This window comes from Pauljensenia sp. C0254C2 (genome assembly GCF_056583835.1).
In genome coordinates this window covers 173015-230685 of sequence record NZ_JBWPJO010000001.1, presented here as the reverse complement: position 1 = coordinate 230685, position 57671 = coordinate 173015, and the positions used below count along the sequence as shown (strand labels likewise).

The window sequence follows — 57671 nt, the reverse complement described above, 5'->3', positions numbered from 1 at the left end:
CTTTCTTGGCGGATTGGGGGCCGGGCTTGGGACCAGATTCTCCCGACGACACCGGTGCCGATGCGTGAGCATCGCCTGATTCCTGAGTATCGCGAGGTCCCGGTTTCGCCGCTGCAGCTGCCTTCTTGTCAGCTGCGTGCGCTACCGGTCCTGGCTTCGGTGCTCGCGCCTTGGCCGGTTTCTTTTCTGACTTTCCGGTCGGCGCATCATCACTGGCCGCACTGCTTTCTGGCTGTGCCAGGTCGGCAGGTGTGGACGCAGTGGACGACTTCCTGGTCGACTTACGAGACGCAGTAGTTGTCTTCGCAGCCGTTTTCCTTGTTTTCTTGGGTGCCTTCGCCTTCTCGGATTCTTCTGTGTCCTGAGGCGCAAGGGAGGCGTAGTGTTCACGCACGGCTCGAACCACTGGCGGTTCCAGAGCCGAGCTTGATGCCTTGACGAACTCTCCGCTATCGCGCAGGTACGCCAAGAGTTCTTTGCTGGCAATGCCGAGCTCTTTGGCGAGCTCGTGTACACGCAACTTTGCCACAATTCTCCTGTCCGGATCCGTCTCCGAACTGGAGACGGGACTTATCGTTCTTGCTGGCAGCTCATCGCTGGGTACTCATCGGGTGCCCATCAGCTTCCAACCCGCTTCCATTACTCGATGTCCAACGCACGGTGCGTTGCTGACAATGTGATCGTGTCGATCAGGTGATCCCACTGGTCCTCCCCCACGGTGTGAGGCAGGCGTAATGCATGTTCGAGGGCTCGCCGTCGGCGGGCCTTCTCCATGCATGTCGCATGTGCGTGAATCCACGCACCACGACCTGGCAGGATGCCTTTTGGATCCACCTGTGCGGATCCGTCGTGAGTCGCCACCATTCGAACCATGCTCGAGGGGGCGCCTCGCTGCCGGCAGCCAATACATGTGCGAATCGGGCCTGAATGGTCATGCGTCTCCACCGCACACATACTAGTCCAGCCCAACCAGTCTAACTGAGGTCGGCGTCCGTATTGGAATCTGTATGTGAGCGACTGGTCACGTCGTCCTCGTCCTCGTCCTCGGCAGTGATGTCGAATGCGTCGGTGCCGCTACCATCTGACACGCTAGCAGCCTCGTCACCTCCATAGGGCATGTCAGGCATCGATGAGCGTGACGCCTCCATCTTTCCGTCCGCATCCGTGTCGGAGTGAATATCAATGTGGAAACCTGTCAGACGCGCAGCCAGTCGAGCGTTTTGTCCCTCTTTGCCGATTGCCAGTGAGAGCTGGAAGTCAGGCACAACGGCGGTGGCGGTGTGATTTTCAACCGAATGCACGACCACTCGGCTCACGCGCGCCGGAGACAGCGCGTTGGACACGAAACGAGCAGGATCTGCCGACCAGTCAACGATGTCGATCTTTTCACCACCCAGCTCAGTCATCACCGAGCGCACACGCGACCCCATCGGCCCAATGCATGCTCCCTTGGCGTTGACACCTTCACGTGTTGCTGCAACGGCGATCTTCGTGCGGTGGCCCGCTTCGCGCGCAACGGCCTTGATCTCCACCAGACCCTGCTGGATCTCAGGAACCTCGCGTTCGAACAGGCCGAGCACCAAGCCGGGGTGGGTTCGTGACAGGACGATTCGCGCGCCACGCTCGGTGCGTTCAACCGACACGACGTAGGCGCGGATCCGCTCATTGTGGTGGTATTCCTCGCCCGGAACCTTTTCTGAATCCGGCAGCACGGCCTCGAAGTCGTCCGATAGTTTCACCAGCGTCAGGTGGCGTTCACGTGCCTGCTGGACAAGGCCGGTGACGATCTGCCCGGTCTTGGATGCGAAGTCGCCCAGAACTTTCTGATCGTCGGCGTCTCGCAGCCGCTGCATGATCACCGAGCGCGCAGTTGCCTGTGCGATGCGCCCAAAGTTGGAGGGAGTGTCATCGAATTCACCGATCGGGTTGCCGTCGTCGTCTTCCTCGGTCGCCATGACGGTGACCCGCCCTGAACGCTTGTCGATCTCAATGCGAGCTTTGCGGATAGCGCCCGGGATGTTGTGATACGCCTTGAGCAGCGCCTCTTCGATCGCGTCCACAAGAGTATTGAGATCTACACCTTTTTCCTGCTCCACCATTCGGAGCGCTGTCATGTCAATTTCCATGATCCCTCACTTGTCTGACTTACCCGTGCCAAGCTCGACGCGCGGACGCGCCTTCTTGATCGTGTCGTATTCAATGGTAACCGGCTCACCATCGACCACCAGAATGACCTGCTGATCAGCCACTTCGGACAGTCGCCCCTCAACGGTGGTCCCGTCGCGAAGCTTGACGCGGATGAGCCGTCCGATCTGTCTGCGCCAGTGCCGCGGCTGCGTGAGTTCACGCTCGGCTCCCGGTGTGGACACTTCCAGAATGTATTCACTGTCAATCGGGTCGGCCTCATCCATCGCCAAGGAAATGGCTCGTGAGACCTGCGCGAGTGTGTCGGAGTCAACTGACTCGTAGGAGTCTGCAGACGTGTCCTCACCGTAATCCACGCTGATGCGCACAATCGGACGCGCCTGGGGGCCGACGACCTCGATCTGATCGATGATGAGTCCGCACGTGGCGACGACGGGCTCCAGTATGCGCCTGATCAGATCCTGATCTACTGGCTGAGCGGGTTGTGCCACAGTTTCTTCCTTCCGAACGACACGCCAATATTCACTAGTTTAGCCACATGCGCATGCGATGATGACACCGTGAAGTTTTCCTCCAGCCTGCACCGCCACTCGTTTTACCATTTGGCGAGGGCGACGTGCGCAAGCGCCGCGATAGCTGCCATCGCCGTGACACTCACGGGCTGCGGGGTTCACCTGGAATCGGCGCAGGGCTCACTGCCTGAGCTGACAGCGCCCCAGCTGGTGCGCGATCGTGCTGTTCGCGCGGATTGGGCAATTGCCGCTCGCGCCAACGAGCTCGCTGATCTGGCCGGACAGTGTGAGCCGTGCCAGAAGGCGTGGCGCGATGTGGCCGACCGTGCCGCGCAGCGAGTCGAGTCACTGGGAGGCGTATGGGATCCGTGGCCTGATGGTGCCCCTGAGGGCGCTGACTTGCCCGATCCGATCGCTGAGGCTCCCGTTGCAGCGGATGCATTCGTCGCCTGGATGGCGGCCTGTGCTGTACGCGACTTGTCATCCGTCGCTGATCCTGCCCTGCTCAGTGATGCCGATGCGCGCATACTTTCCAGGGTCGCGGCGGCGCGCCTGGCGGATGCGACCACGCTCGGTGCGGTTGTGGGCGTTGATTACGGTGAGGGCGCATCAAGTGTGCTGGTACTGGCGAAACGGATTGCGGCTCGGACTTTCGGGGATTCTGCGGGCGGGTCTGCTCGTGATGGCGTGATGCGCGCGGCTCAGGGAATTTTGGATGCCCAGGAGGTTGCGCCTGTCGACACAGGCACCGTCCTCTTTGCGCACCTGGCACCCGCTGACCAGGGCATGCACAGCGATCAACGCGACTTCACTGAAGATGCTGACGTGTCCAATGCGGTGCGCGTATGGGACTGTGTCGGTCAGACTCTTCCTGCCCTCCAGGTGGAGGGCGAGGGGATCGCTGACGCATCTGCCACGGTGGATCGATTGTTGGAACGCACGCGAGTTGTCCTCAACGCTGGCGTGGACGATACGCGCGAGTTCCGGTGCCATCTGGAAGAGTCGTCACCTCAGTCACTGGATGCGTTGATGCTGGCAACGGATCTGACTCTGGTTGATTCCGCCGATGCGGATGTGCGCGCTCTGGGGGTGCGCAGCCTGGCCGCTGACATTGTGGCAGGAGCCGCATCGGGCAGTGCTGACATGTCAGACGCCCTCGATGCAGCCTTAAAGCAGTAACGTTTCTGTCCCTCACGTATTGCGGTGTGCGTGATACCTGCCCGCGCATTTTTCGCCTGTCATGCGCGGCGTCCAGTTGGGGGCCTAGTATGCGTATCCCATCACCGTCGGGGCAGGCGCTTGTCGTTGTGATTCTGCGGTGCCCCGACCGGGGCTCGAACCCGGGACAAACGGATTATGAGTCCGCTGCTCTAACCGACTGAGCTATCAGGGCAGATCTAGCCTAACCGCTTTAAGGCTTCGAAAGCGAATCGCGCCTGAACGCAAATGCCAGTGGTGTGGGTCATACTGTGCACCACGATGACAGGAACGCAAAACGGACCAGTCGCTGCCTTACCCCAATCATTCAGAGGAGTCTACTCATGAACCAGTTCACTGACGTTCACGCACTAGCTGTCAAGCTCTACGATGCCCTCGGCGCGTTCCGTGAGAACGCCGACGAAGATGAGGCCACATTGTGGATGCTGTACCAAACCTTAGCCGGGTGGCTGGCGAGCATGCTGCGCCATAAGGCTGCTGACGACCAGGTCGAACAGACACTTGCAGCGATCGCGCTGCGAGACGCACTACGAGAGTTCACGTTCGCAAGCTGCCTGGCATATGGCCAACTGATGAAAGTGATCCGCGAAACCGGTGAGGACCTGAATGATCTCGACACATCGGAGTTTGCTAGTCTTCACGACATCATCGAGGAATGCCTGACCGAAAGTAGGCTGACGCTGGGAGATCGCCTCACGAACATTTAAGCAATGATTGTCCGGGGAGCGTTCGGGCACGTGGTCTACGCGAGAGTAAGGCGAGGGGCCACTGTTCGGCCAATTGGAGCACGCCGATTGGCCCAAGTCAGGGCAATAAAAAGCTCCCGCGACTGGATTCGAACCAGTAACCGTCCGATTAACAGTCGGATGCTCTGCCGTTGAGCTACGCGGGATCAACGCATTGAAGTCTAGCGACTGATGACCAAAAGGGGCAACTTGAAAGAGGTGGTGTATCCCTCACTTTGTTGCACGTGCCAGTACAGCACTGCTCACGCGCCAACGGCCAGGGTGAGTGGCTCAGGCTCACATTCGCACGCTCATGTGAGGCCGCTGCTCGGTCTCGCTAGTCGAGGCCGACACCTTCGCGCACATCCCGTTCAAGCGCGTCCGCCTGATGCGCTTCCTCACCGGTTAGCGGCCCATCCGACACGAGTGTGGAGAACAACTGCCCATCAGCAGTTCGACGGATTGCAGCAGTCACTGTCGCACCCGAATCAACCGTCACCGAACGTTGAGTCACGATCGACTGCGACACAGCTTCACTCATAAGCGCCATAAAACGCTCTGGGTCCTCACTGATCGTGACGCCCGTGAACGGTTCGCGGTCGGGATCGACCCACGTGACGCTCAACGTCCGCTTCTCAGCGTTCCAGCGCGCATGCTGAACTTCGTACCACATGGCAGCGAGGTGGACACCCTCGTCACTGGCGACGAAAAATGCGTACTTGCCGGCGATGACTACTCGCCCGTCCTCGAGGCGCTCGCATGGAGCACTCGCATCATAGGCGGGCAGATGCTGCGCAACCGTGGAGGGAAGCTGGCTGTGAGAAGGTTTCGAAGGTGTCATAGCAATGAGGATATCCGCAACGGTGATCTAGTTCGCGTCCAGAAGCTGGCGCTCGTAAGGATCAACGCTCAAGCCGGCATCGATGATGGAGCGAGCCCACTCGCGAGCGCTGAACAGCGAATGATCACGGTAGTTGCCACACGACTTTTCATCCGTACCCGGCACATCGTCCCACGCGACGTCTTCGGCAATGGCGCGAAGAGAATCGGTCACTACGCGCGCAATGTCCTCCACTGCCGGTTCTCCCCACGTAATCAGATGGAACCCGGTACGGCAACCGAACGGTGAGCAGTCAATGATTCCGTCCATGCGGTCACGCAGGAGTGACGCCAAGAGGTGCTCAATCGTATGCAACCCCCCGGTGGGGATGGCGTTCGCGTTGGGCTGGACAAAACGAAGATCGAAATTCGAGATCACGTCACCGGCAGGCCCGCTCTCACGATTGATGAGCCGCACGTAAGGCGCGCGCACAGCCGTATGATCGAGCTGGAAACTTTCCACTTCCGCCATTTCTTCTCCTAATTCTGCTCAGCGAACGCTCGCCGCCGCTCTTCACATTTCATCAACTCTGTGAAGGTCTCAGCATAGCGCTCATCATCAGAGTTCATACGCTGCAGTTTCGCATGCAGCTCGGCACTTCGACGCGTCAGATCCATCCGCACCATCGCAGCAATAATGCCGCGCGAAAACGAACGCATTTGGTCGGGACGGTCCTGCGGCAAGGGTGCGACAGCCAGCTGCGTGACAACCGCATCGACAACCGGCCCGGCGCTTTCACGAATCGCTTCGGCAAATTTCTTCGTCGCAGCAGCTTCCGCCGCGTCCCCCCTGCCCATCGAGTCTTCTGCTCGGGTCAGCATGTCAGTAAAGGTCTGCAGCCCGCCGATAGCGCGCACAGCGTCGTGAACTGCCCTGTGAGCAGGCACCGTGAACGCTTCCCCGCCCAGTTCCTCAAAACCGGAATCCACCACGTCGACTGGGCGTTGAATCAACACCTCAAGGGCCTGGCGCTCCAGGTTCGCCACCGGATCGTCCATCACTGCTGCCGGCACTCGTCCAGGCACGCCCGCGCCCGCCATGTCCATTGCCGAGGGCGACGTGTAGCTGCGCGCCTGCGCATAACGACCACCCTGATTGGACGCCATCCGCGGCGCGGTGCGCACCGACTTGGCCACATCTCGCATATCCATGCCGAGCCAGCCTGCCAGTGAACGCGTGTACTCGTTACGCAACGCCCTGTCCTTGATCCCGGCCACCACGGGAGAGGCAGCGTGCAACGCGGCAACGCGACCTTCAGCAGTGTTCAAATCCTGCAGGTGCAGCAACGAGCGGATAACAAACTCAAACAGCGGTGTGCGCGAATTGACCAGATTTAATACCGCCTGATCACCGCTGCGAAGCCGCAAGTCACACGGATCCAGGCCAGATGTCTCCACGGCGACGAAAGTCTGGGCGGCAAAGTTCTGATCCTCACCAAAAGCACGAAGCGCCGCCTTGCGACCGGCCTCATCACCATCAAAAGTGAAAATGATTTCTCCACCGTGAGCACGTCCCGATGAGAGCACCACTCCGGCCGCAGGATCAGCACTGTCACCAAGCAGACGCCGCACGATCTTGACGTGCTCGGAGCCGAACGCCGTGCCGCATGTGGCCACCGCAGTGACTTCACCAGCCACATGCGCGGCCATCACATCGGTGTAGCCTTCCACAATGACGATGCGTCGACGCTTGGAAATTTCGCGCTTGGCCAGGTCAAGGCCATAAAGAACCTGTGACTTGTGGTAAATCGGTGTCTCGGGGGTATTCAGATACTTCGGAGAATTCGTGTCAGAATCGTCCAGGCGCCTCGCACCGAATCCGACGGTCGCGCCAGTAATGTCGCGGATTGGCCACATCAGGCGCCCTCGAAAACGATCGTAGATGCCGCGGTTACCCTGACTGGCAAGTCCGGCTGCCAGAATTTCCGCATCCGTGAATCCACGCGAGCGCAGCACACGTGTGAGCGAATCCCACGATTGCGGCGAATACCCGATCCCGAACTGCGCACTGTCGGACTGCGAAAAACCGCGGTTGGCCAGGAAAGTGCGGCCCGGCTTTGCCTCGTGGGACAGGAGCTGTTCGCGGTAGAAATCCTCTGCCACATTGTGGGCATCCAGGAGGCGCTGACGCTTCCCCGGTTCTTCCTCGCGTACCCGCCGGCCGCCTTCTTCATAGTGCAGCGTGATCGAGTAACGCTGGGCGAGCATCTCGACGGCTTCAACGAAGCTCATATGGTTGATCTTCTGGATGAAGCTGATGACGTCTCCGCCTTCACCACATCCGAAGCAGTGCCACAGGCCGACCACGGGGCGCACGTGGAATGACGGGGTCTTCTCGTCGTGGAAGGGGCACAGTCCTTTCAACGCACCCACGCCCGCACTCTTCAAGGTGACGTGTTCGCCTACCACCTCTTCGATCCGGCAGGCTTCACGCACCGCCGCTATGTCTTCTCGACGGATCATGCCAGCCATGGCTTCAGTGTACTGTTCCGCGCCCTCACGTCCACTGGGTCGATAGCAGTCCGCACAGGCGGGCGTGCCACTGTGAGGCTGAAATATCCGTCAATGTCGCCACCTGATCGATGACGACACGCAGCCGCTCGGCATCACCGTCGGCATGTTGCCATGCAGTCGCAAACGGCTCTTCGAGGTGCTGCCCGCGCGATTCGAGCAACGCGTCAACCAGGTCGGCAAGAATCGTGCGCTGATGCAGGTAGACCGGTTCGGTTTCTCGCGGAGACATCACGTAGTGCACAGCGATCCCCTTGAGCAGCTGAATCTCCGCCCGCACGTCCCGAGGAATCACCAGGTCCGCATGGTGCCGTCCCAGTGGGCCATCACCGGCCACTTCGCGCGTGGCCGCAACAACGCTTTGACAAAACCTGCCGATCAACTGGCTGGTCAGATTTTTCAAGGCCGCAAGGTCCGCATACGTGCCATCGAAACGGTGCAGCCACACCGGAAGCGTTAGCAGGCGCTCCATCGCCGCTTCCAGCTCATCGGCGCTCGCTCCCCCGCCGTACCACTGCAAAGTGGAGTCGATGATTCCGGCCACATGCTCGTCGTCACCCACGTGGCTGACATCCATCGCGTGCGTGGCGATCGCGTCTTCCACGTCGTGCACGCAGTATCCGATGTCATCAGACAGGTCCATGATCTGTGCTTCGAGGCAGCGCCTCCCGGCGGGCACATCGCCACGCATCCAGGTGAACACCTCAGCGTCGTCTTCATAGACGCCAAACTTCTTCATCGACTTGTCAGGGTCGGGGCCCTGGCCGCGCTTCCACGGATACTTCGCGATGGCGTCCAGCGTCGCCCTCGTCAAATTCAGTCCCGAGGGTGCCCCGTCCGGGGCGACAACTTTGGGTTCGAGGCGCACCACAATGCGCAGTGTCTGAGCGTTTCCCTCAAAGCCTCCGGCATCTTGCGCCAGGTCGTTGAGCACGCGTTCGCCGTTGTGACCGAACGGCGGGTGGCCCAAATCGTGAGACAGGCACGCTGCCTCCACAACGTCTGGATCTGCGCCAAGTTCTTTACCAAGCTCGCGACCCACCTGTGCCACTTCCAGTGAGTGCGTCAGGCGCGTGCGCACGAAGTCATCGCTGATGGGTCCCAGCACCTGAGTCTTGGCGCCCAAGCGTCTCAGCGCTGATGAATGGACAATTCGCGCGCGGTCACGTTCGAAATCGGTGCGTTCAGGATTCTTGGGTGATTCTGCGACGAATCGTTCACGGTCACCTGCCGAGTAGACGATCCGATGGGGCACCTGGGCGTGGTTCATGCGCTGGTTCACGGCTCCAGCCTAACGCCCGTACATGCTCTTCCCTGGACAATATGTGCCTTCGGCACGCGAATGGGCCACAATAGCATTATGTCTGACACGTCGACTTTTCACGTCGCATCCGATTCAAGCGTGACTACGCGACTGGTTCACCGCGTCCAACGGGGACATTTCCCCTGGTGGAGACGCGCCGTGATCTGCGATATCGGCGGCGGTGTGACCGATGAGGATTTGGAAGTTATCGAAAAACTCTCCTTCGATTTTGCGCGCGTCGGCTTCACGGCTGTTGCCGTCCGGCCCGCACATGCCGACATCGCGGTGGATGGGTCGCGCCTGGCATCATTTATCGAGCGTGTTCACCGCACCGGCGTCAAGGTCATCGTCCGACTGTCCGGCGCGCGCGTGCCGGGCAGCAGCGAGGGAGCGTTTGTCAACTTCGAACAGGACGTGTCCTCACTGGTCGTGCGCACGAGGGCGGCTCTGAAAGCCGGTGCCGACGGGATTGACCTGGGAATCATTCGCGAGGATGACCAGTCAGGTGACGATCAGGCGCAGCGCTTCACGCAACTGATCCACATTCTGCAGGCAGAGCTGGCCGATTTTGATCGCATGCCGATTCTGGCTGCAGAAAGCTCGATTACCACCCCACATGCATTAAGCCGTCACCTCGAAGAAGACTGGTTCCACCATCTGCGTGACGACGCTTTGGTGACATGCCCGTGGGACATTAACCAGCTGCGCGCACGCATTGAGCGCACGTTGTCGAAGCGTTCGAACCTCGGACACGTTTCTGCCTGGCAGTGGTCGCATTGCCCGACCGATAACCGACCGGTGAGCCCGGTACCCGGTTCGTGGGAAGAAGGCGCCGATCAGTGGAGACGAAACGCGATGGCACTGGTGGCGCTGTCACTTCCGGGCGCGGCCTACACACCGTTCGACAGGCTGGCCGGTCGCCGCAATTTTGATGCTCACGACGGGGCTCACGTGGAGTGGGAGCCGAGTGAGGATGCGCGCCGCGAGCGCGAAATGGTCTCACGTGCCCTGAGGATCCGTGTTGAGCGCTCCATGGGGTCAGGATCCTTGGCATACGTGAACCACCTGGCCTGGGCGCATGAGGGTGTGGGTGTGCACCTGTGCGCCGGCGTCATGGTGGTGGTCAACGCTTCTGATACTCCTGTTGAGGTTCCGCCCGAACATGCGCTGCTGCTTGATTCAACGGGGCGCTCCGGTGGTGAGCCGAATCAGCCCACTGTTGTCGGCCCTGACCAGTGCGCCTGGTTTGAAGCAGCCTTGGTTCAGGCCCCTCCCGTCTCCAGCTATTCGTAAGCCACACGGGCCTGCTCAATCAGAGAACCATCAGCGCCCGGGCATTGGCAACATCGCGCCGATCTCGATCCTGGGTCGGCCTGTTCTGCGGAGCAGCCCGACCAACGCGCTAATTGCTGGTCACCGCCACAATCGGCAGGGAGGGACGATCGCCGCGATCGACGGCGAATTCGGACTGGGCGGCCAGTGAGGCCATCGCGCAACTTCCGCATGCCGGTCGGCGTGGCTCAAATCCCTTGTCTTCCTCATCCCACACAATGTCGACTGTGCCGAAATCCAGCACGCCATCCGCGCTCTCGCGCCGATGCTGTTCCATCGCCGTTGAGATCATCAGCTTGATGCGGTTGAGCTGGTTGACCTGTGAGGCACCCGGATCGTAGTCCACTGACACCACATTGGCCTGCGGGTAGCGATTGCGCAGCGCGCGGAACATTCCCTTACCAATGATGTGGTTGGGCAGGCAGCCGAAAGACTGTGCACAGATGATGTTCGGGCAGCCATGTTCAATCATGTCAACTATCCCCAGGTTGTGAGCGTTCCACGATGCTGATGCCATCGCGTTGTGGAAGAACTGCATCAGTGTGGGCAGTTCCGCCTCACACCCTTCCTCTTCAATAACGCGCACCGCGTGGTTGTTTGCCTCGGGATGGAACTTCACCAGGATTTCCCCGACCAGTCCCACCAGGGGTTTGCGCCATGTCGCGCATGGCAAGCGCGGCGACATGCGCGAAATCATCAGACGCATCGCAGAAGAAGAATTCATTGCGAATGGATACGACGGCATCACAACCCGTCATATCGCGGCTCGCGCCAACTGCGATCCGGCAATGGTGAACTATTATTTCGACTCCAAGCAGCGTTTCCGCTCCTACGTACACTCCAGCATCATCCCCGACATTACTGACTTTATTCATCAGCACGTGTGCGGAACTGACGCTCCTCCCCTGTCACCCGCCACGCGCACAGCGATTGCGCGGGAGATTGAGTGCGTCATGTCCACGCTGTACGGTGTGGCCACGATGCGCTACATTGTCCAGCTCGAACCTCTCGCATCCATGTCAGAGCAGGCACTTATCGACGAGTTCGCTCCCATCGCGCAGCGCCGCCTGGATACGGTTGTCGAACTGGTTCGCTCGCCACGGAGCCGGTAGGTCTCCTCGCGCCCACACGCTCACGCTTCCTTGGTCAGGTGAGTGATGGTGTAGGTTTCGCCAGGACGCGTATCGAATGCGAGGTGCGTGGCGTCCAGCAGCGTCGATCTCACGCACGCGCCGTCAGCGCTTGTCACGGTCGCGTTCGAGGCTCCCGACAGACGTACCACTGCGTGCCCGCCGCTTCCGGAGGTAATCGTCATCAAAGTGACGGCGCCATCGGCCCATTCATAGCCAACCGTGAAGTTGCCGCGAGCGCGCAGCCCACTGACTCGACCGTTTCTCCACACGCGCGGCAACGCGGGCGCTGGATACATATAGTTGCGGTACTCGCGTCCATCCTGACTCACCCAGGTCGAATTGGACTGCAGCAGCATTTCGCTGACACCTGCGATGTAGCCGAAGTTCCCGTCGATCTGGAACGGCGGGTGTGTATCGAACAGGTTGGGGTAGATCCCGTTGGCAAAAAAAGACTGGATGATGCGGTGCGCACGCTCCCCATCACCGGCGCGGGCCCACGAATTCAGTCGCTGAGCAATTCCCCACCCGGTCGCGCGGTCAGATCGATCATTCATCGACACCTTTGCCGCGTCGAGGAATTCTGCATGATCAACAGTGATCAGGTCGCCAGGATAGAGGCCCAGCACATGCGACATGTGGCGGTGGTAGCACTGATAGTCCGCGATCGCGGAGCCATCCGTATGATGCCCGAGGGCGCCCTCGTCGTACCATTCCTTGATCTGGCCTGAGTCGCCAATGACGATGGGGTCGAGCAGCTGCCTGGCGCACGCCCATGAACGTGAAGCGTCCGAGGTGAACGCGCCGCCATTTTCCCAGTCCCGCTCCCAATCGTCGATGGAGCAGCTCTCATCCATCGTCAGCCGATCGGCATCCACCTGCAGCACCTCTGCCGCTTCGATGGCGTCAGTCAGCATTTGCCAGATCAGGGTCTGCTCGTACACGTTGCCGTCAGTGACCGGCCCATGTTCGGGCGAGTAGGCAGGCGATGAGACTAGGCGGCGTGTGCCCGTCGAGTCGGTGGACGGGTGCAGCAGGCGCTGCACGTACAGGTCTGCCTGTTCTTTGAGCAGCGGGTAGATGTCTTCTCGCAGGCGCTCCGTGTCCCCGGTGAACTCGTACCATTCGTAGACGTTGTGCAGCATCCACGGAACCACGGCGGGCGACCATCCCCAGAAAAAGTCACGTCCCGGAGTGGTCCAGCCAAATGGAGTGTTCTCGGTGTGAGCGCTGAAACCTGATCCTTCACTGCCATCGGTACCCAGGTAGATGCGTGCCGTGCGTCTGCCCGGTTCGACCAGAGCCTTCATGAAGCGGATCATCGGATCGGCAGTTTCGACCAGGTTCGTACTGTAGGCCGCCCAGTAGATCATCTGCATGTTGACGTTGAGGTGGTAGTCGGAGTTCCATGCATTCGGCCCAACGGTATCGTCAGACCTGTTCGCCCATACGCCCTGCAAATTGGCTGGCAGCAGTGAGTTCTCCCGCGAGGAGCTGATGCCGAGGTAGCGTCCGTACTGAAACAGCACAACTTCCAGTTCGCGTTGCTGCGCAGGCGAGGCATCTCCTGCGCGGTAGGCGTCGAGTAGCACGTCAGTCGGAACGGTCCGGGCGCACTGATCCGCTTCGCCCCCGTCACATTGGCCCGCATTTTTCGCGTCGCATTGGCCCAGGTCCAGCTCCACTCTGTCAAACAGCGCGCTGTAGTCACGCTGGTGGCGTTCACGCAGGTCATCAATGCTGCGTGCAGCAGCCTCTTCCAGCACCGCCCTGACACGTCTCGACACATCGCGCGGGCTCTCGCCAGTTCGATATGCCGGAAACGTCAGCGCATAATCAGTCGCCGCGCTCACCAGCAGCGACACGTGCGTGCACCCTGCAATACTCAAGTGGTCTCCCCCGTCGCTGACCTCGCCGTCAGTGCTGGCCACTTTAATTGCCGAGGCATAGCGCAGGCCGTTGTTATGCAGTGCACCGCTGACTTCAAGGAGGCCTCCAGCCACGTCAACGGTGGTGCGCTCAGCGTTTTTCTGACTGTCCTGCTTCGTTGGAAACGACACGGCCAGTGTCTGTGCGGTGGTGGACGTCAGATGCATGACAAGAACGTTGTCAGGGTTGGAGGCAAAGTATTCGCGGGTGATGTGTGTCCCGTCATGATCGAATGCGACGTGCGCGATCCCGGTCGACAGATTCAGGTCACGTTCATAATTCGAGTAGTGGTCATCAGCGAAACCGTAGTCGAGGTAGACGGTTCCCCACGCCTGGTAGCCTCCTTGTTCGGCGGCATTGAAGCCGCCTATGAGAGTGTTCGACGCCAGGCGCGCTGCTTCTTCGCGGCGTCCCTGTTCGAATAGGTGCTGCACCGAGCGCAGCGTCTGGCCGTTTCTGCCGTGTTCGACTGAGTTGCCGCCGTCATAGGTCGGCGTGCTTCCCGGTCCGCCCGTCCACAGGGTTTTCTCGTTGAAACCGATGCGATCGCGGCTGATCTCACCAAATATCGCGCCGCCCAGGTCACCGTTTCCGATCGGCATCACTGTTTCCTGCCAGATGCGAGAGTCAGCGTCCACGATGGAGGGCGAGCCAGCTTGCGGCCCTTTTCCACTGGACATCAGTTCGGTCAGGCTCGCCGGTTGCCTGTACCACAGGCGCAGGTCGTGGTGGTGTGACGTTGTATGCTGAGCGCTCGCCATGAGGCGCCTTCCTTCGATCGGTGCGCGGTGCGCAATGTCAGTGCGCACGGTGCGCATGTCCACGTAGTGTGTGTGCTACCTGTTGAGCCGGCAACTGGCCAGGCGCACTGGACGCGCCGACCGTTGCAAATGTGGCCGCCAGTCCAAACTCAGGCCCCGCCAGGCGTGTCGCCACACCAGCCTCGCCCATGCCGATACAGATCGTCGGCACGTCCAGGTGCGACATCGCCCACCGTCCAGCCTGCATAATCGCGTCCGCATCAGCATGTGAGTGAGCGCGATAGGCGACCTTGACGATATCTCCATCCAGTGCCGCCATCTGCTCAAGCTGGCGCGTGATCTCTTCAGGTGACGGTGTCAGCTCCCAGTTGTGTGCGGAAATAATGACGGTACTGCCATCGTTGTGAGCATCGTCCACGATCTGTGCGCTGCTCGGCCATCTGGCTTCCACGTCCACACAGGGCGCAAGCGCCGCCAGTTTCCTGACACTGTGAGCGTATGCGTTTTCATCCAGGGCGCTGCGGCCGCCCTCGTCAATGGTGCGTATGGTGGCGAGGACGGGAATGGTGCACCGTTGGACAACAGCGCTGCACACGCTGGCAAGCTCGTCGGGATCTGGCCACATATCTGCGCGCCACTCGGCAAGATCAATCGGCTCGCCATGCAGGTTGTCGATCTCGTCGACGAGGGCGTCCCATGTGCTCCCGGTCAGCGGTGCGATAATTCTGGTCGGATTCCCCGGCCCCAGGAAAACGGGGCCGATCTGGACTTCTCGTTGCATGTTCTCACCCGCCTGACGCATCATCTTCAGCCAGGTGCAGGTGCTGGCGTTCATCGTCAGTTAGTGTGCGCGAGTTGAGCCACCCATCGGGAAGATGCGGTTTCTTCTCGTGTCCTGCGCGTCCTCTGCTGCCCTGCGCTGCCGACGGGAAGGGCTGATCGAGGTCAAGATCCATCAGTCGCTCATGCAGCTCCTCCAGGGAGGAAACCAGATTGAGAGCCTGGCGAGATGGCCCGCCGATCGCGAATCCGCGCAGGTACCAGCCGATGTGAGCGCGCAGGTGACGCATCGCGCGATATTCGTCGGCCATTTCTTCGACCTGCCAGCGAGCATGCTGCTCAATGATGGGTGTGATCTGGCGGAGCGTGGGCGGTGGTGGAAGCGGATGCCCGTGCAAGGCTGCAACGAGTTCGCGGAACAGCCAGGGGCGGCCCTGCGCGCCGCGACCGATCACCACTGCATTACATCCTGTGCTGTCCATCATGGCTCGGGCATCGTCTCCGCTGAAAATGTCTCCATTGCCGAAGACGGGGATGTCCTCACGCACGACGTCGCGTAGTCGCGCAATCGCCTGCCACTGGGCGGCGCCCGAATAGTACTGGTGCTGTGTGCGTGCGTGCAGAGCAATACCGGCGACGCCTGCCTGCTGCGCAATGCGTGCGGCATCCAGGTAGGTCACGTGGCCGTCATCGATGCCGATTCGCATCTTGATAGTGACGGGAATATCTCGGCCGACAGTGCGGCCGGCATCGTCAGCCGCGCGAACCACAGCACCGACCAGTGAGGCAAACAGGTCCCGCTTGTAGGGAAGCGCAGCTCCCCCACCCTTGCGCGTGACTTTCGGCACCGGGCAACCAAAATTCAGGTCCACATGATCGGCCAGATCCTGCTCGACAAGCAGTCGGGTCGCAGCCGCCATCACGTCAGGATCGACTCCATATAGCTGGATGGAGCGCACCCGTTCTTCAGGATCCACGCGCACCATATCCAACGTGCGTTGGTTGCCTTCAACCAGAGCGCGCGAGGTCACCATTTCGGTGACATACAGGCCCGCTGGCGCATCGATCCGGGGACGTGGATGTGCCTGCCCGTCAGGAGCTGGACGCAAATGCTCGGGCAGGCCTTCCTCACCGAAGCGGCGGCACAGGCGCCGAAATGGCACATTCGTGACTCCCGCCATCGGCGCCAGGATGACCGGTGACCACAATTGAATGGGGCCGACAGCTACAGGCGCGAAGGCGGGAGCACACTGAACGGGAAGTAACGTCATCGGATGGACAGGTATGCCTCAGCAGGCGCCGAGCTTATCGGCAAGCCAGGCAGGAACCTCGTCGATCGGGATGCGCACCTGCTCCATCGAGTCGCGCTCACGGATTGTCGCTGCGTGATCGTCGAGCGAGTCGAAGTCAATGGTGACGCAGTAGGGTGTGCCGATCTCATCTTGACGGCGGTAGCGCCGGCCCACCGCGCCAGCATCGTCATAGTCCACGTTCCACCGCATGCGCAGGCTCTTCGCCAGTTCGCGTGCAGGCTCCTGCAGTTCCGGCTTGCGTGACAGCGGCAAGACGGCGGCCTTGACGGGAGCCAGACGAGGATCCATATGCAGCACCGTTCGCTTGTCCGCACCACCCTTCGCGTTGGGTACTTCTTCCTCGTCGTAAGCTTCCACGAGGAATGCCATGAGAGAGCGGGTCAGACCAGCCGACGGTTCGATAACATACGGAGTCCAGCGTTCGTTCTTCTGCTGATCGAAGTAGTCCAGCTTGGCGCCGGAAGCTTCGGCATGGACCGATAGGTCGTAGTCGGTACGGTTCGCGATGCCTTCGAGCTCGCCCCACTGGGAGCCTTGGAAACCGAACGTGTATTCGATATCAACGGTGCGCTTGGAGTAGTGCGAGAGTTTCTCTTTCGGGTGTTCGTACAGGCGCAGGTGTTCGGGATCAATGCCCAGGTCGACGTACCACTGGAAACGCTGGTCGATCCACTGCTGATGCCACTGCTCATCAGTGCCAGGTTCTACGAAGAACTCAAGCTCCATCTGCTCGAATTCGCGGGTACGGAAGATGAAGTTACCTGGCGTGATTTCGTTGCGGAAGGACTTGCCGATCTGAGCGATTCCGAACGGTGGTTTCTTGCGGGAGGTCGACATAACGTTGGCGAACTGCGTGAAGATACCCTGTGCTGTTTCGGGGCGCAGGTAGTGCAGTCCGGCCTCGTCATCAACGGGACCAAGGAATGTCTTGAGCAGTCCGGAGAAAGCCTTGGGCTGTGTCCACTGACCGCGCGTCCCACAGTTCGGACACGGCACGTCTTCCATCGACACGTCGCCTTCATCTTTCGAATGCTTCTCAGCGTACTGCTCGATTAGTTCGTCCTCACGCAGACGCTTGTGGCAGGACAGGCATTCGGTCAATGGGTCAGTGAATGCTGTGACATGACCGGACACTTCCCACACGCGCTTGGGCAAAATAACGGCTGAGTCCAGTCCCACAACATCGTCACGGGAGCGCACAACAGTGTTCCACCATTGGCGCTTGATGTTTTCTTTCAGCTCCACACCCAGCGGACCGTAATCCCAGGCTGAACGGGTACCACCGTAGATTTCCCCGGAGGGAAACACGAAGCCGCGGCGCTTGGCCAGGCTGATGACCGAGTCGAGACGTGAAGGGCCTTGTGCCATGTTGGATATTCTCCTTATTTTCATCGTCGCACCTGGCTGGTGCGACGCTCACGCGCTCGAGTCTACCGGTTTTACTGCGTTACCCCTTCACTGCGCCCGCTGTCAGACCCGACACGATGTACTTTTGCAGATACTGGAACAGCACAATCACCGGAATTGCCGCGACAACGGCTCCTGCGGCGAACAGGCCCCACGGTGCCACGCGCTCATCGGCAGCCCAGTTGTACATGCCGACAGCCAGTGTGAAATTTGATTCGCTTTGCAGCACAACACGCGCAATGACGAAGTCGGAGAAACTGGCGATAAAGGACAGTAAACCGACAACAGCCAGGATCGGGATCACGAGCGGCATGATGATCGTCCAGAACGTCTGAGCGTGGCTTGCCCCGTCGATTTCGGCCGCTTCGTCAAGTTCGCGGGGAACGGTGTTAAAGAACCCGTACAGCAGGAAGGTGTTCGACCCCAATGCGCCGCCCAGATACACGCAGATCAGCGCCAGACGAGAGTCCAGTCCCAGGACCGGAAAAACGTCCTGGAGGGCGAGCAGCAGCAGGAACAGTGCCACGAATGCCAGCATCTGCGGGAACATCTGAACCAGGAGCAGGAAGGTGAGTGTGCCGCGTCGCCCTCGGAAACGAAAACGGGAAAATGCGTAAGCGGCCGCAGCGCCCATCAGCACTGTACCAATCGCGGTAATCGATGAAACGATCAGCGAGTTCTTGATCCACTGCCAGTACGTGGTTTGCCCCAGTGCTTGGAAGTTCTCCAATGAGAAGTGCTGGAATAACTTGTTGGCTCCGGTCAGCGTCGCGCCCGGCGACAGGGAGACAGACAAGACGTACAGCAGAGGAATCAGACAGTAGATGGTGACGAGGATACCGACCACATACCTCCACCCCAGCTCTCGCATCCATCGGCCAGCCGACATCGAGTGGCGTGTATTGTTCGCCTGATCGTTGTGTGCGCCGCGTGTTGTGGCAGCTTGAGACGTTGATGCAGTAGTCATCACAGTTCCTCCAATGCGCGCGTCTTCCTGAAGCCCAGCCAGGAGATCACTCCTACGACGATGAAGATGACGATCGACATGGCTGATGCCAGACCGAAGTTCTGCCCGCCCCGGTCAAATGCGATCTTGTAGACCATCGAGATCAAAATGTCAGTCTCACCCACCGGCACCGACAATCCCGGATAGGACGGGCCGCCACCTGTGAGCATGTAGATCAGTGAGAAGTTGTTGAAGTTGAAGGCAAACGATGAGATGAGCAGTGGGACCGTCGATTGCAGCACCAGTGGTAGCTTCACTGACCACACTGTGCGCAGCGCCCCTGCTCCGTCTATCTTCGCCGCCTCCATGACGTCAGAGGGCAACGATTGCAGTGCACCCAGGCAGACGAGGAACATGTATGGGAATCCGAGCCACAAGTTCACCCCCAGGATGGAGACCTTCGCCCACGTCCCATCGGTCAGCCACGGAATATTCGCTCCGGGCATCCAGCCCAGCAATGCCTCGTTGACGAAGCCGAAGCGCTCGTTGAGCATGCCGCGCCAGACCAGGGTGGCGAGGAAGCCAGGGAACGCGTAGGGCAGAATCATCAGGGACTGGAAGACGCGCCGGCCTTTGATGCGCTGATCAGCGAATGTCAATGCCAGGAAGAGGCCGAAGGCGAAGGTGGTGATCACCGATCCGAATGCAAAGACGAACGACCAGATCAGCGATTTAAAGAACGGGACGGCCAGGTCAGGGCTGACCACCATTGAGGCGTAGTTGTCGAAACCGACAAAGACGCGCCACCCGGGCGTGAGGTGCTCGCCGTCTGGTGAGGTGAAGAAACCGTCACTGTCTGCCGTGTACACCACGCCGGTTGCCGTGTTTGTCATGGTGTCGGCTTGTTCGTCGTAGTGGAATGTGGGCTGAGCCAGATAACCTTTGGAGCCGTCGGTGGTGACGTAATACCCGTCGTCAGGGTTGTCACTGACCGGTACAGTCAGGTTGACCACGTCGTTTTGTCGGGCTGCAACATCTGCAAACGCGAGGACGTCGTAGCCTTCCACCGAGGTGATACCCAGGGAGCCGACTTGTGCGTTGACCTCATGAAGCGGCACATCCTCAAAACCGACGCTCACCGCATGTGTATCGGGATCTTCGACCGCCAGCCCCAGTGTGCCGCCGTCGTCGACGACCGCCATATTGACGGTGGGCGCGCCATCCACCCTTTTCTTGTTCTCCATCATGATGGAGCTGATGGCGTCAGCTTTGGTCGAGTTATGCCCTTGCCCGTAGTTTGTGAAGGACACGTAGCCGGTATACCCCATGACGAAGACCTGGTAGATCAGGAGGAACACCAGGCCGGGGATCAGGTATTTGGCGGGCAGCATCCGCGAGGAAAAATAGATGAAATCGACGGCAACCAGCAGAAGGACCAGTAGCGCCACGATGAGCCACGACTGGACGAACGCCGCTGTGATGATGCCGTAGACGCCGAGTGCATTGACGAGCATCATCAAGATCAATTTGGCGATAAAACCGGGCCTCGTTATGTCGCGGGCATGTGAAGTGCGGTACGAGGGGGCCTGCGGTGAATCCGTTGACTGTGAGGACTGTTCTGTGTGAGAAGACGTTGCTGATGAAGGCGACGACATGGCCTACTCCTGATTGGGTGAACAGAGTGCGGGCGGCACGGTGGATGAGAAAAGAGATGCGAGGCACCTCGTTTCTCATCCCCGTGCCACTGGTCTGTCACGCTGCAGTGAGCAGCGCGACGCGACAGACACTACTCAATAGCGCCTTGAATGTTGGAGATCATCGTGTTCCAGCCTTCTTCGGGAGCTTCCTTGCCGGAGATGATGTTCGCTTCGGTCAGACCCCAGAACTGCCACACGGCGCTCATCTCAGGAATAGACGGCATGGGCATACCGGTTTCGGCAATCTTGGAGAAAGCCTGAATGTCAGGGTCATCAATTGCGGCGGCTGTTTCTTTCAGAGCCGGTGTGCGCCCAGCCAGGTCGTACATTTTCTGCTGCGCTTCGGGGGTCTTCATAAAGTCCATGAACTTCGAGACAAGCACCTGGTTCTGGCTCTTTGCAGATGCGTAGAAGACTTGGACGCCGACGAACGGCGCCGCTGTTTCACCTCCCGCTGAGGGGATGGGCAGCACAGAGATGTCCATGCCGGCATCGCGGAAAGCGTCAACGTTCCACGGACCCGTCACGGTGTATGCCGCTTTGCCGTCCAGGAAGGACTGCTTGGCGATTTCGCCGGTGATGTTGATGTCGAAGATTCCAGCGTCTGCCTGTTGCTTCAGCCATGTAGCATACGCCACCCCCTTTTCGCCACCCATCGTCAGCTCTGAGGTGTAGGAACCGTCAGCTTCCTGAGCAAAAACCGTTGCACCAAAGGAGGTCTGGAATGGGTAGTAATGGTACGGGTCTCCCTGATCTCCGGTTTGGAGGACGAACGGATACTCGGCTCCTGTCGCTTTGCCCGATTCGATCATCTCGTCGAATGTGGCAGGCTCATCCGTGGTCAGCGCGTTATTGCGCACCAGTGCCAGCGATTCGGTGGCGTAGGGCACGCCGTAGGTCTGCCCGTCATAGGTCACGGCCTGCACTGCTGATTCGGTAAAGGCGTCAGCTGAATCGGCAATGTCAACCGGAGCGACCACACCATTGTTGACCAGTTCTCCCAGCCCATCGTGAGCGGTCACCATCATGTCGGGGCCTTTGCCGGTAGGTACCTGCGCGATGAAGTCTTTCGACATGGTGTCGTTGGACTTGGAGAAGATATTGACGTCAATTTGCGTTTGAGCAGTGAAATCTTTCGCGAGTTCTTTCAGCGGCCCGGTTCGGGTGTCATCTGCCCAGATAGTGAGGGATCCAACGGTTGCAGCACCGTCCGAAGCGGACTGTCCGATGGCGGACTGTTCCGCGTCAACACCGTCTGAGGACTGGCCGGACGGCGAATTTCCGCCGCACGCTGTCAGTGTGGCAACGATGGCGAGGGCACCAAGTACAGTTATGCGTCTGCGCATTCAAACTCCTATGATCGGGTGATCGTGAATCCGCACGCTCCGCTGCCGTGCGGTTGTAGCTCTTACTGTAAATAATCTCCGACAATTGTGCAAGGATTTACAGAAAAGATAGAGAACTGTTACATTCAGTACAGCGTCCACTCGGTGAGCCATGCACGGCTCACCCTCGTGATCGACTACGATCGATAAGACGTACATAACGGGGAGGGTTCAATGCCGAAGCACCGCACACGGATGACTGATATCGCTGAACACGCGCAGGTGTCAACAGCTACCGTGTCACGCGTCATTAACGGAACTGGCCCCGTGTCAGCCGAGACGCGCCACCGCGTCCTGACGGCGATTGATTCTCTGGGGTATGAACGCCCCCTTCCTGAACGCTCCTCCTCCACCCCCTGCGTCGGGATCATCATCCCCGAACTGACCAATCCAATTTTCGCCGCATACGCCCACGCCATCCAGGCTGAGGTTTCGCGCACAGGTGCAATCCCATTGATCTGCAGTCAGACTCCCGGCTCCACCTCCGAGGGTGACTACGTTCAAACCCTTCTGTCCCACGGATGCTCCGGCTTGATTTTTGTGTCGGGGCGTCACGCCGATTTTCGCGGAGATATGTCCCGCTACCATCACCTGCGCGAACGACGCATCCCATTCGTCACCATCAATGGATCACGCGAGGAGATTGAAAGCGCAGATTTTTCTGCCGCCGACCAGATCGGTATCTCGATCGCCGTGCGTCACCTGCGCGAACTGGGACACACACGGATCGCTCTGCTGTCCGGGCATACGCACATCGTGCCCGCCAGCAGGAAAGTCGACGCATTCAAGACAGTCATGGCTCAGGAGTTCGGAATCGACAAGCCGCGCATTGTCGAAACGTTCTACACATACGAGGCCGCCGCAGCTGCAACTCACGGTCTGCTCGATGAAGGCATGACTGCCCTCGTCACTGGATCAGATATGCAGGCACTGGGCGCAATTCGCGCGGCAAAGTCACGTGGCATGCGCGTGCCGGATGACCTGTCGGTTGTCGGGTTTGACGATTCGCAACTCATGGCTCACCTCGATCCACCCCTCACGACGATCCGCCAGCCTGTCGATGCAATTACCACGGCTGCAGTTCGCACTCTGTTCGAAGCGATTAAGAATCCTGACATGCCCGCCACGTCCGGGGCATTTTTGTACACACCGGATCTGGTTGTCCGCGGTTCGACTGGCCGAGCGCCGTCCACATCGCGATAAACTACACATCTCACACCAGGTCCACTTGACATTCATTCTCACTTACGGTGGAGTTGTAGGTATGAAGATCTCGCGTCCTCTCCTCACCCTCGTCTGCGCTGCCACCGTGCTCGCCGGGTGTTCCACTCCTTCAGCACCCCAATCCACGCAGTCTGAACGGTCGGTCATCGCTGACGCAGGCCAGTCCTCCCAGTCCGACGGGTCGACGGTACTCAACGTCGCGGCATCCTTCTACCCGTTGCAATATCTGGTGGAGCAGATCGGCGGTGATCGTGTAGCCGTGTCGTCACTGACACCTCCGGGCGCCGAACCGCACGACCTGGAGCTGTCGCCGGCCAAGGTGAACGAATTGGGGCGTTCAGACATCGTGGTCTATCTTTCTGGTTTCCAGACTGCCGTCGATGACGCTGTTGCGATCAATCCACCCGAACACGTTGTTGACGTTGCCAGTGCTGTTCAGCTCCTGTCCCCCACGCACGTAGACGAGGACGCGCAGTCGGGGCACAGTGAGGCCGAGGACACTGACTCGGCGGATGAGGAACACGGCGATCACGACACAGGTCACGAACATGACCACGGTGACGTGGATCCACATTTCTGGCTGGATCCCCAGCGTATGGCTCAAGCTGCCACGATGATTGGACAGGCGCTCGCAAAAGCCGACCCAACCAACGCGCAGCTGTACACCACGCAGGCGGCCCAGGTGTCTACTTCCCTCAACGAATTGTCGACGGAAATTGTCGAGGGCACACGCAAGTGCGCTCACACGACATTCATCACCTCGCACGAGGCCTTCGGTTACCTGGCCGACCGCGCCAGCGTGAACCAGGAAGGCATTGCCGGTATTGATCCGGAAACATCGCCCTCGCCAGCCAAACTGAAGGAGATCTCCGAGCTGGCCAAGAAAGAAGGCGTGACGACAATTTTCACTGAGACTCTCATTGACCCGAAGATTGCGCAGACACTGGCAGAGGACCTGGGAATTAAGACCGCAGTCCTTGATCCCCTCGAATCCCAAAACGATCCATCCAAGGACTACATGGACGTGATGAGAGACAATCTGGCTGCTCTGCGCACAGCACTGGATTGCAAGTAGCCCCCGCAATGACCTGCCCCGATGCGTCTGACATGACCACTCTTGCCGTCAGCATGCGTGACCTGCATGTCGCGTGGGATGACACCCTCATCCTGCACGGCATTAACCTGGATATACCCGCCGGACAAACGCTCGCCGTGACGGGTGCCAACGGTTCCGGCAAGTCCACGCTGGTACACGCGATCCTTGGCACCGCACCGGTGACACGTGGCAGCATGTCACTGTTCGGCATGCAGGTCAGTGCGCACGGCAAGCGACCATGGTCGCGCATCGGCTACGTCCCGCAATATTCACGCGCAGGCGGCGGCGTCGCCTCCAATGCGCGTGAAGTTGTCGCCTCAGGTTTACTGGGGCCTCGAAAATTCTGGCTGTCACGCTCCGATCGACGCAAAGCGCTCGGTGCTCTGGAACTGGTCGGGCTCGCACATCGCGCAAACGATCCGGTCTCCATCCTGTCGGGTGGGCAGCGTCAGCGCGTCAACATTGCGCGCGCCCTGGTGCGCCACCCGGATTTTCTCATCATGGATGAGCCGCTAACTGGAATCGATTCGGTTTCGCGCCAACGCCTGGCGTCGATCGTGCAGTCAGCCAAGGACGGGGGCACCACCATTGTGTTGGTCCTGCATGAGCTAGGGGAACTACGCCCCCTCCTGGATCGTCAAATCACCATTGCCGCCGGCCACATCACCTACGACGACGCCCCACAACCGGCATCGACCGAGGAGGCGAGCCATCATGGATGAGGCACTCGCCGACCTTTTCACATCCCCACTGATGCTCCGCTCCCTGCTGGCAGCGCTGCTGGTCGGACTGTGCGCACCCATCGTCGGCACCTACCTGGTACATCGCCGCATGGCGATGCTGGGAGACGGCATCGGGCACGTCTCGCTGACGGGTGTGGCTCTGGGCTGGATCGCCGGGACAGCTGCAAACGTGACGCCTTCTGATCAATGGGCATTGCCGGGCGCCCTTGTCGTATCAATCCTGGGCGCGGTGACGATCGAAGTCGTCAGGCTCAGTGGCCGCACCAGTGCCGACGTTGCCCTCGCCATGTTGTTCTACGGAGGCATCGCCACCGGCGTCCTGCTGATCGGTCTGGCAGGTGGAACGTCCACACAGTTGAACTCGTATCTATTCGGATCCATCTCAACAGTGCAATGGGGTGACGTCTATCTGATCGGCGCGCTATGTGCACTCATATTGCTCATTGGCCTGGGATTCTCTCCTGCACTGTACGCAGTGACCGATGATGAGGACTTCGCGCACTCAACCGGCCTTCCGGTGGCTGCCCTGTCCATCCTCATCGCGATCCTGTCGGCGTTAACTGTCGCAGTTGCGATGCGCGTCGTGGGCTCGCTCCTGGTGTCGGCCCTGATGATCGTCCCGGTCGCAATCGCGCAACTCGTCACCCGTTCCTTCCGCTCCACAATGGCCTGCGCAATGGCTCTGGGAACCGTGCTATGTGTCGGCGGCCTTGTGGTGACCTACTTCGTGGATGTCTCCCCCGGCGCACTCATCGTGGTGGCAGCTATCGTCGTATACATCCTCGGATTCGTCATCAAGGCTGCCATTGACGGTATTCGACGAGGGCGACGCCTCCAGGTCACCGGCGGACATACACATCTGATTGCCGGTGATCCTCACGCTCATTCGGCGCATCCTGACTCCCCCGATCGGATGGGCACACCACCAGCAGATGACACACTGTAATCTCCATTTCTCGCCTCAACCCTGTATGCTTCCAAGAACGAGAAGATTTACTTCAGGGTCGGCAAGAGGGGGACATCGTGCAGCGGATGACTCGGCAACGTCAATCCGTCTTTAACGAGCTGCGTCGTGACAAGGACTTTCGTTCCGCACAGCGGATCTACGACGACCTGACAAATCAGGGGCAGCGCGTCGGCCTAGCGACGGTCTACCGCAATCTGCAGGCACTGGCTGAGATGAATGTCGTCGATGTCCTGCGCATGGACGATGGCGAATCGATGTTCCGTCTGTGCGAAGATGAAGGCCACCACCACCACCTGGTGTGCCGCAACTGCGGTCACACTGAAGAGATCGAAGTCAGCGAAGCAGAATCCTGGATTTCTCAGATCGCCTCGCAGCACGGCTTCACTGAGGTTGCCCATTCGCTCGAAGTATTCGGTCTGTGCTCTGAGTGCAGCGCTGTTGAGGATGACGAGGACTGATGCCAGTTCCCCAGTGGGCCTCAAGCGGGCTGCCTCTTTTCATCTTCCTGTTCTTTGTCGTCTTCTTGCGCGCCCAGGGCACCTATTGGCTTGGTCGAGGCGCCGCCGCGGGCGCCCTGAAAGGTGACGGACACTCCGGCCTCATCGGCGCGATCGCCCGCTGGTTTAACGGGCCTGTTCCCCGCCGCGGTGCAGAACTGCTCGAAAAATGGGGACTTTTGATCATCCCACTGTGCTTCCTCACCGTCGGTGTTCAGACAGCGGTCAATGCCGGTGCCGGAGTTGTCCGGTTGAAGTGGCGCACCTATACCCTCGCGATGCTTCCCGGGTGCGTAGCGTGGTCGATCATGTACGGGCTGGGACTGCTGGCTGTGTGGGTCGCTGCCATCGGCGCAATCGCAGGCTCTCCGATTGCATGGATCGGGATCGCTCTGGCGGTGATTATTCTGGCCAGCTGGCTCATTTATCGTCGCTCGCACCCCAAAGCGGCACCTCAGGAAGTCCTGACGTGCGAGGAATCCCCGGTATCAGCACAGTAGGACGCTCACCGAAGCGGCGCGTGCGGTGAATTGACGGCGCCACCGAAACGGCGATCACGTTTCCCGTAGGACGCCAGACATTTCCACAGTTCACTGCGGTCAAATTGCGGCCACGGCGTATCCACGAACATCATCTCCGCGTACGCCAGCTGCCAGAGCAGGTAGTTCGAAATACGTTGCTCGCCTGAGGTGCGAATCATCAGGTCGACATCTGGCACATCGGGCAGATACAAGTGGCGCGCAAACGTCCGTTCAGTCACGCCAGCCGGCTTCATCGTCCCGTCAGCAATCTCCATGGCAATCGTGCGTGCAGCGTCCACAATTTCGGCGCGCCCACCGTAGTTGACACACAAAATCAGATCGAGCGTCCGGTTCGATTCGGTGGCGCGCTCAGCTTTTTCCAGGGCGTGAATAACGGACTTCCACAGTTTGGGTCGCCGTCCACTCCATCGCACGCGCACACCCCATTCATCAAGTTGGCCCGTCCTGCGCGTGAGCACATCGGGCGCGTAGTTCATGATGAAACGCACTTCAGCCGGGGAACGTTTCCAGTTTTCCGTCGAAAAGGTGTAGACGCTCAGATAGCGCACGCCCGCGTCAATGGCACCGGCGATCGTGTCCATCAGGGAGTATTCTCCGGCGTGATGCCCTGCCGTGCGATTCAATCCGCGAGCATTGGCCCATCGACCATTTCCATCCATCACGAGGGCGACGTGGCGAGGCACGCGGTCAAAAACGGGAACCGGTTGGGACCACTGACCCGGACCGAGCACAGGAGCAGTGGGATCTGATGGTGCCCGATCAACCGGAGCCTGGGCAGATGTCATGCCCGTTTCCTTTCGAAGAGCTGGAGTGCGCGCAGCTTACGTTCCAAATGCCACTGCGTATACGCCGATGTCAGGTGTGCGACGCGTTGCCGGTCATACGCTTCGGTGCGGTCAGCCTGATCCCAGTTTCCGGCCAGGAGGTGCCCCATCAGTTCCATCGTGTTCTCCGAGACGGCCACTCCCCCTTCGCTTTGGCACTCGTCGCACAGCGCGCCACCCTCGGAAATGGAGAAGGACGTGTGCGGGCCGGGCTTGCCGCAACTGGCGCATGCGAAGCACGAGGGTGCCCACCCCGCCACTGACAGGGCGCGTAGAAGATACGAATCGACGATGAGGACCGGGTCGTGACGCAGGTTGGCCAACGCGTGGAGTGCTCCGAGCAGGAGTGAGTATTGAGCGTGTGCGCCGTCAGCTGAATCGCCCGTGAGGCGTTCGGCTGTTTCCACCATGACGGTTCCGGCGGCGAACAAATCGAAGTCCGAAGCCAGTTGAGTGCCGTAGGGACGCAGCATTTCCACCTGCGTCACAATGTCGAATGTGCGGCCACGATGCAGCTGTACGTCGATCAGTGAGAACGGTTCCAGGCGCGCACCGAATTTCGAGGTGGTGCGGCGTACCCCTTTGGCTACCGTGCGTACCTGCCCGTTTTCCTTGGTGAGCAGGCAGACGATACGGTCAGCTTCCCCCAGTTTGTGGGTGCGCAGGACGATCGCCTGGTCCCGGTAGCTTCTGATCACGCTCGCATTGTCTCACAGGCTGGTCGAGGCGCCACCGGACACGTCGACCGGCACCGTCAATGCGCTTTTAGCGCAAAGCGCGGTTCATGGCGGAAATAACTGCCTTGTAGGTGGCAGTCGTGATCGACGAATCGATGCCGACGCCCCAGACGATCTGACCGTCGACCGCTGCTTCCACATATGCGGCTGCCGTGGCGTCACGTCCCTGGCTCATGGCGTGCTCAGAGTAGTCGAGGATGCGCACATCCAGGTCGAAATCGTGCATAGCTGCGACGAATGCGTCGATCGGGCCGGTTCCCACGACGCTGATGGCAACGGGCTGTCCCTGATCCAGGATTTCCCCGCGCAGTTCCACTTCCTGCTCTTTGCCGCGCGTGTACAGGTGGAAGTCTCCCATTTCGAAGCGTCCCCACGGGGCCAGGCCACTTGCCCTGTCGGCGGGCAGGTATTCGTCGGTGAAGATTTTCCACAGGTTTTCGGAGTTGATCTCTCCGCCAAAGGAATCTGTGTGACGCTGAACGATGCGTGAGAATTCGATTTGCAGGCGTCGCGGCAGTTCCATGTGGTGTGCGGTCGACATGAGGTAGGCGACGCCCCCTTTGCCGGACTGGGAGTTGACGCGCACGATCGCCTCGTAGGAGCGTCCCACGTCGTGCGGGTCGATCGGCAGGTACGGAATGCCCCACGGCACAGCGTTTTCATCTCCGCCGACTTCCGCAACTTTCTTCTTGCGGGCTTCGAAGCCCTTCTTGATGGCGTCCTGGTGCGATCCGGAGAAGGACGTGTAAACCAGGTCCCCCACGTAGGGCATACGCGGCGGGGTTTCCATCATGGTGCAGTGTTCCACCGTGTGCCGGATGCGATCCACGTCGGAAAAGTCAATACCCGGATCGATACCCTGGCTCATCATGTTCAGGCCGAGGTTGACCAGGTCCACGTTGCCGGTTCGTTCCCCCTGTCCAAGCAGGCATCCCTCTACGCGGTCAGCGCCGGCCAGCAACGCCAGTTCCGCTGCTGCAACACCCGTTCCGCGGTCATTATGCGGGTGGACGGACAGTGCGATGTGGCCACGCCTCGACAGGTTCGTTGACATCCATTCGATCTGGTCGGCAAACACATTAGGCGTTGCGCGCTCCACCGTTGCCGGCAGATTCAGCACAATTTCACGGTCGTCGTCAGGCTGCCAGATATCCATGACTGCTTCGCAGATTTCGGCTGCGAAGTCCAGCTCCGTGTCCACGAAGATTTCCGGTGAGTATTCGAAGCCGAAGATCGTGTCATCTGAGAGGACTTTTTCTGCCCGCGCCATGATTTCCCGGGTGCCGCTTTGTGCCAGGTCAACGGTTTGTGCCTTGTCCATACGGAAGACGAGCTCGCGGAACAGTGGCGAGGTTGCGTTGTACAGGTGAACCGTTGCCCGGGGAATGCCGACGAGGGCGTCGATGGTGCGCTCAATGAGTTCGGTGCGTGATTGTGTCAGCACAGACACTGTCACGTCTTCAGGGATCGCCTCATCGTCAATCAGAGAGCGAACAAAGTCGTAGTCGGTTTGCGATGCCGCTGGGAATCCAATCTCGATTTCCTTGTACCCCAGTGAGACCAGCAAATCGAACATGGCACACTTGCGCGTGGGATCCATCGGCTCGATCAGTGCCTGGTTGCCGTCACGCAGGTCGGTGGACAGCCAGCGCGGAGCGCGTGTCATACGCTTGGTAGGCCATGTGCGCGTGGGCAGGTCGATGGGGTTGGATTCCAGGAATGGAATGTACTTGTCAACCGGCATGGAGCTGGCTTGAGGTGTGGGAACGTTGGCTGTTGTGCGCATCTGCTTTCTTCTTTCCTGCTGGTGTCGATTCCGGTGGCGAACCGGCTTGACCGGGGTCGACAAACGCCGCGACGAGGTTCCGGCCTTTTCAGGCCTCGTCGCGGCACATAAGCAGGAGTGTGCGCTGCATCATGATCTCCACCGTAATGAGATTGGGACCACCGCGCCGCACGCGTTTCACAAAGTGGACACTACGCGCCGCTGGTCGGACGCCAGTTCCCGTGCAGTTGACGTTTGAATCGACGATGCCAAACCTGTTGATGCGCACCGCGCCTGCGTCAGTTCATGCGTCAGCCGGCGCTGTTAGAACTGTTATCAGCGCGTGCGGCCTGTGCACGCCATCTGCGAGCACATGCCTGCAGACGCAGGGTGCTGATCACTGCATATACCGAGATGGGCGACAGGACGAGCGCCGGGATATACAGAGTCAACGCTGCGGCTGTTGGTACCGCAAAGTATGCCCAAGCCATGACTGGAATAAGCAACACGAATATGACCATGATGATGAACGCACAAACCTCACGCACTCTGTTGCGTGAACGAGCAGCCACCAGGTCGTTGCCTCCCGCATTCCATCTGTGCAGGTTCATCTTCTGACGGATGCCTGCATGATACAGCCAGGCGGCAACCGCTCCGCCCAGCAGCGTCGCGGCACAGAAGAGTGCCATGTAGGCGCCGCCGCTCAAATCAGCGGGGAGCTTGGTTACCAGCCACATCGTCAGCGGCGCAAGAAGGAATGCTCCGATCAGTCCCCCGCCCTGTGCGGCTGCTCCACGGTCATCGTTGTCTACCGTGAGATATGCGTGATGCGTGACAGGCTCATACATCACGTAGCGACCCTCGTGCGGACCCACTGGGATCATCTGGCTCCGAGGAATGCGGCAGCTCCCCGGGCGGTTTGTGTCTTCCTTATTCACTCGAACATGATAGGTCGAGGGACGTAGTGGCGCCGGTTCCTGAGCTGTTTCATGACAAGGCAACCTGGAAGGAATGCGCAGAGGCTTCGCCGGGGCCGCCCTCGTCGAAGCGACCGGGAATTCTGACCCCGCACGCCGGACACGTCCCGTTAGCTGTCACGTCGTAGCTGATGAGGCGGTACCAGTCGCGCACGATGAGTTCGTGCCCGCAGGAGGCGCATGTGGTGGTATCCGCTTCGATGTCGTGAACATTGCCGCAGTACACGTAATGCAGCCCTTCGTCGAGTGCAATGGAGCGGGCTCGGCGCAAAGTTTCAGGTGGAGTCGGTGCAGTGGTGCGCATTTTGTGGTCAGGATGGAATGCTGAAAAATGCACAGGCACATCAGGGCCGCACTCACGCAGGATCCACTGGCACTGACTGCGGATTTCCTCAGATGAATCGTTGTGGCCGGGAATCAGCAAGGTTGTGAGCTCCAGCCAGGTGCTGTCCCGCTCAGCGACCCATGCGATCGTCTCCAGGACGTCGCGCAGGTGAGCGCCTGTCAGATGCCAGTACATGTCCTCGGTGAAGCCTTTGAGGTCAATATTTGCCGCGTCCATAGGCGCGAAGAACTCAGATCGAACTTTCGGAGAAATGTAGCCGGCAGTCACAGCTACGGTGCGCACGCCCGCCTCGTGGCATGCCAGAGCCGTATCGATAGCATACTCGGCGTAGATCACGGGATCGTTGTACGTGAATGCGACCGCAGGAATATGATGTCTCACTGCCGCGTCTGCGACCATATGAGGCGTTGCGCGTTCGGCCAGGAGGTCCCATTGTCGAGCCGCTGAGATCTCGTGGTTTTGGCAGAACCTGCATCCCAGGTTGCATCCAGCGGTACCAAATGAGAGCACAGCGGTACCAGGGTAGAAGTGCGCGAGTGGTTTCTTTTCAATGGGGTCCACGCAAAAGCCGCTGGAGCGTCCCCAGGTTGACAGCACAATGTCATCGCCGCGACGCTCCCGTACAAAGCAGTATCCACGCTGCCCATCGCGCAGTTTACATGCACGCGGGCACAAGTCACAGCGCACTCGACCGTCATCGAGGCGTGTTTGCCAGCGTCCGGTGATCGTGTGTGCAGGTGTGGACATGGCGATGCGTGGCTTTACCGATCGGTCATGTCTGACGCACTGGCCGGCACATCACCGTCACCATCCGCGTCCTGGTCGGTGAAGGCTCGCACCGTGTAGGTTTCCACTCGGGCGTCCGGCGACCACCAGGTAGTGGGAAGGCCTGCCTTGCGTTTGAGGTGGGCGAAGAAGTCAGCTGGATCCGCAAGGTCGTCCCATACCTGCGGCAGGAACGTGGCGCGCCGAGTCGGGCCGGCGATCAGGACGACCCCGTCAATTCCGGGACGCAACGATTCAAGCACCGCTTTCTCACTCAACGCCGGCAGGGCCACCGGGGCCGACAGCACCGACACCTCCACGCTGATGCTCGGATATTCAGTTGCGTCAAGGGGATCGAAACGCGGGTCGTGGAAGGCGGCTGCGAGGGCATTATGGATTACGTCGTCGTACAAAGATCCGCGCGGTGAAAGCGACCCAATGCATCCTCGCAAATGAGAGTTGATCGTCAGCGTCACAAAGCTTGCTCCTGGCTCCTGCAGCCATTCGGGCCGGTCGTGCGGTGCCGGTAGGGAGTTCATGACAATCTGGTCGGTACGTGTTCCCTGCAGCCTGAGCCGTATGGCTCCTCGCGCCAGTGGAACCAGGATGCGTCCCGCATTGTCTGGCAGTGATGTTGGCATCTGGGTCAGTCCTTTTCGTCAGTCAGTGCAAACGCTGCGTATCCGACGACACGTGCGGTGTCAGCTCCCAGGACGTCTCCGGAGTTGTGTGAGCCGAGCGCGGTCACCGTCAGAGAGTGTCTCTGGGCATATTCGAGCAGGCCGTTCATGGGGCGGGCGCCGCAGGCCTGCTCGGGTTCAACGGGGTACTGTCCTCGTTCGATCATGTCGATGGTGCGTTGGTCGATGCGGCGCGCCTCGTCGTATGTGTGGTAGTGCGAGAGGTCTGAGCTGACTGCGATCAGCGTGGTGGGCGAGGTGAGCGCGTCGATCACGTCGGCAACTGCTGTGGGAGAGGCTTCTCCGACGTTGAGGGGCACGAGTTCGACGTCGTCTCCGAACAGTGCCGTGATGAAAGGGACCTGGACTTCCAGCGCGTGTTCATCCCGGTGGGTGTCTTCGTCGCAGTGGACAGGTTCGACGCACGTGCGCGTGGATTCGAGGATGTCACGGGTGGGGATATTGAGCATTGCAGCCGGTGTTCCGAACCGGTCCGCACCGGGCAGCGCGATTCCCCGGATGGCGACACGGTGGGTCGGGCCAAGCAGGACGATTCGTGTGGTTCGGGGGCGACTGCGCGCCGCGTACGCCCAGCCCAGCGCAGCAAGATCGCCCGAGTATCGCCAACCGGCGTGGGGCACGATGATTGCGCGTGCCGGGTGTGCCTCACTGTCTGACGGGGCGGTGTGCTGGCGGGCACGATCAATCAGCGCACTGGCAGTTGAGTCAATATCGGTTGGACTATCTGGGTAGAAGAATCCGGCGACTGCGGGGGCGCGGACGGTCAGCGAGGTATCGCGAGTGTCAGAGCCGGTCGATTCGGGCGCGGTAGACTCAGGGGCGGTGAGGTCGGGAGGTTGCGTCACACTCGTTCTCCTCTCCTGGCGTGGATGGGGCACCATCGACCCATCCACTGTATGTGATTCTAGCCTCTTGCGGGTGCCGCTTGTCACACTCCTTCCATTATGTGACAACGTTGCAGGTCACCCCCATTCCATCAGCATCAGTTAATGCACAGTCACCTGCTGTTTACCGAATAGTCATTTACTCAAAAACCGAGGCGGCCCAACATTTTCGGATCTGACTGCCAATCTTTGGCGGTGCGCACATGCAGATCCAGGAAGACTCTGCGTCCCAGCAGCTCCTCGATTTGCTTGCGGGACTTCGTGCCGATGTCACGCAGGCGCGACCCGCCTCGTCCAATGATGATCGCCTTTTGGGAGTCACGTTCCACATAGACATTGACGTGGATATCCAGCAGAGGTGGGCGCAAATCGCCCTCCTTGGCCGGGCGCTCGATAATTTCTTCGACCTGCACCGCCAGGGAGTGCGGCAGCTCCTCGCGAATGCCTTCAAGCGCTGCTTCGCGAATGTATTCAGCAATGAGGGTGTCGCGGGATTCATCCGTCACGTCATCTCGCGGATACAGCGGCGCGGATTCAGGGACAGTGCGCGAGAGCACGGAAATCAGTTCCTCCACCTGCTCACCTGTCTGAGCGCTGACCGGGACGATTGCTTCCCACGATCCCAGCCGGTCAATCGCCAGCAGGTGTTTCATCAGACGGTCTTTCGGCACCAGATCGATTTTCGTGGCAACTGCGATGACGGGGCGGCGCACATCAACCAGTTCGCGGGCAATAAAGCGGTCCCCCGGCCCGATCTTCTGATCGGCCGGCAGGCAGAACACCACGCAGTCCACCTCAGCCAGTGCTTCTCGGACCATGTCATTGAGGCGTTTACCCAATAAGGTTCGAGGGCGATGGTATCCGGGCGTATCGACGATGACGAGCTGCGAGGTGTCCCTATGGACAATCCCGCGTATGTTATGGCGCGTCGTTTCAGGCCTACCTGACGTGATCGCCACTTTCTGGCCGACCATTGCGTTGGTCAACGTGGATTTTCCGACGTTGGGGCGCCCGACAACCGAAACGAATCCGGCACGAAAACCCTCCGGGTAGGTCAGCGACATCAGTCCGTGCGCATCGGCAGCCTGCTCGGCTTCCTGACGTGCGTCGCGAATGCTGGCGACCTCGTCACGCACCTGTTCTTCAGAGGCGTCATCCCACTCGTCAGTGGAGTCATCCCACTGGTCATCACGGTCATTCATCGGTGTCCTCGCTCTCCGGCGTGCAGCTCAGTTCAAGCAGTTGTGATTCGTCGAGGATGCGGAAACCGTCCTCGAACGTGGTCGGCAGTGGTGACAGTGCGCAGACAACGGTGCCGACCTGACGGCGTCGCCCTCGTGCCTCCTCGGCCAGCATGTAGATGCCGTCCATTTCACCGCGAGCGCCGGGCAGCGGCACACGGTCAATCGCCTTGGTCAGCAAACCGCCGACCGAGTCCACATCATCGTCCTCGAGCTCCATGCCGAAAAGCTCGCCCAGCTCGTCGATCGGGAATCGGGACGGGACTCGCCATACCCCTTCGGCGACCTCTTCCGGCTCGATTTCGCGACGGTCATGCTCATCGGTCACTTCGCCCACGACTTCCTCGATCAGGTCTTCCAGGGTGACCAGGCCAGAGATCCCACCGTACTCGTCGACGACCAGCGCCATGTGGAAGTGCTCAGCCTGCATCTGGTGCAGCAGATCGTCAGCCGGTTTGGTCTCCACAGTAAAAACTGCCTGTCGCATCATGTGGGAAGCGGTCAGATCCTTACTGCCCGCATCATGCACCATGCGCGAAATGACGTCCTTGAAGTACAGGATGCCGCGCACGTCGTCGATATCCTCACCAATGACAGGCAAGCGGGAAAACCCTGATCGGATGAACAGTCGCAGTGCTTTGGAAGCTGGCAGATCCACGGTCGCGGTGATCATCTCGGTGCGCGGCACCATCACCTCGCGCACCACCGTGTGCCCCAGTTCAAACACGGATCGCAGCATCTCGCGATCTTCTTCTTCAAAGCCTTCTGTTTCACCAACCTGGTCGACCATTTCGCGCAGGTCGTCAGCCATTTCCTGCCGCGCTTCCGCATCGGTTTGGTCCGACTGAGGCAGGCGCTTGCGTACGAAACGGACAATGGGGTCGGCAATGTGAGAGATGGCAACCAGCCACGACGCCAGAGGCGTTCCAACCAACGCCATGCGTTCAGGGTTACGCGTACCCAACGGTACCGGCAGCATCACCACGGCGAACAGTTCGATCAAACCCACCGCAGCGACTGCAATGATGCCGATGAGCCACCACCTCAGCGACGGGTGCACCAACGCCAGGGTGATACCGACGGCGGCGATGACCTGCACAAACATGCGCACTGTGCGCAGGGTCAACGCGGTGCGCCTGCGCTGCGCGAGCAAGTCAACCAGTTGAGGAGCACGTTTGCGGCCTTCTTCGACAAGGTCTTCCGCGGCCGCCCTCGACAGTCGGGAAAACGCGGTTTCGATGGTGGCGAGGAATCCCGCCAGCAGCAGGCAGATCACCGATACGGCGATCAGCACTGCAACAGGAGCAGTATCCGACAGACCTGACGGGGATGGCTGGTGAGCGAAAGGGATCATGATCGTGTTGCGAGGAATGTCAGCAGGAGTTTGCGTTGCAGGGCAAACATTTCTTCCTTTTCCTCCTCCGCAGCATGGTCGTATCCCATCAGGTGCAGCATGCCGTGCGTCGCCAGCAGCAGCATCTCTTCAGCGGCAGAGTGCCCCGCTTCTTTGGCCTGTTTGTGCGCAACCTGCGGGCAGATACAGATATCCCCCAGCACACCCTCGGTGGGTTTGTCGTCGGTTCCCGGCCGCAGCTCATCCATCGGGAAGCTCATCACGTCAGTCGGTCCTTCCAGGCCGAGCCACTTGACGTGCAGATCTGCCATCGGTTCGGGATCGATGAACAAGATGTTAAGTTCAGCTGTCGTTGCCACATGCATCTGCATCAGAACGTAGTCTGCGAGTGCGGCGAATTCAGACTCGTCAATCTCACATTCCGTTTCGTTTATCACTTCAGTCATGATCATTCCTTCGTGACCTGCGGCCGCTGCGCGTCGCGGAGCGCGTGTCGGCCTGCCTGTGGGCGCGTTCTTCCCACCGGGAATACGCGTCGATGATCTGTCCGACCAGGGGGTGCCGGACGACGTCCGCGCTGGTCATGTAGCAAAATTCGACATTGTCGATATCTGTCAGAATATCCTGCACGACGTTCAGCCCCGATCGGGTTCCTCCGGGAAGGTCGATTTGGGACACGTCGCCCGTGACAACCATGTGCGAGTTAAAGCCCAGACGTGTCAGGAACATTTTCATTTGCGAGGGCGTCGTGTTCTGCGCCTCATCCAGGATTATGAAGGAGTCGTTCAGGGTGCGTCCGCGCATGTACGCCAGGGGCGCCACTTCGATTGTGCCGGCAGCCATCAGTTGCGGCAGTGCCTGTGGATCGATCATGTCATGCAGGGCGTCGTACAGGGGCCTGAGATACGGGTCGATCTTTTCAGTGAGAGATCCTGGCAGAAAGCCGAGGTTCTCCCCCGCTTCCACCGCGGGACGTGTCAGCACAACGCGCCGCACCTCGCCCGAGAGCAATGCGCGCACGGCCTGAGCCATTGCCAGGTATGTCTTACCGGTGCCGGCCGGGCCGATCCCGAAGACCACAACCGAGCGTTCAATGGCCTTGATGTAGCTGCTCTGCCCTGGGGATTGCGGGTGAATGGTGTGGCCGTCAGCAGTGACGATGTCGTCGGAAGTGTCCTGGCCGGCGCGCGGCTGAGGAGCGGTCAGCAGCCGGATGGCGTGTTCAACGCCGGGCACATCAAGCATCGTGCCGGATGCCGTGAGGTCAACCAGTTCACTTACCAGTTGAGCGGCGACGTCAATGGTTCCTGACGAACCCGTCATCGTGATGGTGCGTCCGGCGACGAAGAAACGGACGGTTGGAAAGCCGCGTTCCAGTGCGCGCAGAATCTGATCCGATGTTCCCAGCAGCTGAATGGGTTCGACATGCGATGGGATCTCGACGCGGCGGGTTGACATCGCCAGTGTCGGGTCGTTATGCGTCGTGTTTTGCTCACTCATACGCGTGTCATGCGGTGGGCCACACACTCCTTTGCATCTGCATCCATCGTGTCTCTACTTTATCGTATGGGAGAGCCTGCAACATGGGCATCCTGCCTGTCAGTAGGCGCCTCGTGACGCCATGTCGTCAGCGCGCGTATCAGCGTGGTGGCAACGGGGCCGGCAGTTGAGGAGCGCAGGACGGTCGGGCCCAGAAGAACCGGGATGGCACCTGCCTCGGTCAGGGTCGCATATTCCTCATCATCGATGCCTCCTTCAGGCCCGACGATGATGGCAATGCTGCGCGGTGACGCGCCAACCGCTTTGACAGTTCCGACCTCTCGAGGAAATGCAGACCCAGCGACCGTCAGCCCCAGTTGGCTCATAGCCTCCAGGATCGACACAGTGGCCTGTTCGTGACACATGAAGACGACATCACCATGCGAGCAGCGATCCTGAGTCCATCGGGCAAGAGCGCGCGAATCCACCGATTCCAGAACCTGTGGGATCCACGCGCGCCGTGACTGCTTAGCTGCTGCGCGCACAATGTTGATCCATTTGCTGCGTGCACGCTCTGCTTTCGACCCGGTCCACCTGACGATGGAGCGGTGCGCCTGCCACGGGATCACGCTGTCGATACCGATCTCCGTCGACGTTTCGATGGCCTGCTCATCGCGTCCACCTTTCGCCAGGGCCTGCACGAGGATCAGGTGCGGATCAGAGGCAGGTTCACACATGACGTGCTCCACCACCAGATCCAGTTCCTGACCGTTCACGGCTCGCACGCGACAGCGTGCTCGACCCCCTTCCCCATTCACAAGATCAAGCTCTTCTCCAACCTGCATGCGGCGCACCGTGGCAGCATGTTTGCCTTCGGCTCCGCCCAGGTGGACGTGGTCCCCCTCGGCAATGGTGGATAAGCCGGAATTGAGGTCGTCAGCGAAGAAGACTGGAGCGGTCATGGGTGCTCCTAGTTCGTGAACTTTTCGCGGATACGGTCAAAAACTGACTGATCGGCCCGTCGCGGCTCCACGCGGTCCTCTCCACGATTGGCAGCCAGTTCTTCCAGGATTTCGCGTGAGCGCTGATCCAATTTACGTGGAATCTCCACATCAATATGGACCTGCAGGTCACCTCGGCCGGCGTCCCGGCCCGAACGCGACAAGCGCCCCACTCCCAGACCCGACAGTGTCACTGTTTCCTGCGGCTGCGTACCGGGTTTAATGGTGACTTCCTTCGCGCCATCGAGCGTGTCCAGCTCGAACACGGTGCCCAGCGCCGCCGTGGTCATCGGAATGGTGACCCACGTGTGAAGGTCATCGCCTCGGCGCGTGAAAATCGGGTGCTTCTTTTCACGCACCTCAAGGTAGAGGTCTCCTGCGGGACCACCTCCCATGCCGACATCGCCACGGCCACTCATGCGGATACGGGTTCCCGTTGTCACACCCACAGGAATATCCACCTTCATCGAGCGGCGCGTGCGCACCCTGCCGTCACCGGAACATTCCGAGCAGGGCTGGTCGATTATGGAACCGTGTCCGCCACAGTCCGGGCACGGGCTTTGCGTGCGGATGACGCCCAGCAGTGAACGCTGCATCCGGGTCACGCTGCCCGACCCGTGGCACCCTGAGCAGGCGCGCGGCTGAGTGCCCGGCTCGCAGCACGAACCTTCACATCGCGCACACAGCACATAGGTATCCACTTCGATGTTCTTGGTGACACCGAAGGTAGCTTCTTCCAGGGTAACGTCAATGGTCAACAGCTGGTCTGAGCCATGTGTGGCACGCGAGGCCGGCCCGCCTGATGAGGCGAATCCTCCCCCGCCGAACATAGTGTCGAAGATGTCGGAGAAGTCGAATGGCATACCGCCACCGCCAAACCCGTAGCCGCCTGCTCCGCCCCCGTGCACAGCTTCAGGTCCACCGAGGTCATACATTTGGCGCTTGTCAGGGTTTGACAGTGTTTCGTAGGCAACTGAAAGTTCCTTGAAGGCTTCTTCGGAATCAGGCCCGGCGTAGTCAGGATGCAGTTGTCGAGCCTTCCTGCGATAGGCCTTCTTGATCTCTTCCGGTGAGGCATCCCTCGAGACGCCCAGGATCTCGTAGTAGTCGTTCACTCGATTCAATTCCCTCGTTGTTTCGACAAGCGTTGTTCCGACAAGCAGCTCGCGCCGGACATGCCAGTGTGGCAGATGTGTGCACTCATGACGCTAGGTATTTCGACAAGTAGGACGCAACTGCCCTGACGGTTGACATCGTGCGCCCGTAGTCCATGCGCGTCGGACCGATGACACCGAGGTGCGCGACCGCTCCGCTGGACGTCCCGTACGTTCCCGATATGACGGATGTTTCCGCGAACGCTCCGTCAGGGTTTTCCGTCCCGATCGACACATGCACGTCACCGCTGGAATGTTCCTCGTCCAATTCTGACAGCAATCGCAACAGCACCACATGTTCTTCGAGGGCGTCCAACAGCGCGCCGATATCGGTGAAATCCACATGTGAACGCGTCAGGTGGGACATCCCCGCGATGACGACGCGCGATTCAGCTGCTGTGGGATGCAGCAGTTCCGTCAGTGCACTGCACACCGCCTCGACGAAGTTCTGATGCCCGCTTGGAGCCTGATTCCTGATCTCATCAACGATGGTACGCACCTTGTCGGCAGTGTGGTTCTCGCATTCGTCGTTGAGCTTTTCGCGCAGAAATGAGATGACATGTGGGGGAACCTGCTGGGGGAATTCCAGCATGCGTTCTTCCACGCGTCCTTCGTTCGTAATGACGATCAGCAAGACTCGATGCGGTGCGAGGTCAACCAGTTCGACTCGGAGCAGTGTGGACGTGGACAGCGAAGGGTACTGGACGACCGCGACCTGCCTGGTGACTTGCGCAAGCAGTCGAACAGTCCTGTTCACGACGTCTTCGAGGTCAACGCACTGGCCGAGGAAAGTCTCAATCGCCCGCTTCTCGGGTGCGCTCATCGGTTTGATCTCAGAGAGCGTGTCGACGAAGAGGCGGTAGCCCTTTTCAGTGGGAACTCGCCCGGCAGAGGTGTGAGGCTGGTAGATCAGATCATTTTCTTCCAGCACAGCCATGTCGTTGCGAATGGTTGCCGGCGAGACGCCTAAATCCTGCGTTGCGGCGATCATTTTCGAGCCGACGGGTTCGCGGGTGTGGACGTACTGGGACACGATCGCACGCAAGACGTCGAGCCTGCGATCAGTGGCCATGTTGTGTCCTTTCCACGATCCGTTCTGTGGTGGTGCTGTGGCACGTCCATGTCTGCGACACAAACGCCACATTTGGCACTCACCCTGTCTGAGTGCCAATCCTACTCCGTTCAGGTGATTTCCTCTCACCGGCTGCGGTGGAAAATCCGCGTCTATTGCTCAGGGCGTACATGCGTTCCCACGGCGCATTGTCGGCTAGAGCGTTCCCTGCGCGGTCACAAAATCAATGAGCTCTTCAACCCTGCCAAGCAGTGCCGGCTCGAGGTCACGATAGTCGCGCACAGTGCGCAAGATTCGTCGCCACCCCTGCGCAATATCAGCCTGCGAGGCATGAGGCCAGCCCAGCGCCTGAAGGGTTCCCATTTTGATGTCAACGGATCGCGGGATCGCCGGCCACGTGTCGAATCCAACACGCGCCGGCTTGACCGCCTGCCAGATATCAACGAACGGGTGCCCAACAATGAGGACGCTGTCCCCCCACCGCTGCTGCACGCTGTGAGCGATACGGGATTCCTTCGAACCGGACACCATGTGATCGACCAGTATTCCTGCACGTGCGTGAGGCGTGGGCGAAAACTCTTCCAGAACGGCTTCCAGGTTATCGACCCCTTCGAGCAGTTCGACCACAACCCCTACATCTGCCAGGTCATCACCCCACACGTATTGGACCAGGTCAGCATCGTGGCGCCCTTCGACCCAGATTCGTGACTGGCGAGCCACACGCGGATGCGTGCGCGCCGATTCTTCCGGGCGGGCGCGTCGCGACCCAGAATTGGTCACCGCCCGCCCACTGGCGGACACTGATCCTGCGTTCCGAGGCGTCGCCTGCGCGCGAGGCAATGGCGGCAGGGCAATAATCGGTCGGCCATCGAGCCAGAATCCACCGCCCATGGGAAAACTGCGGCGTCTCCCTCGTCGGTCTTCCAACTCGATCACGTAGATGCCTGCGGATTTTTCAGTCCGGATGACCGCGCCCACGAATCCGGTGGTGACATCTTCGAGGACCATGCCAGGCTCGACGTGGACCTCTCGCGAGCGCGGGCGATGCGCGTCGGGACCATCGCGATGCGGGTCAAACTCGAAGATATTTGTGCCATACGGGTCATCCATCACCCGGCTATTGTACGGGCGAAAAAGATGCGCCTAGTCAGTGAGCTCGCGCGTCACGTAATCAGCCAGAAGCCTGCCACGCAGGGTCAGTGCGATGTGGCCACGCTCCAGCGCCTCTGAGTCCAGCAGGCCTTCGTCACGCAGACGGTGACAGGTTTGCGATGCGTTCTCCCTGCCCGCGTGAGCGGCAACATCGCCTAGCGCGATGCCATCTGACGTGCGCACTCTCAACAGGACGCGCTCCAGGTAACGCGTCTGGTCATCGAGGATTTCACCGGCGGCGGCCGGTGACTGCGCGGATCGAAGGCGACCAGCCCAGGCACGCGGGTGTTTGACGTTCCACCAGCGGGCGCGCCCGATATGCGAATGGGCACCGGGGCCGAAGCCCCACCAGTTCCAGTCGCGCCAGTAGGCCAGGTTGTGACGGGACGCGTGCCGCAGTTCGGTGGCTGGAAGCCCTGCTTCATCTGCTTCTTCGCGAGCAAAGTTCGAGATCTCGTACCAGCGGTATCCGGCGCTGCGTATCATCTGGTCGAGCAGTTCATACTTGTCGGCTTCGTCATCCGGATCAGGCATGGGCAGCTGCCCGTGAGCAACCTGCGCCGCCATCTTGGTGCCGTCCTCAATGACCAGTGCGTAGGCACTGATGTGGTCGGGCTGCAGGTCGCACGCTGCCTGCACTGTTGTGGCCCAGTCATCGAGTGATTCACCCGGCGTACCGTAGATGATGTCAACGGATACGTCCAGTCCTGCTGCGCGCGCCCACTCGATCACCTGGCCGACACGTTCGGGGCGGTGCTGACGATCCAGGGTGTGCAAGATTCGCGGAACTGCGCTTTGCATACCCACCGACAGTCGTGTCACCCCGGCATCTGCAAGCCTCTTGACAGACTGCTCGTCAACGGTTTCCGGGTTTGCCTCGCAGGTAACCTCTGCACCTTGGGCAATTCCGATTCGGTCTGCGAGGTCCTGCAGCATACGCGCGTGGGCACTGGTGTCCAGCATGGTGGGCGTGCCGCCGCCGAAGAAGACGGTGCGTGCAGGTGTCTGTCCCAGCCCCGCCTCGTCCAGCACGCGTGCCGCCAAAGAGATTTCACTGCTGACACTGTCCGCGTACGTATCGCGGTCGGCCCCCGGACCGAACCCAACAGTGTAGGTGTTGAAGTCACAGTACCCGCACCTCACGCGGCAAAAAGGTACGTGGACGTAAATGCTGAGGGGTCGGTGAAGCTCGGGCTGCGCGTTTTCAGAGCTGATAGCGCCAGATTGTGGCCAGCGCATTCCGTCGGGCAGCTGCGGGCTCACTGCTGGGGGTTTTCGCTCGCGGGCTGTGTGCGTGGCAGTCGAGGCTCCCGGATCGCTTCGATGTCGTGCGCATGGCGTTCGTCGTGGATGCCGCGGGATTCGAAGTGGGTGAGCACGCGCCCTTCCCACCGCGGTGCGAATCCCCCGCGCTCCCCCTCGGGGTCATTGGGGTCCGCCCGTTCGCCTTCATACGGATTGACGAGGACGTCGCACGCCTCGACGACATCACGCATTTGCCATGCGTAATCATCCCAATCCGTTGCCAGGCGCCACACTCCCCCGTCTTTGAGGATTCTGGCGATCTCCAGGGCGAACTGGTCGTTGACGATGCGGCGCTTGCGGTGACGCGCCTTGCGCCACGGGTCTGGGAAGAATGTCCACACCTCGTCGGCAATCGCACTGTCCAGGGTGATCGGGATCGCCTGGGCGGCGTCAGCTTCGACGACGCGAATGTTCTCAACTCCGGCGCTGACTGCTCGTGAAACGAGTTTGGCAATACCCGGTTGCCAGACTTCAAATGCCAGAAAGTTGTGGTCGGGCCAGCGATCTGCCGCCGAGACGATCTGCTCGCCGACGCCCGGTCCGATCTCGACAACCAGTGGCGCCTCGCGCCCGAACAGTTCAGTGGGCGCCAGGTGGAAGTCGGATGCGACAGTGGTGTATCCCTGTGAGCGCTTAACGGGCACAACGAAACGTTCACCATGCTTGTCCATCGTGCGCTGCAGCGATTCGGTCAGGCGACGCGAGCGACGCGTGAAGGACTTCGTGCGGGCACGGTACACACCGTTTTCCTCGTCGTGACGGTCAGATGAATCCAGCACTGACTTGCGGGTTCGATGTACACGGTTCATCGGCCGGTCACTGCTTCTTTCCTGTGGGCACATCTGACGTCAAAGCCGCAATGAATGCCTCCTGCGGCACGTCGACACGCCCGATGGACTTCATGCGCTTCTTACCGGCTTTTTGCTTCTCCAGCAGCTTGCGCTTACGGGTGATGTCACCGCCGTAGCACTTGGCCAGCATGTCCTTGCGCAGGGCTCGGATCGTTTCACGCGCGATGATGCGCGCACCGATAGCAGCCTGCACGGGGATTTCAAATTGCTGGCGTGGAATGAGTTCCTTGAGGCGCTTCGTCATCTTCAGCCCATAGGCGTAGGCCGCATCTCGGTGGACGATGGCGCTGAACGCATCGACCTTTTCACCGTTGAGTAACACATCGACTTTGACGAGGTCAGCGCTTTGCTGCCCGGCATCGTGGTAGTCCAGCGAGGCGTACCCTCGGGTGCGGGACTTGAGCTGGTCGAAGAAGTCGAACACGATTTCAGCCAGTGGAAGCTTGTAGCGAATTTCGACGCGCTCAGGCGACAGGTACTCCATCCCTTCGAGGGTTCCGCGCCGCTCCTGACACAGCTCCATGACCGCGCCGATGAAGTCTGACGGGGTGAGCACGGTAGCGTCCACGATCGGCTCACGCACTTCTGCCACTTTACCGTCCGGGAAAGTCGAAGGGTTGTCGACACGAATGCGGGTACCATCTTCTGCGACCGCTTCGTAGACCACGTTGGGTGCGGTCGCGATCAACGACAGGTCGAATTCGCGTTCGAGGCGTTCACGCACAATTTCCAGGTGCAGCAGCCCGAGGAAGCCACAGCGGAAACCGAAGCCCAGCGCCGCTGAGCTTTCCGGTTCGAATGTCAGTGCTGCATCGTTGAGCTGGAGGCGTTCGAGTGCTTCACGCAGGTTCGGAAAGTCTGTTCCGTCCACCGGGTAGATGCCGGAGAACACCATCGGACGAGGATCCTGGTAACCCGATAGCGGCTGGTCGGCTCCGCGCACCGATTCGGTTACTGTGTCGCCGACTTTAGATTGGCGCACATCCTTCACGCCTGTGATCAGGTATCCGACTTCGCCAGCTCCAATTCCGTCGGTAGGCGTGGGGTCTGGTGAGATGACACCAATTTCGAGCAGTTCGTGGGTGGAGCCTGTGGCCATCATTTTCACTTTTGTACGCGAGGACAATGAGCCATCCACGACGCGCACATACGTCACGACACCGCGGTACACGTCGTACACGGAGTCAAAAATCATGGCTCGTGTGGGAGCATCCGGGTCGCCACTTGGCGGTGCCACCAGGTTCACGATCGCGTTGAGCAGTTCTTCGACGCCTTCGCCTGTCTTGCCGGAAACGCGCAGAACTTCACTGGCGTTCACACCAATGAGCTGGGCAATTTCGTCGGCGTACTTATCGGGTTGGGCGCTGGGCAGGTCGATCTTGTTGAGTACAGGGATGATCGTCAGGTCGTTTTCCATTGCGAGGTACAGGTTCGCCAGGGTCTGCGCTTCAATACCCTGAGCTGCGTCGATCAGCAGAACTGCGCCTTCGCAGGCAGCGAGGGATCGGGAAACCTCGTACGAAAAATCGACGTGGCCAGGGGTGTCGATCATGTTAAGCGCGTAGCCGGTGCCGTCAACAACCCACGGCATGCGCACAGCCTGAGACTTGATGGTGATGCCGCGTTCGCGTTCGATGTCCATGCGGTCCAGGTACTGGTCGCGCATATCGCGCTGCTCGACGACGCCAGTCAGTTGCAGCATCCTGTCAGCCAGGGTGGATTTGCCGTGGTCGATGTGGGCGATAATGCAGAAGTTTCGAATCCGATTCTGCGGGGTATGCGCCGGAAGAATCGACTGGCGTACTGCATCAGTCAAACTAGCAGACAAGGAACAACCTCCGAACATCACGATGTATACCCCCTATCGTCCCATTGAAGACGGGTCACGCGCCAACTGTCGCCTTGACCAGTTGCGCACATCCCGGGTCAGGGACCACCGCCGCACGTCGCGCCGCTTCCGCTCGTCTACCGTTGCCGAATGCCCTCCTGCGTGTCGACAGCTTCCTGGCAGGAGCCCTGGATGTGCATGTAGATCTGCACATCCTCTTCAGTGAATCCGGCGGGCAGATTCTCCAGCAGTTCGGTGCACCAGTGCTGCGCGGCCGAATAATCGTCCTCATCGAGGGCGAGGGCGACCTGTAAGATCCGCTGCCGGGCTGTCATGTCAGCGCGCTCACCCAGGAACCGCCGGCAATCTTGTGCCAGGACAGACCATAATTGTCGCGCCTTTTCCACGTCTCCTGAGGCAAACAGGCATGCTGCAAGGGAATCGCGAATACTCAGCGTCAATTCACTGCCTTGCCCCCACACCGGTATCACGTCTTTCACGAGCTCTTCGTAGAGTGCAATCGCTGCATCCCACTGTTCGTCGAGGGCGAGCACTTCGGCAAGATTGTCACGAATCGTCAGGAGCATCGGGTCATCAGGATCCAATTCGGCACCCATGTCATCAGCAAGTTGTCGGTATATCAGGGCAGCTCCCGCGTAATCTCGGCGTTTTTTATACGGCATTGCGGAGTTTGTGCGCGCGGCCCATGCCAGTGAATCGGTGTGCCCCAGGGTACGGCAGATATCCTTGATGAGCGGTTCGAACTGCGGCTGTGCAGCCTCGTCGTATCCGCTCATGCACATCCAGTACAGCTCCGAGTGACGGACAAGCAGGGACAGTGGGTGGCACGCTCCCAGATCGCGGCGCGCCAGGGTGACCGCTTTGGAAGCTGATCTGCGCGCGTAATCGGCCTGTCCGAGGTGCCCATGCCAATCGACGACCTGTTTCATGATGATGACTTGCGTCGCAGTATCGACGTTATTGCACGTGATCACCTGTTTGGCGACGTGAATCGCTTCTTCAAGGTTGCCTCCGTCTGCCAGCTGCCGCATACGTTCCAAGGCGCGCCCTTCAGTGGTGATATCACCGGCGCCGCTTTTCATATTGACAGGGGCTGGCATCCCCCCGGCACTGCTTCGATGCTGCGAGCCTGTCGTAGATTGTCCCACACCATTACCTCATTTCATGTCAGTTCCTTTCGGTTCACTCATACTGACATGAGTTCATGGCACACACCTGTATGGCCGAGTACATCTGTGGATAAACGAAGACTCCTTCTATCCCTGTGGATAAAAGGAGCCTTCCAGAGAAGTCCTCAAGCCTGCATCGGCACCCCGTGCCCATCATATGCGTAAGATCCCGATCCGATGAAGTACATGATCGATTCGATAAACGCCCAGATCGCGACACCGGTGAGCGTGAAGAACCCGATGATGATGAAGCACAGCGGGAACGACACGAGCGTCACCAAGAGCTGAATAATGCCCAGCGTCGTCCTACCGGCATAGAAGTTATGGACACCGAGCGTGCCGAAGAACAAGCCCAGGATTCCTGCGACGATTCGCGACTTCGGTGCCGAATAGGTTGGATTCGCCTGATATCCGGCGGGATTCTGGTAGGCGCCCTGAGACTGGTAGCCTCCCTGGTTGCCATACCCGCCCTGGTTTGGGTACGGGGTTGCGCCGTGCGCCTCGTACACACCCTGGTTGGAATAGCCGCCATAGGACTGGCCCGGGTAAGAGGACCCATCGGGAGCGCCATTGGCAGCACCGTTGGGAGCACCGTTGGCCGAACCATAAGGGGAACTGCCGTACGACCCGTAATATTGCGACGAGTTATATCCGGACTGTTCCAATGCGGATCCAGTTGATGCTGAGTTGTCGTAGTCCTGGCTGGAATCAGACGATGAAGGAACATCCTGTTCCGGCCACCGGCTGGCACCATACGTGTGATCGTTGTCCACTGAGAATTCCTAACGTGTCACGTACCGACCTGAAAGTATTTTCAGACACTAACAGTACTGCAGATGCCCACAATTGTGCGGGTGGTACATGAACTAGCCTCGCATTCTGTCCGTGATGCCACGCACACCGGCCACTTTTGGGTGACAATGATGACGAAGCGTACTGAAGGAAGGTTCCATGACGTCTGAAGCAACCCCGCTGCCGCCGCGCACACATACACCCATCCCGGCCACCACTCAGCGGGTTTCCCGGTGGATTGCACGCGTGACAGGTTTTATCGGCCTGCTCGTTCTGATCACAGCCGCAACGACAGCAGCCATCTGCGCATTGCTCGGCATTTTCGTGGTGCGCCAGCGCGACGGTTTCGGCTCATGGCTCCCCCTGATCATCGCGGTGGTCACATTGCTTGTCACCGGTGTCTTCTGGTACGAACGACGCCTGTGGGTCAAGGCCATTCGGGAAGACTCCCGGGCACATCGCCATTCGAGTGGAGGCAACTCAATCACCGTCCACAATGCTTCCCTCTCATCGCCTCAGGAGTCGGCACTTTCTCCCTCGACAATTCTTGACCGCGAAGAAGTGCGCTGGCTCAACGCACGTAAGGAATATGACCTGCGGCGCAAGACCACTCTTCCTCGTGTCGAGGCAGCTCAACGTGCCGCAACGGAATACCTGGGCGGGGTGGAAAATGCGCCCTGGCTCGAACGCGATTTGCGCACCAGCGTGATTGCCTTCTTCGCCATGACAGCGGGTGGTGCGATCTGTGCAGTCACCTGCCTTGTTTCCATCATCGTTCTAGCTTCTCATTAGGATTTCCTCATGCCATCGTGGTCCCGACTCGCACGCAACATTGCCCGCAAAGCGCTGTCCACTGTGGTGTCTCAGATGCGCACCTCCGGCTCGCAGGCGCCCACGCAGACACGCAAATCACGGCGCAACTCCATGCCTTCTGACGGTTCCCAGCCGCGCCCCCTCGGCGCGCATTCCATTCGCGAGGTTGACTTGTCCGAGGGTCTTGCGCATACCTCCTACGATCCTGATCCGGATGGGGATGCGGATCCAGGTGAAGTGGTGTGGACGTGGGTTCCCTATGAAGAGGATGTCTCCCGCGGAAAAGATCGCCCGGTCGTGGTCATTGGCCGCTCGACAAAGTCAGGCACCCACGGCGTGTATGTTGCGCAGCTGACCTCGAAGGACCACGATCGAGATGCCCGCTGGGAAGCCTCGCAGGGCCGTCACTGGATGGACGTCGGTACCGGCAAGTGGGATTCACGAGGGCGCCCATCCGAGGTTCGACTCGATCGGGTTTTATGGGTAGCTCATGATGAAGTGCGTCGAGAAGGCGCAACACTGAAACGTCAGATCTTCGAACGCGTCATCAACGGCATGCGCACCGTCGACTCGAACAGGTAAGGACTGCCGCCAACTCCCACCGCTGAAGATTTTCGTTGAGTCGCGCGACTGCTCACTATCGTCAAGTTGCGCCTCTGAGAGGGCCACCGCCGGCTCACTTGTTCTGGAGCCGGCGCCCGAACCGGCCGAAGGTGAGCGTATTCACCCCGTTTTTTCGTTCAGCTACTGGCACGGACGCGCTTGATGCTGGTAATGTTAACGGTCGGGCTCCCGGCTTGGTCGAGCAGGGGGTCTGGTTGTTTACCGTTTGCGGGATGTCCCCTCGTCCCAGTCCCGGTAGCGACAGAACCCTCACCGACCTGGACGTTCATGAAGTAAGGAGATTTCCGGACAGTGGCGAATATTAAGTCTCAGATCAAACGCAACCGCACCAACGAGAAGCGTCGTCTGCGTAACCAGTCAGTGAAGTCCGAGCTGAAGACCTTGGTACGTAAGGCTCGCGAACTCATTGAAGAAGGCGACGAGGACGCTGCAGAAAAAGCAGTGCAGGTTGCTTCCCGCAAGCTTGACAAGGCTGCTTCCAAGGGCGTGATTCACCGTAATCAGGCCAGCCAGCGTAAGTCGAAGCTGTCGCACCGTCTGAACAAGATGACGGCTGAAAAAGCGGAGTGATTCTGCGCCCCGAGCGGGCACACACTTTCACAGGGAGCAGGCATGGCGCCTGCTCCCTCGCTTTTTGGTTCGGCCGCGCCAGTCTCCTTCGTCCGCTTCGCGCGCCATCACGCATTCGCCGGCATTTTCTGCTCGCGTTATCGCAGGTGTTCCGCGTTCGACCATCCTCGTTCTCGTTCTGCACGCGAGTGTGGTCAATGGCACACTGGAGTCATGAGCGATATTCCTGTGATGAAACTGAATGACGGCTACGAGATCCCTCAGCTGGGCTTTGGGGTATTCCTCGTTGAAGAAGATGAGGCACAGCGGGTAGTGATGGACGCCCTCGAAACTGGCTATCGCCACATCGACACGGCGAAGATCTACGGGAACGAGGAAGGCGTCGGACGCGCGATCGCTGAATCGGGAATTGCCCGTAAAGACCTGTACATCACCACGAAGCTGTGGAACGATGACCAGCCGAAAGCACGCCAGGCACTTGAGCAGTCCCTGGAACGCCTGGGACTTGACTACGTTGACCTTTACCTCATTCACTGGCCGTGCGCCCGGCAGGATGCGTACCTCGATGCATGGCATGAAATGGAAAAGTGCCGAGAGGAAGGGCTGATTCGCTCGATCGGTGTGTGTAATTTCCTGCCGAAACACCTGGAGCGTTTGCTCGGTGAGTCCGAGACTGTTCCGGTTGTGAACCAGATTGAGTTGCATCCGACCTACCAGCAAAGCTCGGTGACGCAGTATTCACGCTCGCACGATATTGCGATTGAAGCCTGGGGACCGCTGGGACAGGGCAAGTACGACCTGTTCGGTGAGAAGCCGATCAAGGAGGCTGCTGAAGCTCATGGAAAGACTCCTGCTCAGGTGGTATTGCGGTGGCATTTGCAGATGAAGAACATCATTTTCCCGAAGTCAGTACATGTTGAGCGCATGCGCGAGAACATGGAGATCTTTGATTTCACGCTGACCAGTGACGAAATGAGCGCGATCACCGCGCTGGAGCGAGGCAACCGTGTCTCGTCTCACCCCGACGAAGTCGAAGTGGACTAGAAGCGGCTCCTAGGCTCTTAGGCGCGGGCCGACCCGCGCAGTCGACAGATCGTGAGGACACATTTTTCGACTGCGCGTTCAGGGTCACGTGACAGGCCTTTGGCCTCTTCGTCTGCGAGCGCGATGGCTTCAATGGCACCGGCCAAAGCCGTGTCAGTCCACCCTTGCACGTCCCGCCGTGCACGGTTGAACTGCCACTGATTCATCGACACAGACTGCAGAGCGCCACGCGGAGCGGTTGCGTACGCCATCGACCGAAACTTCGATGCCAGTGCGCCGACGATCATCAGCGGCGCGACACCTGTTGCCAGAGCGTGGCGTAGCAGTGTGAGCGCCTGAGCTGTCCGACCTGCGAGTGCAGCGTCAGCAACGTCAAAGCCGGAGGCTTCCACTCGGCCTGAATGGTAACGGTGGACGGCTTGCGTCGTGATCGTCCCTTCGACGTCACTCATGAGTTGGGACAGTGCGCTCATCATTTCCGCCAGGTCAGATCCCAGAGCGCCGACGAGCATGTGCGCAGCTTCAGCTTCGATGCGTCGGTGCAGGCGGCGCGCCTCGGACATGACGAGGTCGATTTTTTCGTTGTCGTATTTGAGCGGATCTGCCGCGATCGTGGGCACATGTGCTTTCTTGAGCGCATCGAGCACTTTCTTGCCACGGTTACCGCCGTTGTGTCGGACAATCATCCACACGTCGTCTGCCGGGTTGTCAATGTAGGCCAGCAGATCCACCATCAGTTCGTCATTGGTGACTTCAAAATTAGGGATCACGATCAGGCGGGGTTCACCGAACAGGGACGGTGAGGTGACAACATCGAGTTGTCCAGCCGGATACGTGGCGGCCGAAATCTCCACGCGTTCAACTGAAGCGTCGCGTTCAGTGGCCTGGCGTCGAAGCTCACTGACGGCACGGTCTGCCAGGAAGGCTTCGGATCCTTTAACCAGCACAAGAGGTGCCAGTTCGATCGGGTCACTTGAGCGTGACTGGGATCGACGCGCCATCTGCCATCCTCCTCCGCTTCCTCACCGTGTCGTTTTTTAGATTCAGGGTATGCCACTAGTGTGACATGCGTCGACGGCATCTGCGTACCACTGTGGACACACTCAGCATTCCGATTGCTGCGCTGGCCAGGACGATAGTTCCCTCGATCCCCTGTGGCCATGACACGTTCGCCATCGGCCATGACGACACCCATGTAGCGACCCACGCGATCCATCCCGTGAATATTTGTGCAACGTGCGCCATCAGGGTTGCTGCAGCGGGCCACCACGGCGCACACACCGCTGTCATCAGGGCGCAGACGCACGCTGGCGCGATGACAGGGCTGACCAAAACGTTCGCAATCACACCCCACACTGGTAGAAGCGGCGACATCAGTACGAGGACAGGCGCCACCAGGATTTGAGCGGCAAGTGGAACACAGCACGCCTGCAGCAGGCGTCTGACACAGCGCGCATACCAGGCATCGCTGCGCACCGCGTGCTTGACAGCTTCGTTCCACTGTTGAGCAGGGCCGACAACGCCCCACGTGGCAAGGACGGACAGCGCAAACCCCACTGCCCGGGCAGAAAACGGGTCAATCAGCAAAACCAGTACGACCACGGTGGACAGCGCTGCCTGCGCTCCCCCAGGCCGTTTGAGCAACAAGCCTGCGACTCCGACGCTCGCGGTCAACACCGCGCGTATGACCGAGGGCTGCGGTCCGACAACTGCCACAAGAAGACTCATCGCCGCAAGGGTCGCGCCAGCGCGGATCAATCCTCGCCCTGGCACTGCGCTGACGATCAGTGACAACATGATCGCGATGTGAGTTCCGGACACGGCCGTGAGATGCGTCAGCGACGACGTCTTCATTGCGTCCGAAAGCTCCTCGTTCATGGCGCGATCATCACCAATGGCGACGCCGGGAACCAGCGCCTGGCCTTGCACAGTGAGCGTCGAGCACACCTGACGCATCGATGATCTGACATGACGGACAATCGAGACCCATCCGCCCGGGCGTTCAGTCAGCTCAATGTTCTCAGCCTCCATCGCGCCCACAAACGGCGGGTCGGAGCGAAATTGCGAGTCAATACTGCCGCGCACGAGTACGCGATCATCGCGCACATACTCTCCAATCCCTGCACCCATCAACATGACATTCACGTTCGAGGGCTGCCATTGACCGTGAGACACTTCAACCTGTTCGACGCGCGCGTCTGCGTAGAAGCGTGTCCGGTTCCACCGGCTTGCCATCGCAGCTGGGTCATCGATCAGGCGCACGCGGAGCGTCACGTAGGTGCGTCCAGAGTCGATGAGGCGCACGGTCGGATCCCGCGCATGAGCATCGCAGGCACTGCCGGCAACTATTGCAGCCGCACCCGATGCGATAAGTATTGCCGCCCATCCCAACCGTAACGATCCGACAGGAGTGCGCATCCGGCGAGGGCGAGGCCTCCCTCGTTCATTGTGCCGATCACGAACCCGCCACGCGGCCAGTGTTGCTGCGAGTGCCACAAGGACACCGGTCACTACCACCGCATCCTTCAGGTGGATCGAGATGCGCAGACAGATGAGCAGGGTGATCCAGATGCTGGCGGCAACCGGCGTGACACGCATATCACGCATGCGCGGATAAATCCTCGGTGATCTCATCGGATGGCCTTCAGTGACGGTGGCGCCCCGGGAAACGGCTGACCGGCATGGCAACGGCGAGTGCGAGCCGATGATTCAATCAAGAAAAAGTGCTGCATGAGGACGAGGGTATGCATTCGTCTCACCGCCTACCACCGTGTGTCCTTCGCCTGTGGGTGAGCGCTGCACACGTGTGGTGGCTGTGGACGGCGGTGGTTTTCCACACGACAAAACCCCGGTCGGATTAAGTTGTCGTTCGATTTACAGGGGCGACGCAGCGCGCTTACAGTAGGACTCATCTAACCGCGCTCATGACAAGGACACCCGTTTGAACCCACCATACGTTGCTCCTGATGCTCACGACGCTGCGATACGGACACCTCCGGGACCATCTCCAGAACTCTTGCACCTGCGCGCATCAACGAGGATCGTCCGCGCACTGAGTGCAGCACGCTTACAGCGCGCTCACACCAAGTCCCGCACTGATGCGCTGAGAACGCGGGTGCGATCGTTCCTGATGTTGCCACTTGTCACACTCATGGTTGCGTTTGCGCTGACGTCGTGTCATTCCTCGCAGCCGACGACGGATAATCAATTCTGGGATGGATCCTTATCCCTCGAGCAGCGCGCCACAATCGAGGATGTTCAGCGCACCATCCTGCCCGCATTCCAGGAAATCCTCGCCAACCTGTCCGCAGCTGGAGCCGGACAATTTTCAGAGCTCGAGGGCCCTTCGCTGACGGGTCGTGCGACTGATCGTAACACGGGCAAGATCTCGGCTTTTGAAGTTGCAACTGCCATTGCCGCTGGCCACGCAATTCCGCCTGAAGAGGCTCGCCGGATCACAGGCGACATTGTGACCCCGCTCGGAATGACCCAATTCAGTGACCTCACACCCGATGATGACGACACCGGCGAGGTCTCGTACAACTGGTTTGATCCGGATAACGGTGGATTCGTCGAACTGACGATTCTACCCGATGGTTCCATGACTGTTTATTACATTTCAGGCATGCGCCCGACGGATGGTTCGACAACTCAAGCCGAACAGTGGACTGACGGAGCCCAGTCCGATGCGAGTGCCCAGTAGCAGGCGTTTCTGTCGGTGGCAACGCCGCTCTTACACACACGCACCTGTCGAAATCTTCTGAAGCATTGCCGGTCCAATGCCTGAGACATCATCGAGCTGTTCGACTGAATCGAAGCGACCAACTGTCTGGCGATAGTCAATGATGCGTTGCGCAATGGCTGGTCCCACGCCGTCGAGATTTTCGAGTTCGGCAGATTCAGCGGTGTTGATGTTGATACAGGATGGTGCCGTGTTGCCTGCCGGGTTGCCATCAGAGTCATTGCGTGACGGAGTGCCTGTCTGAGCACCGGGTGGAGGGCTTTCACCTGGTTTGGTCACGGCTATGTGTTCACCATCGACCAGCACGCGCGCCATGTTGAGCGATTCAAGGTCGGCATCAGCAAGTGGACCGCCCGCAGCATCGACCGCATCGATGACTCGTGAGCCGTCGGGAAGCTCCACGACTTGCGGCTGCCCGACCTGCCCTGTCACGTAGACGGTGACGCTGGCAGTGTCAGATGGGGTGAGTAGATCGCCCTCGTCAACGCCCGTAACAGCCGAGGAGGACTGAGCGGACTGAGCAGCCGGTGCTTCGTTTGGCGATGATTCGTCGAGGCTATGGGCGGTATCTGGAGCTGAACGAAAGCGCCATACTGAGATTGCGCTGACAAGGACAATGACGAGGACCAGGACAATGACTGCCGGCGCCGATGGCAGAATACGGATGCGCTGCTCGGGTGTTTCGTCGCCGCGTTCAGACGCTGCCTGGGCGTACACAGCGTGTGTCAGCTTTTTGAGACGACGGCGTTGAAGGAGGTCCATGTGGGCACTGTATGGATACTGCGGACTGTCTCGGAACAGCGGCAGTGCGAGTGTGGATAACTCCAGCGCGCAGTGCCTCATGTGGATAACTGGGCACTGTCCACATCACAAGCGATTTATTCCAACCTCTTTACTCGAGGGCATGCATCTCTTACCATGAAAACGCCCGCTGACAAGGAGACAGAGGACTACCGTGACAGATTTACATGTCGTGCCAGGAGATTTCGGCAAGCTCTCCAATTCAACTGCATCTATCGCTGACGATCTTTGCTCCGCCACAGTGGCGGACGCACTTTCAGGACTTTCATCAGCAATGCCCGGCGCATCGTCACCTTCAGCCGCGGCGGAGGCCGGCGCGAATATCGAGGAACGCTCAAAAGCTACCGCCAATTTGCTGTCTCGGTTCAGCGATGCTGCTATGAGTACTCAAAACAGCTTCAACGCCACAGAAAACAGCATTACTAACGGATTTTCAGGCAACACTGTAAAGCCGCCAGCGTACTCAGAACCTGCTAGAGCCACTGATGGCGGCACAGGTGGGGACACCGCTGTTCACACAGTGAAGTAGGAGGTCGCAATGCCCTCGTGGAGCGATATTCAATATTGGAATGACAGCCCGGTCATTGAAGCGGCGAACAACCTGACTGATTCCTACCATAAGTTCCGAGCTCAGGCGGATGAAGCAGCCGCAGCACGAAACGAGATCCAGTCTGTTGGTGAGGCTGCAGACTCAGCGCGCGATCAATTAGGCACGATCATTGAACATCTGAGCCGCGTCATTAATGACACTGCCGAGCTCATGATGGCAACGGCAGATGCTGCTGATGGCGTCAATGAAGTCATGACTCTCGTTCATGAATGCATCACTCAGGCACAGATCGATGGTGTGGCGATCCATGCAAATGGATCGGCATCTCATCCCCCGCCACCGTCCACTCTCCCCCCAGACGTTTACGCCATTGAGGCGGCGCGGAACGAAGCGGAATGTCAGGCTACGATTGCAAACATCAACCGTGCAGTTCAGCGAGCAACAGAAGTGGACAGCGAGTATGCACATCGCACTCGCGCCGTGGCAGAAGGCTCTTATCGAAATTCGGAGAGTAGCAGCTCTACGAGTCCGGGTTTATCAGATTTGCCTGACCCTGCCACCTGGTCACCAGCAGAAATCGCAACGTGGTGGAATGCTCTATCTGAAGATGAACAAGATGCCCTCATCAAAAATCATCCAGACCTCATCGGAGGGCTGGACGGCCTGCCTGGATCCGCACGCGATGAAGCCAATAAGATTCGTCTTCCTGCCATGCTCTCTGAAGCTGAGCAAGCCGAGAAGGAAGCTCGCAAGAAATACCTTGATGCTCAAGAACGCTTGGGGCCATCGGGTTTTGCATCACTCGAATATAGTGAATGGCAGCGAGCTCAAGAGAAACTGGAAGATCTTCGCGCTGTCGAGTCCACACTTAATTCCGACCCGGAATTGTCCTTACTCGTTTTAGATGATTCTGGAGAACGATTGAAAGCCGCTGTCGCTCATGGAGATATTGACAGCGCTAAGCACGTTGCGACTTTCGTTCCCGGTATGAACACTACAGTTCACGATAGTCTCGACTCGTACACGGCCAAGACAGACGTCATGCAGAGCAAGGCTTTGAAGAACAA

Annotated in this window: 55 protein-coding genes, 2 tRNA genes and 1 pseudogene (2 of these 58 running past the window's edge); 17 read left to right on the top strand and 41 right to left on the bottom strand. The window is 59.6% G+C overall.

The window, feature by feature from the left end:
- The 4 genes from infB to AC1DA5_RS01095 all read right to left on the bottom strand — a co-directional run.
- Positions 1-529, bottom strand: partial view of a translation initiation factor IF-2 gene (gene infB / locus AC1DA5_RS01110; protein WP_480289055.1) — the 5' portion only. The gene continues 2369 nt to the left of window position 1, outside the view; the window shows 529 of its 2898 coding nt (coding positions 1-529); the start codon lies at positions 527-529; its stop codon lies off the left edge, out of view.
- Between the two features lie 110 nt (positions 530-639).
- Complete coding sequence (locus AC1DA5_RS01105) at positions 640-954, bottom strand: YlxR family protein (protein WP_074026152.1); 315 nt, start codon at positions 952-954, stop codon at positions 640-642.
- Between the two features lie 20 nt (positions 955-974).
- Positions 975-2126, bottom strand: a complete 1152-nt coding sequence (nusA, locus tag AC1DA5_RS01100) for a transcription termination factor NusA (protein ID WP_082628495.1) — start codon at positions 2124-2126, stop codon at positions 975-977.
- Between the two features lie 6 nt (positions 2127-2132).
- Positions 2133-2636 (bottom strand): ribosome maturation factor RimP, encoded by a 504-nt coding sequence (locus AC1DA5_RS01095; RefSeq protein ID WP_257525422.1) that lies wholly within the window; start codon positions 2634-2636, stop codon positions 2133-2135.
- Positions 2637-2705: 69 nt separating this feature from the next.
- On the opposite strand from AC1DA5_RS01095, the gene AC1DA5_RS01090 reads away from it, so the two are divergent.
- Positions 2706-3836: a hypothetical protein gene (locus tag AC1DA5_RS01090; RefSeq protein WP_092648441.1), complete on the top strand. Its 1131-nt coding sequence runs from the start codon at positions 2706-2708 to the stop codon at positions 3834-3836.
- Positions 3837-3976: 140 nt separating this feature from the next.
- Here the strand turns inward: AC1DA5_RS01090 and AC1DA5_RS01085 are convergent.
- Positions 3977-4050, bottom strand: a tRNA-Ile gene (locus AC1DA5_RS01085).
- 148 nt (positions 4051-4198) lie between these two features.
- On the opposite strand from AC1DA5_RS01085, the gene AC1DA5_RS01080 reads away from it, so the two are divergent.
- Entirely contained in the window at positions 4199-4582 is a 384-nt protein-coding gene (locus tag AC1DA5_RS01080; protein ID WP_092648440.1) for a hypothetical protein, read from the top strand.
- A 113-nt stretch (positions 4583-4695) separates the two neighbouring features.
- Here AC1DA5_RS01080 and AC1DA5_RS01075 read toward each other — a convergent pair.
- The 5 genes from AC1DA5_RS01075 to AC1DA5_RS01055 form a co-directional block, all read right to left on the bottom strand.
- Positions 4696-4767: transfer RNA gene (locus AC1DA5_RS01075), tRNA-Asn, on the bottom strand.
- A 170-nt stretch (positions 4768-4937) separates the two neighbouring features.
- Positions 4938-5441, bottom strand: coding sequence for a hypothetical protein (locus AC1DA5_RS01070; RefSeq protein ID WP_058236407.1), 504 nt, complete (start codon positions 5439-5441; stop codon positions 4938-4940).
- A gap of 27 nt (positions 5442-5468) precedes the next feature.
- On the bottom strand, positions 5469-5951 hold the full coding sequence (locus tag AC1DA5_RS01065; RefSeq protein ID WP_058236406.1) for an S-ribosylhomocysteine lyase: 483 nt from the start codon (positions 5949-5951) through the stop codon (positions 5469-5471).
- 8 nt (positions 5952-5959) lie between these two features.
- Positions 5960-7951: a DNA primase gene (dnaG, locus tag AC1DA5_RS01060; RefSeq protein ID WP_092648439.1), complete on the bottom strand. Its 1992-nt coding sequence runs from the start codon at positions 7949-7951 to the stop codon at positions 5960-5962.
- 25 nt (positions 7952-7976) lie between these two features.
- Entirely contained in the window at positions 7977-9260 is a 1284-nt protein-coding gene (locus AC1DA5_RS01055) for a deoxyguanosinetriphosphate triphosphohydrolase (protein ID WP_092649081.1), read from the bottom strand.
- Between the two features lie 90 nt (positions 9261-9350).
- Here AC1DA5_RS01055 and AC1DA5_RS01050 point away from each other — a divergent pair, with 90 nt between their 5' ends.
- Entirely contained in the window at positions 9351-10586 is a 1236-nt protein-coding gene (locus tag AC1DA5_RS01050) for a beta/alpha barrel domain-containing protein (protein WP_157886341.1), read from the top strand.
- 109 nt (positions 10587-10695) lie between these two features.
- Here AC1DA5_RS01050 and AC1DA5_RS01045 read toward each other — a convergent pair.
- Positions 10696-11280 (bottom strand): annotated as a pseudogene (locus AC1DA5_RS01045) (hypothetical protein); the annotation flags it as partial.
- A 28-nt stretch (positions 11281-11308) separates the two neighbouring features.
- Between AC1DA5_RS01045 and AC1DA5_RS01040 the strand changes: the two are divergent.
- On the top strand, positions 11309-11737 hold the full coding sequence (locus tag AC1DA5_RS01040; RefSeq protein WP_092648437.1) for a TetR/AcrR family transcriptional regulator: 429 nt from the start codon (positions 11309-11311) through the stop codon (positions 11735-11737).
- Positions 11738-11757: 20 nt separating this feature from the next.
- Here AC1DA5_RS01040 and AC1DA5_RS01035 read toward each other — a convergent pair whose 3' ends face one another.
- The 7 genes from AC1DA5_RS01035 to AC1DA5_RS01005 form a co-directional block, all read right to left on the bottom strand.
- A complete protein-coding gene (locus tag AC1DA5_RS01035) occupies positions 11758-14502 on the bottom strand; it encodes a glycoside hydrolase family 95 protein (RefSeq protein ID WP_480289054.1) in 2745 nt (914 codons plus the stop codon).
- A complete protein-coding gene (gene aroD, locus AC1DA5_RS01030; RefSeq protein WP_157886340.1) occupies positions 14483-15226 on the bottom strand; it encodes a type I 3-dehydroquinate dehydratase in 744 nt (247 codons plus the stop codon). The genes AC1DA5_RS01035 and aroD overlap by 20 nt, the downstream gene beginning before the upstream one ends.
- A 4-nt stretch (positions 15227-15230) precedes the next feature.
- Positions 15231-16496: a tRNA dihydrouridine synthase DusB gene (gene dusB, locus AC1DA5_RS01025; RefSeq protein ID WP_074026151.1), complete on the bottom strand. Its 1266-nt coding sequence runs from the start codon at positions 16494-16496 to the stop codon at positions 15231-15233.
- 18 nt (positions 16497-16514) lie between these two features.
- Positions 16515-17906, bottom strand: a complete 1392-nt coding sequence (locus AC1DA5_RS01020; RefSeq protein WP_058236399.1) for a glycine--tRNA ligase — start codon at positions 17904-17906, stop codon at positions 16515-16517.
- 79 nt (positions 17907-17985) lie between these two features.
- Positions 17986-18834: a sugar ABC transporter permease gene (locus AC1DA5_RS01015; protein ID WP_070727595.1), complete on the bottom strand. Its 849-nt coding sequence runs from the start codon at positions 18832-18834 to the stop codon at positions 17986-17988.
- Between the two features lie 77 nt (positions 18835-18911).
- A complete protein-coding gene (locus AC1DA5_RS01010) occupies positions 18912-20408 on the bottom strand; it encodes an ABC transporter permease subunit (protein WP_371935804.1) in 1497 nt (498 codons plus the stop codon).
- A 269-nt stretch (positions 20409-20677) separates the two neighbouring features.
- Positions 20678-21934 carry a sugar ABC transporter substrate-binding protein gene (locus AC1DA5_RS01005; protein WP_058236397.1) on the bottom strand — a complete coding sequence of 419 codons (1257 nt, stop codon included), beginning with the start codon at positions 21932-21934 and terminating at the stop codon, positions 20678-20680.
- Positions 21935-22147: 213 nt separating this feature from the next.
- Here AC1DA5_RS01005 and AC1DA5_RS01000 point away from each other — a divergent pair, with 213 nt between their 5' ends.
- The 6 genes from AC1DA5_RS01000 to AC1DA5_RS00975 all read left to right on the top strand — a co-directional run bounded on the left by AC1DA5_RS01000 (position 22148) and on the right by AC1DA5_RS00975 (position 27000).
- The gene (locus tag AC1DA5_RS01000; RefSeq protein WP_070727528.1) at positions 22148-23176 is read left to right on the top strand and encodes a LacI family DNA-binding transcriptional regulator; all 1029 of its coding nucleotides are present in this window, start codon (positions 22148-22150) and stop codon (positions 23174-23176) included.
- Positions 23177-23237: 61 nt separating this feature from the next.
- Positions 23238-24272, top strand: a complete 1035-nt coding sequence (locus AC1DA5_RS00995) for a metal ABC transporter substrate-binding protein (RefSeq protein ID WP_480289053.1) — start codon at positions 23238-23240, stop codon at positions 24270-24272.
- A gap of 32 nt (positions 24273-24304) precedes the next feature.
- Positions 24305-25015 (top strand): metal ABC transporter ATP-binding protein, encoded by a 711-nt coding sequence (locus AC1DA5_RS00990; protein WP_074026150.1) that lies wholly within the window; start codon positions 24305-24307, stop codon positions 25013-25015.
- Positions 25008-25982 carry a metal ABC transporter permease gene (locus AC1DA5_RS00985; RefSeq protein WP_092648434.1) on the top strand — a complete coding sequence of 325 codons (975 nt, stop codon included), beginning with the start codon at positions 25008-25010 and terminating at the stop codon, positions 25980-25982. The genes AC1DA5_RS00990 and AC1DA5_RS00985 overlap by 8 nt, the downstream gene beginning before the upstream one ends.
- 77 nt (positions 25983-26059) lie before the next feature.
- Positions 26060-26461 (top strand): Fur family transcriptional regulator, encoded by a 402-nt coding sequence (locus AC1DA5_RS00980; protein WP_058236393.1) that lies wholly within the window; start codon positions 26060-26062, stop codon positions 26459-26461.
- A complete protein-coding gene (locus AC1DA5_RS00975; protein ID WP_058236392.1) occupies positions 26461-27000 on the top strand; it encodes a DedA family protein in 540 nt (179 codons plus the stop codon). Before AC1DA5_RS00980 ends, AC1DA5_RS00975 begins: the two co-directional genes overlap by 1 nt.
- Positions 27001-27005: 5 nt before the next feature.
- Here AC1DA5_RS00975 and AC1DA5_RS00970 read toward each other — a convergent pair whose 3' ends face one another.
- The 20 genes from AC1DA5_RS00970 to AC1DA5_RS00875 all read right to left on the bottom strand — a co-directional run bounded on the left by AC1DA5_RS00970 (position 27006) and on the right by AC1DA5_RS00875 (position 48441).
- Complete coding sequence (locus tag AC1DA5_RS00970; RefSeq protein WP_070727518.1) at positions 27006-27827, bottom strand: isoprenyl transferase; 822 nt, start codon at positions 27825-27827, stop codon at positions 27006-27008.
- Positions 27824-28561 (bottom strand): DNA repair protein RecO, encoded by a 738-nt coding sequence (gene recO / locus AC1DA5_RS00965; protein WP_480289075.1) that lies wholly within the window; start codon positions 28559-28561, stop codon positions 27824-27826. Before recO ends, AC1DA5_RS00970 begins: the two co-directional genes overlap by 4 nt.
- A gap of 70 nt (positions 28562-28631) precedes the next feature.
- Positions 28632-30389: a 2-isopropylmalate synthase gene (gene leuA / locus AC1DA5_RS00960; protein WP_480289052.1), complete on the bottom strand. Its 1758-nt coding sequence runs from the start codon at positions 30387-30389 to the stop codon at positions 28632-28634.
- A gap of 290 nt (positions 30390-30679) precedes the next feature.
- A complete protein-coding gene (locus tag AC1DA5_RS00955; protein WP_480289051.1) occupies positions 30680-31306 on the bottom strand; it encodes a hypothetical protein in 627 nt (208 codons plus the stop codon).
- A gap of 49 nt (positions 31307-31355) precedes the next feature.
- Positions 31356-32438, bottom strand: a complete 1083-nt coding sequence (gene amrS / locus AC1DA5_RS00950) for an AmmeMemoRadiSam system radical SAM enzyme (RefSeq protein ID WP_480289050.1) — start codon at positions 32436-32438, stop codon at positions 31356-31358.
- 14 nt (positions 32439-32452) lie between these two features.
- Entirely contained in the window at positions 32453-33097 is a 645-nt protein-coding gene (gene amrA, locus AC1DA5_RS00945) for an AmmeMemoRadiSam system protein A (protein WP_480289049.1), read from the bottom strand.
- Positions 33098-33102: 5 nt separating this feature from the next.
- Positions 33103-34002, bottom strand: a complete 900-nt coding sequence (gene amrB, locus AC1DA5_RS00940; RefSeq protein ID WP_480289048.1) for an AmmeMemoRadiSam system protein B — start codon at positions 34000-34002, stop codon at positions 33103-33105.
- Between the two features lie 182 nt (positions 34003-34184).
- Entirely contained in the window at positions 34185-35243 is a 1059-nt protein-coding gene (gene era / locus AC1DA5_RS00935; protein WP_074026149.1) for a GTPase Era, read from the bottom strand.
- On the bottom strand, positions 35236-36636 hold the full coding sequence (locus AC1DA5_RS00930; protein WP_480289047.1) for a hemolysin family protein: 1401 nt from the start codon (positions 36634-36636) through the stop codon (positions 35236-35238). Before AC1DA5_RS00930 ends, era begins: the two co-directional genes overlap by 8 nt.
- On the bottom strand, positions 36633-37082 hold the full coding sequence (ybeY, locus tag AC1DA5_RS00925; protein ID WP_480289046.1) for an rRNA maturation RNase YbeY: 450 nt from the start codon (positions 37080-37082) through the stop codon (positions 36633-36635). The genes AC1DA5_RS00930 and ybeY overlap by 4 nt, the downstream gene beginning before the upstream one ends.
- Positions 37075-38136, bottom strand: coding sequence for a PhoH family protein (locus tag AC1DA5_RS00920; protein WP_058236384.1), 1062 nt, complete (start codon positions 38134-38136; stop codon positions 37075-37077). The genes ybeY and AC1DA5_RS00920 overlap by 8 nt, the downstream gene beginning before the upstream one ends.
- A gap of 59 nt (positions 38137-38195) precedes the next feature.
- Positions 38196-39077, bottom strand: coding sequence for a 16S rRNA (uracil(1498)-N(3))-methyltransferase (locus tag AC1DA5_RS00915; RefSeq protein WP_480289045.1), 882 nt, complete (start codon positions 39075-39077; stop codon positions 38196-38198).
- Positions 39078-39085: 8 nt separating this feature from the next.
- Complete coding sequence (gene dnaJ / locus AC1DA5_RS00910; protein WP_092648429.1) at positions 39086-40231, bottom strand: molecular chaperone DnaJ; 1146 nt, start codon at positions 40229-40231, stop codon at positions 39086-39088.
- Between the two features lie 85 nt (positions 40232-40316).
- Positions 40317-41342, bottom strand: coding sequence for a heat-inducible transcriptional repressor HrcA (hrcA, locus tag AC1DA5_RS00905; RefSeq protein ID WP_092648428.1), 1026 nt, complete (start codon positions 41340-41342; stop codon positions 40317-40319).
- Between the two features lie 195 nt (positions 41343-41537).
- Positions 41538-42452, bottom strand: a complete 915-nt coding sequence (locus AC1DA5_RS00900) for a DUF3097 family protein (protein ID WP_480289044.1) — start codon at positions 42450-42452, stop codon at positions 41538-41540.
- 33 nt (positions 42453-42485) lie between these two features.
- Positions 42486-43757 (bottom strand): radical SAM family heme chaperone HemW, encoded by a 1272-nt coding sequence (hemW, locus tag AC1DA5_RS00895; RefSeq protein ID WP_480289043.1) that lies wholly within the window; start codon positions 43755-43757, stop codon positions 42486-42488.
- Positions 43754-44608 carry a tRNA (guanosine(46)-N7)-methyltransferase TrmB gene (gene trmB, locus AC1DA5_RS00890; RefSeq protein ID WP_480289042.1) on the bottom strand — a complete coding sequence of 285 codons (855 nt, stop codon included), beginning with the start codon at positions 44606-44608 and terminating at the stop codon, positions 43754-43756. The genes hemW and trmB overlap by 4 nt, the downstream gene beginning before the upstream one ends.
- Before the next feature lie 7 nt (positions 44609-44615).
- The gene (lepA, locus tag AC1DA5_RS00885; protein ID WP_480289041.1) at positions 44616-46466 is read right to left on the bottom strand and encodes a translation elongation factor 4; all 1851 of its coding nucleotides are present in this window, start codon (positions 46464-46466) and stop codon (positions 44616-44618) included.
- A gap of 149 nt (positions 46467-46615) precedes the next feature.
- Positions 46616-47581 (bottom strand): tetratricopeptide repeat protein, encoded by a 966-nt coding sequence (locus AC1DA5_RS00880; protein WP_058236379.1) that lies wholly within the window; start codon positions 47579-47581, stop codon positions 46616-46618.
- A gap of 212 nt (positions 47582-47793) precedes the next feature.
- Positions 47794-48441, bottom strand: coding sequence for a TM2 domain-containing protein (locus AC1DA5_RS00875; protein WP_480289040.1), 648 nt, complete (start codon positions 48439-48441; stop codon positions 47794-47796).
- 178 nt (positions 48442-48619) lie between these two features.
- On the opposite strand from AC1DA5_RS00875, the gene AC1DA5_RS00870 reads away from it, so the two are divergent.
- The 4 genes from AC1DA5_RS00870 (at position 48620) to AC1DA5_RS00855 (ending at position 51511) form a co-directional block, all read left to right on the top strand.
- The gene (locus AC1DA5_RS00870; RefSeq protein ID WP_058236377.1) at positions 48620-49252 is read left to right on the top strand and encodes a hypothetical protein; all 633 of its coding nucleotides are present in this window, start codon (positions 48620-48622) and stop codon (positions 49250-49252) included.
- Positions 49253-49261: 9 nt separating this feature from the next.
- Positions 49262-49855, top strand: coding sequence for a type II toxin-antitoxin system PemK/MazF family toxin (locus AC1DA5_RS00865; protein ID WP_058236376.1), 594 nt, complete (start codon positions 49262-49264; stop codon positions 49853-49855).
- A 333-nt stretch (positions 49856-50188) separates the two neighbouring features.
- On the top strand, positions 50189-50467 hold the full coding sequence (rpsT, locus tag AC1DA5_RS00860) for a 30S ribosomal protein S20 (protein ID WP_058236375.1): 279 nt from the start codon (positions 50189-50191) through the stop codon (positions 50465-50467).
- A 213-nt stretch (positions 50468-50680) separates the two neighbouring features.
- A complete protein-coding gene (locus tag AC1DA5_RS00855) occupies positions 50681-51511 on the top strand; it encodes an aldo/keto reductase (protein WP_058236374.1) in 831 nt (276 codons plus the stop codon).
- A gap of 17 nt (positions 51512-51528) precedes the next feature.
- Here AC1DA5_RS00855 and holA read toward each other — a convergent pair whose 3' ends face one another.
- Positions 51529-52512, bottom strand: a complete 984-nt coding sequence (holA, locus tag AC1DA5_RS00850; RefSeq protein WP_480289039.1) for a DNA polymerase III subunit delta — start codon at positions 52510-52512, stop codon at positions 51529-51531.
- Between the two features lie 55 nt (positions 52513-52567).
- On the bottom strand, positions 52568-54118 hold the full coding sequence (locus AC1DA5_RS00845) for a ComEC/Rec2 family competence protein (RefSeq protein WP_480289038.1): 1551 nt from the start codon (positions 54116-54118) through the stop codon (positions 52568-52570).
- A 523-nt stretch (positions 54119-54641) separates the two neighbouring features.
- Here AC1DA5_RS00845 and AC1DA5_RS00840 point away from each other — a divergent pair.
- Positions 54642-55214: a DUF4853 domain-containing protein gene (locus AC1DA5_RS00840; protein ID WP_480289037.1), complete on the top strand. Its 573-nt coding sequence runs from the start codon at positions 54642-54644 to the stop codon at positions 55212-55214.
- 30 nt (positions 55215-55244) lie between these two features.
- Here the strand turns inward: AC1DA5_RS00840 and AC1DA5_RS00835 are convergent, their stop codons facing one another.
- Positions 55245-56015, bottom strand: a complete 771-nt coding sequence (locus tag AC1DA5_RS00835; protein WP_070727582.1) for a ComEA family DNA-binding protein — start codon at positions 56013-56015, stop codon at positions 55245-55247.
- Between the two features lie 193 nt (positions 56016-56208).
- On the opposite strand from AC1DA5_RS00835, the gene AC1DA5_RS00830 reads away from it, so the two are divergent.
- Both AC1DA5_RS00830 and AC1DA5_RS00825 read left to right on the top strand, forming a co-directional pair.
- On the top strand, positions 56209-56583 hold the full coding sequence (locus tag AC1DA5_RS00830) for a hypothetical protein (protein ID WP_480289036.1): 375 nt from the start codon (positions 56209-56211) through the stop codon (positions 56581-56583).
- 9 nt (positions 56584-56592) lie between these two features.
- Positions 56593-57671, top strand: partial view of an alpha/beta hydrolase gene (locus AC1DA5_RS00825; RefSeq protein WP_070727471.1) — the 5' portion only. 562 nt of this gene lie beyond the right edge of the window; the window shows 1079 of its 1641 coding nt (coding positions 1-1079); it begins with the start codon at positions 56593-56595; its stop codon lies off the right edge, out of view.

What these genes read in the sequence shown, in the direction of transcription:
- AC1DA5_RS00870 (WP_058236377.1), top strand. Translation starts at nt 48,620, where the DNA reads ATGACGTCTGAAGCAACCCCGCTGCCGCCGCGCACACATACACCCATC.
- AC1DA5_RS00930 (WP_480289047.1), bottom strand. Translation starts at nt 36,636, where the DNA reads ATGATCCCTTTCGCTCACCAGCCATCCCCGTCAGGTCTGTCGGATACT.
- AC1DA5_RS00975 (WP_058236392.1), top strand. Translation starts at nt 26,461, where the DNA reads ATGCCAGTTCCCCAGTGGGCCTCAAGCGGGCTGCCTCTTTTCATCTTC.
- AC1DA5_RS01080 (WP_092648440.1), top strand. Translation starts at nt 4,199, where the DNA reads ATGAACCAGTTCACTGACGTTCACGCACTAGCTGTCAAGCTCTACGAT.
- AC1DA5_RS01065 (WP_058236406.1), bottom strand. Translation starts at nt 5,951, where the DNA reads ATGGCGGAAGTGGAAAGTTTCCAGCTCGATCATACGGCTGTGCGCGCG.
- AC1DA5_RS00920 (WP_058236384.1), bottom strand. Translation starts at nt 38,136, where the DNA reads ATGAGTGAGCAAAACACGACGCATAACGACCCGACACTGGCGATGTCA.
- AC1DA5_RS01050 (WP_157886341.1), top strand. Translation starts at nt 9,351, where the DNA reads ATGTCTGACACGTCGACTTTTCACGTCGCATCCGATTCAAGCGTGACT.
- aroD (WP_157886340.1), bottom strand. Translation starts at nt 15,226, where the DNA reads ATGCAACGAGAAGTCCAGATCGGCCCCGTTTTCCTGGGGCCGGGGAAT.
- AC1DA5_RS00990 (WP_074026150.1), top strand. Translation starts at nt 24,305, where the DNA reads ATGACCACTCTTGCCGTCAGCATGCGTGACCTGCATGTCGCGTGGGAT.
- AC1DA5_RS01000 (WP_070727528.1), top strand. Translation starts at nt 22,148, where the DNA reads ATGCCGAAGCACCGCACACGGATGACTGATATCGCTGAACACGCGCAG.
- AC1DA5_RS00845 (WP_480289038.1), bottom strand. Translation starts at nt 54,118, where the DNA reads ATGCGTGATATGCGTGTCACGCCGGTTGCCGCCAGCATCTGGATCACC.
- AC1DA5_RS01010 (WP_371935804.1), bottom strand. Translation starts at nt 20,408, where the DNA reads ATGATGCTCGTCAATGCACTCGGCGTCTACGGCATCATCACAGCGGCG.
- dnaG (WP_092648439.1), bottom strand. Translation starts at nt 7,951, where the DNA reads ATGGCTGGCATGATCCGTCGAGAAGACATAGCGGCGGTGCGTGAAGCC.
- AC1DA5_RS01020 (WP_058236399.1), bottom strand. Translation starts at nt 17,906, where the DNA reads ATGGCACAAGGCCCTTCACGTCTCGACTCGGTCATCAGCCTGGCCAAG.
- AC1DA5_RS01055 (WP_092649081.1), bottom strand. Translation starts at nt 9,260, where the DNA reads ATGAACCACGCCCAGGTGCCCCATCGGATCGTCTACTCGGCAGGTGAC.
- AC1DA5_RS01040 (WP_092648437.1), top strand. Translation starts at nt 11,309, where the DNA reads ATGCGCGAAATCATCAGACGCATCGCAGAAGAAGAATTCATTGCGAAT.
- AC1DA5_RS00985 (WP_092648434.1), top strand. Translation starts at nt 25,008, where the DNA reads ATGGATGAGGCACTCGCCGACCTTTTCACATCCCCACTGATGCTCCGC.
- amrA (WP_480289049.1), bottom strand. Translation starts at nt 33,097, where the DNA reads ATGCCAACATCACTGCCAGACAATGCGGGACGCATCCTGGTTCCACTG.
- AC1DA5_RS00900 (WP_480289044.1), bottom strand. Translation starts at nt 42,452, where the DNA reads ATGGATGACCCGTATGGCACAAATATCTTCGAGTTTGACCCGCATCGC.
- AC1DA5_RS00880 (WP_058236379.1), bottom strand. Translation starts at nt 47,581, where the DNA reads ATGAAAAGCGGCGCCGGTGATATCACCACTGAAGGGCGCGCCTTGGAA.
- trmB (WP_480289042.1), bottom strand. Translation starts at nt 44,608, where the DNA reads ATGAACCGTGTACATCGAACCCGCAAGTCAGTGCTGGATTCATCTGAC.
- AC1DA5_RS01035 (WP_480289054.1), bottom strand. Translation starts at nt 14,502, where the DNA reads ATGCGCACCGTGCGCACTGACATTGCGCACCGCGCACCGATCGAAGGA.
- AC1DA5_RS00835 (WP_070727582.1), bottom strand. Translation starts at nt 56,015, where the DNA reads ATGGACCTCCTTCAACGCCGTCGTCTCAAAAAGCTGACACACGCTGTG.
- AC1DA5_RS00855 (WP_058236374.1), top strand. Translation starts at nt 50,681, where the DNA reads ATGAGCGATATTCCTGTGATGAAACTGAATGACGGCTACGAGATCCCT.
- hrcA (WP_092648428.1), bottom strand. Translation starts at nt 41,342, where the DNA reads ATGGCCACTGATCGCAGGCTCGACGTCTTGCGTGCGATCGTGTCCCAG.
- AC1DA5_RS01070 (WP_058236407.1), bottom strand. Translation starts at nt 5,441, where the DNA reads ATGACACCTTCGAAACCTTCTCACAGCCAGCTTCCCTCCACGGTTGCG.
- AC1DA5_RS00995 (WP_480289053.1), top strand. Translation starts at nt 23,238, where the DNA reads ATGAAGATCTCGCGTCCTCTCCTCACCCTCGTCTGCGCTGCCACCGTG.
- AC1DA5_RS00840 (WP_480289037.1), top strand. Translation starts at nt 54,642, where the DNA reads ATGTTGCCACTTGTCACACTCATGGTTGCGTTTGCGCTGACGTCGTGT.
- AC1DA5_RS01015 (WP_070727595.1), bottom strand. Translation starts at nt 18,834, where the DNA reads ATGTCGGCTGGCCGATGGATGCGAGAGCTGGGGTGGAGGTATGTGGTC.
- leuA (WP_480289052.1), bottom strand. Translation starts at nt 30,389, where the DNA reads ATGCGCACAACAGCCAACGTTCCCACACCTCAAGCCAGCTCCATGCCG.
- AC1DA5_RS00970 (WP_070727518.1), bottom strand. Translation starts at nt 27,827, where the DNA reads ATGACATCTGCCCAGGCTCCGGTTGATCGGGCACCATCAGATCCCACT.
- AC1DA5_RS00915 (WP_480289045.1), bottom strand. Translation starts at nt 39,077, where the DNA reads ATGACCGCTCCAGTCTTCTTCGCTGACGACCTCAATTCCGGCTTATCC.
- amrS (WP_480289050.1), bottom strand. Translation starts at nt 32,438, where the DNA reads ATGTCCACACCTGCACACACGATCACCGGACGCTGGCAAACACGCCTC.
- AC1DA5_RS01105 (WP_074026152.1), bottom strand. Translation starts at nt 954, where the DNA reads ATGTGTGCGGTGGAGACGCATGACCATTCAGGCCCGATTCGCACATGT.
- AC1DA5_RS01005 (WP_058236397.1), bottom strand. Translation starts at nt 21,934, where the DNA reads ATGCGCAGACGCATAACTGTACTTGGTGCCCTCGCCATCGTTGCCACA.
- dusB (WP_074026151.1), bottom strand. Translation starts at nt 16,496, where the DNA reads ATGACGTTACTTCCCGTTCAGTGTGCTCCCGCCTTCGCGCCTGTAGCT.
- era (WP_074026149.1), bottom strand. Translation starts at nt 35,243, where the DNA reads ATGAATGACCGTGATGACCAGTGGGATGACTCCACTGACGAGTGGGAT.
- nusA (WP_082628495.1), bottom strand. Translation starts at nt 2,126, where the DNA reads ATGGAAATTGACATGACAGCGCTCCGAATGGTGGAGCAGGAAAAAGGT.
- holA (WP_480289039.1), bottom strand. Translation starts at nt 52,512, where the DNA reads ATGGCGCGTCGATCCCAGTCACGCTCAAGTGACCCGATCGAACTGGCA.
- AC1DA5_RS00865 (WP_058236376.1), top strand. Translation starts at nt 49,262, where the DNA reads ATGCCATCGTGGTCCCGACTCGCACGCAACATTGCCCGCAAAGCGCTG.
- ybeY (WP_480289046.1), bottom strand. Translation starts at nt 37,082, where the DNA reads ATGACTGAAGTGATAAACGAAACGGAATGTGAGATTGACGAGTCTGAA.